Source organism: Enterococcus sp. DIV1059_2, from assembly GCF_051713685.1.
GTDB classification, from domain to species: domain Bacteria; phylum Bacillota; class Bacilli; order Lactobacillales; family Enterococcaceae; genus Enterococcus_D; species Enterococcus_D casseliflavus.
In genome coordinates this window covers 402,280-459,950 of the sequence record NZ_JBIOQK010000001.1, presented here as the reverse complement: position 1 = coordinate 459,950, position 57,671 = coordinate 402,280, and the positions used below count along the sequence as shown (strand labels likewise).

General features: G+C 44.7%; 53 protein-coding genes and 1 pseudogene (2 of these 54 only partly in view). 12 read left to right on the top strand and 42 right to left on the bottom strand.

Features of this window, described 5'->3' with window-relative positions; genetic code table 11:
- A protein-coding gene (locus IGI72_RS02200; protein WP_185953326.1) for a cobalamin-independent methionine synthase II family protein crosses the window boundary here: on the bottom strand, positions 1-180 show its start. The gene continues 975 nt to the left of window position 1, outside the view; only the first 180 of its 1,155 coding nucleotides appear in the window; its start codon is at positions 178-180; its stop codon lies beyond the left edge, outside the window.
- 126 nt (positions 181-306) lie between these two features.
- On the opposite strand from IGI72_RS02200, the gene IGI72_RS02195 reads away from it, so the two are divergent.
- Positions 307-1,227: a LysR family transcriptional regulator gene (locus IGI72_RS02195; RefSeq protein ID WP_005227268.1), complete on the top strand. Its 921-nt coding sequence runs from the start codon at positions 307-309 to the stop codon at positions 1,225-1,227.
- 129 nt (positions 1,228-1,356) lie between these two features.
- Here the strand turns inward: IGI72_RS02195 and IGI72_RS02190 are convergent, their stop codons facing one another.
- From IGI72_RS02190 to IGI72_RS02170, 5 genes are all read right to left on the bottom strand, one after another.
- A complete protein-coding gene (locus IGI72_RS02190) occupies positions 1,357-3,723 on the bottom strand; it encodes a phosphoketolase family protein (protein ID WP_438752884.1) in 2,367 nt (788 codons plus the stop codon).
- Between the two features lie 197 nt (positions 3,724-3,920).
- Complete coding sequence (gene araA / locus IGI72_RS02185; RefSeq protein WP_074535327.1) at positions 3,921-5,345, bottom strand: L-arabinose isomerase; 1,425 nt, start codon at positions 5,343-5,345, stop codon at positions 3,921-3,923.
- A 19-nt stretch (positions 5,346-5,364) separates the two neighbouring features.
- Positions 5,365-6,060, bottom strand: a complete 696-nt coding sequence (locus tag IGI72_RS02180; protein ID WP_010748713.1) for an L-ribulose-5-phosphate 4-epimerase — start codon at positions 6,058-6,060, stop codon at positions 5,365-5,367.
- Between the two features lie 19 nt (positions 6,061-6,079).
- Positions 6,080-7,675: a xylulokinase gene (locus tag IGI72_RS02175; protein ID WP_438752881.1), complete on the bottom strand. Its 1,596-nt coding sequence runs from the start codon at positions 7,673-7,675 to the stop codon at positions 6,080-6,082.
- 4 nt (positions 7,676-7,679) lie between these two features.
- Positions 7,680-8,786: a GntR family transcriptional regulator gene (locus IGI72_RS02170; RefSeq protein WP_081091733.1), complete on the bottom strand. Its 1,107-nt coding sequence runs from the start codon at positions 8,784-8,786 to the stop codon at positions 7,680-7,682.
- Between the two features lie 149 nt (positions 8,787-8,935).
- Here IGI72_RS02170 and IGI72_RS02165 point away from each other — a divergent pair, with 149 nt between their 5' ends.
- The 3 genes from IGI72_RS02165 (at position 8,936) to IGI72_RS02155 (ending at position 12,055) form a co-directional block, all read left to right on the top strand.
- Entirely contained in the window at positions 8,936-9,802 is an 867-nt protein-coding gene (locus IGI72_RS02165) for an SHOCT domain-containing protein (protein WP_074934402.1), read from the top strand.
- Between the two features lie 205 nt (positions 9,803-10,007).
- Complete coding sequence (locus tag IGI72_RS02160) at positions 10,008-10,838, top strand: helix-turn-helix domain-containing protein (RefSeq protein WP_074934403.1); 831 nt, start codon at positions 10,008-10,010, stop codon at positions 10,836-10,838.
- A 107-nt stretch (positions 10,839-10,945) separates the two neighbouring features.
- Entirely contained in the window at positions 10,946-12,055 is a 1,110-nt protein-coding gene (locus IGI72_RS02155) for an ABC transporter ATP-binding protein (RefSeq protein ID WP_005227260.1), read from the top strand.
- 511 nt (positions 12,056-12,566) lie between these two features.
- Here IGI72_RS02155 and IGI72_RS02150 read toward each other — a convergent pair.
- The 4 genes from IGI72_RS02150 to chvE all read right to left on the bottom strand — a co-directional run bounded on the left by IGI72_RS02150 (position 12,567) and on the right by chvE (position 16,890).
- Positions 12,567-12,902: a PTS sugar transporter subunit IIB gene (locus IGI72_RS02150; RefSeq protein WP_010748708.1), complete on the bottom strand. Its 336-nt coding sequence runs from the start codon at positions 12,900-12,902 to the stop codon at positions 12,567-12,569.
- 12 nt (positions 12,903-12,914) lie between these two features.
- Positions 12,915-14,111 carry a multiple monosaccharide ABC transporter permease gene (mmsB, locus tag IGI72_RS02145; RefSeq protein WP_005227258.1) on the bottom strand — a complete coding sequence of 399 codons (1,197 nt, stop codon included), beginning with the start codon at positions 14,109-14,111 and terminating at the stop codon, positions 12,915-12,917.
- 1 nt (position 14,112) lies between these two features.
- Positions 14,113-15,642, bottom strand: coding sequence for a multiple monosaccharide ABC transporter ATP-binding protein (gene mmsA / locus IGI72_RS02140; RefSeq protein WP_438752878.1), 1,530 nt, complete (start codon positions 15,640-15,642; stop codon positions 14,113-14,115).
- Positions 15,643-15,789: 147 nt separating this feature from the next.
- Positions 15,790-16,890 carry a multiple monosaccharide ABC transporter substrate-binding protein gene (gene chvE / locus IGI72_RS02135; RefSeq protein WP_438752876.1) on the bottom strand — a complete coding sequence of 367 codons (1,101 nt, stop codon included), beginning with the start codon at positions 16,888-16,890 and terminating at the stop codon, positions 15,790-15,792.
- 232 nt (positions 16,891-17,122) lie between these two features.
- On the opposite strand from chvE, the gene IGI72_RS02130 reads away from it, so the two are divergent.
- The 3 genes from IGI72_RS02130 to IGI72_RS02120 are packed head-to-tail and all read left to right on the top strand — an operon-like array spanning position 17,123 to position 21,117.
- On the top strand, positions 17,123-18,127 hold the full coding sequence (locus IGI72_RS02130; protein WP_008376147.1) for an ABC transporter substrate-binding protein: 1,005 nt from the start codon (positions 17,123-17,125) through the stop codon (positions 18,125-18,127).
- 10 nt (positions 18,128-18,137) lie between these two features.
- The gene (locus IGI72_RS02125; protein WP_438752873.1) at positions 18,138-19,586 is read left to right on the top strand and encodes a sensor histidine kinase; all 1,449 of its coding nucleotides are present in this window, start codon (positions 18,138-18,140) and stop codon (positions 19,584-19,586) included.
- Positions 19,564-21,117, top strand: a complete 1,554-nt coding sequence (locus IGI72_RS02120) for a response regulator (protein ID WP_438752871.1) — start codon at positions 19,564-19,566, stop codon at positions 21,115-21,117. The genes IGI72_RS02125 and IGI72_RS02120 overlap by 23 nt, the downstream gene beginning before the upstream one ends.
- Before the next feature lie 77 nt (positions 21,118-21,194).
- Here the strand turns inward: IGI72_RS02120 and IGI72_RS02115 are convergent, their stop codons facing one another.
- Both IGI72_RS02115 and IGI72_RS02110 read right to left on the bottom strand, forming a co-directional pair.
- Positions 21,195-23,267, bottom strand: coding sequence for a DNA topoisomerase III (locus tag IGI72_RS02115; RefSeq protein ID WP_438752868.1), 2,073 nt, complete (start codon positions 23,265-23,267; stop codon positions 21,195-21,197).
- Positions 23,200-23,577 carry a DUF1033 family protein gene (locus tag IGI72_RS02110; protein WP_005227251.1) on the bottom strand — a complete coding sequence of 126 codons (378 nt, stop codon included), beginning with the start codon at positions 23,575-23,577 and terminating at the stop codon, positions 23,200-23,202. Before IGI72_RS02110 ends, IGI72_RS02115 begins: the two co-directional genes overlap by 68 nt.
- A 371-nt stretch (positions 23,578-23,948) precedes the next feature.
- Here IGI72_RS02110 and IGI72_RS02105 point away from each other — a divergent pair, with 371 nt between their 5' ends.
- A complete protein-coding gene (locus IGI72_RS02105) occupies positions 23,949-24,749 on the top strand; it encodes an AAA family ATPase (protein WP_438755052.1) in 801 nt (266 codons plus the stop codon).
- 56 nt (positions 24,750-24,805) lie between these two features.
- Here the strand turns inward: IGI72_RS02105 and IGI72_RS02100 are convergent, their stop codons facing one another.
- From IGI72_RS02100 to IGI72_RS02075, 6 genes are all read right to left on the bottom strand, one after another.
- Positions 24,806-25,096, bottom strand: coding sequence for a hypothetical protein (locus tag IGI72_RS02100; protein ID WP_438752866.1), 291 nt, complete (start codon positions 25,094-25,096; stop codon positions 24,806-24,808).
- A gap of 154 nt (positions 25,097-25,250) precedes the next feature.
- The gene (locus tag IGI72_RS02095) at positions 25,251-26,003 is read right to left on the bottom strand and encodes a class II aldolase/adducin family protein (protein ID WP_010748701.1); all 753 of its coding nucleotides are present in this window, start codon (positions 26,001-26,003) and stop codon (positions 25,251-25,253) included.
- A gap of 17 nt (positions 26,004-26,020) precedes the next feature.
- Positions 26,021-26,272 carry a hypothetical protein gene (locus IGI72_RS02090; protein ID WP_008376154.1) on the bottom strand — a complete coding sequence of 84 codons (252 nt, stop codon included), beginning with the start codon at positions 26,270-26,272 and terminating at the stop codon, positions 26,021-26,023.
- A 29-nt stretch (positions 26,273-26,301) separates the two neighbouring features.
- Entirely contained in the window at positions 26,302-27,693 is a 1,392-nt protein-coding gene (locus IGI72_RS02085) for a PTS galactitol transporter subunit IIC (RefSeq protein ID WP_010748700.1), read from the bottom strand.
- Between the two features lie 36 nt (positions 27,694-27,729).
- The gene (locus IGI72_RS02080) at positions 27,730-28,029 is read right to left on the bottom strand and encodes a PTS sugar transporter subunit IIB (protein ID WP_005227245.1); all 300 of its coding nucleotides are present in this window, start codon (positions 28,027-28,029) and stop codon (positions 27,730-27,732) included.
- A 20-nt stretch (positions 28,030-28,049) separates the two neighbouring features.
- On the bottom strand, positions 28,050-28,511 hold the full coding sequence (locus IGI72_RS02075; RefSeq protein WP_005227244.1) for a PTS sugar transporter subunit IIA: 462 nt from the start codon (positions 28,509-28,511) through the stop codon (positions 28,050-28,052).
- 281 nt (positions 28,512-28,792) lie between these two features.
- Here IGI72_RS02075 and IGI72_RS02070 point away from each other — a divergent pair, with 281 nt between their 5' ends.
- Both IGI72_RS02070 and IGI72_RS02065 read left to right on the top strand, forming a co-directional pair.
- Positions 28,793-29,554, top strand: a complete 762-nt coding sequence (locus IGI72_RS02070; RefSeq protein ID WP_005227243.1) for a DeoR/GlpR family DNA-binding transcription regulator — start codon at positions 28,793-28,795, stop codon at positions 29,552-29,554.
- A complete protein-coding gene (locus tag IGI72_RS02065; protein WP_375813909.1) occupies positions 29,551-30,507 on the top strand; it encodes a 1-phosphofructokinase family hexose kinase in 957 nt (318 codons plus the stop codon). The genes IGI72_RS02070 and IGI72_RS02065 overlap by 4 nt, the downstream gene beginning before the upstream one ends.
- 123 nt (positions 30,508-30,630) lie before the next feature.
- Here the strand turns inward: IGI72_RS02065 and mnmA are convergent, their stop codons facing one another.
- Complete coding sequence (gene mnmA, locus IGI72_RS02060) at positions 30,631-31,749, bottom strand: tRNA 2-thiouridine(34) synthase MnmA (RefSeq protein ID WP_026008140.1); 1,119 nt, start codon at positions 31,747-31,749, stop codon at positions 30,631-30,633.
- A 213-nt stretch (positions 31,750-31,962) separates the two neighbouring features.
- Here mnmA and IGI72_RS02055 point away from each other — a divergent pair.
- Positions 31,963-32,385 (top strand): annotated as a pseudogene (locus IGI72_RS02055) (C39 family peptidase); the annotation flags it as partial.
- Positions 32,386-32,471: 86 nt separating this feature from the next.
- Here the strand turns inward: IGI72_RS02055 and IGI72_RS02050 are convergent.
- The 21 genes from IGI72_RS02050 to IGI72_RS01950 form a co-directional block, all read right to left on the bottom strand.
- Entirely contained in the window at positions 32,472-32,990 is a 519-nt protein-coding gene (locus IGI72_RS02050; protein ID WP_005227237.1) for an Asp23/Gls24 family envelope stress response protein, read from the bottom strand.
- Positions 32,991-33,046: 56 nt separating this feature from the next.
- Complete coding sequence (locus IGI72_RS02045) at positions 33,047-33,241, bottom strand: DUF2273 domain-containing protein (RefSeq protein WP_005227236.1); 195 nt, start codon at positions 33,239-33,241, stop codon at positions 33,047-33,049.
- A gap of 11 nt (positions 33,242-33,252) precedes the next feature.
- Positions 33,253-33,816: an alkaline shock response membrane anchor protein AmaP gene (gene amaP / locus IGI72_RS02040; RefSeq protein ID WP_060792382.1), complete on the bottom strand. Its 564-nt coding sequence runs from the start codon at positions 33,814-33,816 to the stop codon at positions 33,253-33,255.
- Between the two features lie 205 nt (positions 33,817-34,021).
- Positions 34,022-34,627, bottom strand: a complete 606-nt coding sequence (locus IGI72_RS02035; RefSeq protein ID WP_373192436.1) for a metallophosphoesterase — start codon at positions 34,625-34,627, stop codon at positions 34,022-34,024.
- 41 nt (positions 34,628-34,668) lie between these two features.
- Complete coding sequence (locus IGI72_RS02030) at positions 34,669-35,514, bottom strand: aldo/keto reductase (protein ID WP_074535344.1); 846 nt, start codon at positions 35,512-35,514, stop codon at positions 34,669-34,671.
- A gap of 177 nt (positions 35,515-35,691) precedes the next feature.
- On the bottom strand, positions 35,692-36,033 hold the full coding sequence (locus IGI72_RS02025; protein ID WP_005232263.1) for a DUF1831 domain-containing protein: 342 nt from the start codon (positions 36,031-36,033) through the stop codon (positions 35,692-35,694).
- A gap of 68 nt (positions 36,034-36,101) precedes the next feature.
- Positions 36,102-37,241: a cysteine desulfurase family protein gene (locus IGI72_RS02020; RefSeq protein ID WP_438752861.1), complete on the bottom strand. Its 1,140-nt coding sequence runs from the start codon at positions 37,239-37,241 to the stop codon at positions 36,102-36,104.
- 199 nt (positions 37,242-37,440) lie between these two features.
- Positions 37,441-38,394 carry a mannose-6-phosphate isomerase, class I gene (gene manA / locus IGI72_RS02015; RefSeq protein ID WP_438755050.1) on the bottom strand — a complete coding sequence of 318 codons (954 nt, stop codon included), beginning with the start codon at positions 38,392-38,394 and terminating at the stop codon, positions 37,441-37,443.
- Between the two features lie 45 nt (positions 38,395-38,439).
- A complete protein-coding gene (locus tag IGI72_RS02010) occupies positions 38,440-39,456 on the bottom strand; it encodes a serine hydrolase domain-containing protein (RefSeq protein ID WP_438752859.1) in 1,017 nt (338 codons plus the stop codon).
- Between the two features lie 199 nt (positions 39,457-39,655).
- Positions 39,656-40,477: a VOC family protein gene (locus IGI72_RS02005; RefSeq protein ID WP_159161072.1), complete on the bottom strand. Its 822-nt coding sequence runs from the start codon at positions 40,475-40,477 to the stop codon at positions 39,656-39,658.
- Positions 40,478-40,652: 175 nt separating this feature from the next.
- A complete protein-coding gene (gene argB, locus IGI72_RS02000; RefSeq protein WP_128432291.1) occupies positions 40,653-41,414 on the bottom strand; it encodes an acetylglutamate kinase in 762 nt (253 codons plus the stop codon).
- 35 nt (positions 41,415-41,449) lie between these two features.
- Complete coding sequence (gene argJ / locus IGI72_RS01995) at positions 41,450-42,640, bottom strand: bifunctional glutamate N-acetyltransferase/amino-acid acetyltransferase ArgJ (protein ID WP_195961016.1); 1,191 nt, start codon at positions 42,638-42,640, stop codon at positions 41,450-41,452.
- 78 nt (positions 42,641-42,718) lie between these two features.
- Positions 42,719-43,741 (bottom strand): N-acetyl-gamma-glutamyl-phosphate reductase, encoded by a 1,023-nt coding sequence (gene argC, locus IGI72_RS01990; protein WP_438752856.1) that lies wholly within the window; start codon positions 43,739-43,741, stop codon positions 42,719-42,721.
- A 146-nt stretch (positions 43,742-43,887) separates the two neighbouring features.
- Positions 43,888-45,033 carry an acetylornithine transaminase gene (locus tag IGI72_RS01985; protein ID WP_201691167.1) on the bottom strand — a complete coding sequence of 382 codons (1,146 nt, stop codon included), beginning with the start codon at positions 45,031-45,033 and terminating at the stop codon, positions 43,888-43,890.
- Positions 45,034-45,237: 204 nt separating this feature from the next.
- The gene (locus IGI72_RS01980) at positions 45,238-47,118 is read right to left on the bottom strand and encodes an ABC transporter ATP-binding protein (RefSeq protein ID WP_438752854.1); all 1,881 of its coding nucleotides are present in this window, start codon (positions 47,116-47,118) and stop codon (positions 45,238-45,240) included.
- Positions 47,115-48,842 carry an ABC transporter ATP-binding protein gene (locus IGI72_RS01975; protein ID WP_005227218.1) on the bottom strand — a complete coding sequence of 576 codons (1,728 nt, stop codon included), beginning with the start codon at positions 48,840-48,842 and terminating at the stop codon, positions 47,115-47,117. The genes IGI72_RS01980 and IGI72_RS01975 overlap by 4 nt, the downstream gene beginning before the upstream one ends.
- Positions 48,835-49,503, bottom strand: a complete 669-nt coding sequence (locus IGI72_RS01970; protein WP_005227217.1) for a TetR/AcrR family transcriptional regulator — start codon at positions 49,501-49,503, stop codon at positions 48,835-48,837. Before IGI72_RS01970 ends, IGI72_RS01975 begins: the two co-directional genes overlap by 8 nt.
- A gap of 266 nt (positions 49,504-49,769) precedes the next feature.
- Complete coding sequence (locus tag IGI72_RS01965; RefSeq protein ID WP_086294464.1) at positions 49,770-50,801, bottom strand: LPXTG cell wall anchor domain-containing protein; 1,032 nt, start codon at positions 50,799-50,801, stop codon at positions 49,770-49,772.
- A 128-nt stretch (positions 50,802-50,929) separates the two neighbouring features.
- Positions 50,930-52,942, bottom strand: coding sequence for a glucose PTS transporter subunit IIA (locus tag IGI72_RS01960; RefSeq protein ID WP_159161075.1), 2,013 nt, complete (start codon positions 52,940-52,942; stop codon positions 50,930-50,932).
- A complete protein-coding gene (gene murQ / locus IGI72_RS01955; RefSeq protein ID WP_438752850.1) occupies positions 52,942-53,850 on the bottom strand; it encodes an N-acetylmuramic acid 6-phosphate etherase in 909 nt (302 codons plus the stop codon). Before murQ ends, IGI72_RS01960 begins: the two co-directional genes overlap by 1 nt.
- Positions 53,843-54,907 (bottom strand): DUF871 domain-containing protein, encoded by a 1,065-nt coding sequence (locus tag IGI72_RS01950; RefSeq protein ID WP_153882984.1) that lies wholly within the window; start codon positions 54,905-54,907, stop codon positions 53,843-53,845. The genes murQ and IGI72_RS01950 overlap by 8 nt, the downstream gene beginning before the upstream one ends.
- Before the next feature lie 246 nt (positions 54,908-55,153).
- Here IGI72_RS01950 and def point away from each other — a divergent pair, with 246 nt between their 5' ends.
- The gene (gene def, locus IGI72_RS01945) at positions 55,154-55,717 is read left to right on the top strand and encodes a peptide deformylase (RefSeq protein WP_005227211.1); all 564 of its coding nucleotides are present in this window, start codon (positions 55,154-55,156) and stop codon (positions 55,715-55,717) included.
- Positions 55,718-55,795: 78 nt separating this feature from the next.
- On the opposite strand, the gene IGI72_RS01940 is transcribed toward def, so the two are convergent.
- Both IGI72_RS01940 and IGI72_RS01935 read right to left on the bottom strand, forming a co-directional pair.
- The gene (locus tag IGI72_RS01940; RefSeq protein ID WP_128432297.1) at positions 55,796-57,004 is read right to left on the bottom strand and encodes a M20 family metallopeptidase; all 1,209 of its coding nucleotides are present in this window, start codon (positions 57,002-57,004) and stop codon (positions 55,796-55,798) included.
- A gap of 59 nt (positions 57,005-57,063) precedes the next feature.
- On the bottom strand, positions 57,064-57,671 hold the 3' portion of the coding sequence (locus IGI72_RS01935; protein ID WP_005227209.1) for a MetQ/NlpA family ABC transporter substrate-binding protein. The gene runs 232 nt beyond the window's last position; 608 of the gene's 840 nt are visible here — the last part of the coding sequence; the start codon falls outside the window, past its right edge; it ends in the stop codon at positions 57,064-57,066.

The following is a 57,671-nucleotide window of genomic DNA, read 5'->3' as shown; positions in this document are numbered from 1 at the left end:
TTTTTGCGCTGCAATGATGTCAGCGATCGCTTTTGCTTCCGTTTCTTGGTAGCCAGGAAACGCATCATAAAACGGGTAGCGGATGTCCTCCCGATGCTCGATTTGATTTTTGTAGTCCAATAAATCTTGTGGTCGTAACAATGACCCCACAAGCTGAAATTTGTCTGTTGCCATATCCATTCCTCCTATACAAAGTTTTCAAAATTGTTAGATTTATTCTAGCAAACATCTTATACTATAGATAATACTTATAAACTTATATATTCCATAGGCAATACCTATAACACAAAAAGGAGGTTGCATCCCATGCGTATCCAGCAGCTTGAATATTTGGAAAAAATCGTAGAAACTGGCTCTTTCAATGAAGCCGCTAAACAGCTTTTCATCAGTCAGCCCTCCCTCTCTCAAGCCATGAAAGAGTTGGAAAAAGAGTATGATCTGCAGCTGTTTTACCGCAGTAAATTAGGGGTGACCTTGACCGATGATGGCCGTTCCTTTCTCAACTATGCTCGAAATGTTTTAGACCAAGTCAATCTCTTGGACGAACGCTTTCGCAAAGACAGCCATCGCAAGCATGTTTTCAGTGTTTCCGCACAACACTATGCCTTCGTCGTCCACGCCTTCGTGGAGCTGGTCAAACAGTTAGGGGAAGATGAATTTCAATTCACCTTGCGGGAGACCCAGACACAAAATGTACTGGATGATATCCAGACGTTTAAGAGCGAATTGGGGGTCATTTATCTGAATGATTTCAACACGACAGTCTTGACCCGTTTGATCCACGAAAAAGACCTGCAATTCATTCCTTTATTTGAAGCCAAACCCCACGTCTTCATCGGCCGAGAAAATCCCCTGACTCAGAAAAAAAGCATCACATTAGCTGATTTGGAACCATATACCTATCTGTCGTACGAACAAGGGGAAACCAATTCCTTCTACTTTTCTGAAGAGATCTTAAGCACTTTACAGCGCAAAAAACACATCCGCATCAGCGATCGTGCCACGATCTTCAATTTGATGGTGGGTCTCAACGGCTATACCATCAGCTCTGGGATCATCAGCAGTGAGCTGAATGATGAAAAAATCGTTGCGATCCCTTTGGAAGTCGATGATGCGATGACACTAGGTTACCTAAAACACAAGAAAATGGAACTGAGTGAGATGGCTTTGGACTATCTCGCCTTGTTGAAGCAGCATATCAAAAACTACGGTTTCGACGTCTTTTAAAAAAAACGATCCGCAGACAGTCGGTCGGGCTACCTTAGTAAGGTATCCCGACCCTGTTGCGGATCGTTTTGTTTCTTTTGTGCTTTTTTTGTTCTTAAACTGTCTTACGTTGGCGTTGTGGAGAATAAATCAACGCAATGGTTTCCATTCCCACTCTTCGACTTCGGCGATATCATAGCCGTTTTCTCGAATAAAGTCATGGTGATACGCAACGGTGTCTGCCATTTTTTGGGCAAAGTCCGTTGCTTTTTCTCCATAGACCCATTCGGCGGCGTCTTTGGCTAAGTGGAAGCGATCCAATTCAGAAAGGATCCGCATATCAAACGGTGTCGTGATGTCGCCATTTTCTCGGTACCCATGAATATGAAGCTGTTGGTTGCGACGGCCAAAGAAGATATCGCGAATCAGTCCTTCATACCCGTGGAAAGCAAACACGATCGGTTTGTCTTTCGTAAAGTAGGCTTCGAATGCTTCATCGCTCAACCCACGAGGATCGACTTCTGGACGACGCAATTTCAATAGATCGACCACATTGATGAAGCGGACTTTCAACTCTGGGAAGGCTTCAATCAGCAAGGAAACAGCGGCTAAAGCTTCCAAATTCGGTTCCGTCCCAGCAGCTGCGATCACAATATCGGGTTCTTGTCCTTCATCTGTCGATGCCCAGTCGATGACTTTCAAGCCATCTTTGACAAGCACTTTCGCTTCATCCGCCGAGTAAAACTGCGGACGTGGGTGTTTTGAAGAGACCACTAGATTGATCTTTTCTTCAGAAGCGAGTGTTTCTGCCATGACAGCCATCAAGCTATTGGCGTCGGCTGGCAAGTAGACCCGCACAAAGTCGGCTTTTTTCTCTGCAATATGGGTCATGATCCCTGGATCTTGGTGGGTGTACCCATTATGGTCTTGTTGGAAGACCGTTGATGAAGCAATCAAATTCAATGAGGGGTACGGGTTGCGCCAGTCAAGATCATGGGCTTTTCGTAACCATTTGAAGTGCTGCGTGATCATAGAATCAACGACTCTTAGGAATGACTCGTAGCTGGCAAAGAAGCCATGACGACCCGTCAGCACATAGCCTTCCAAGAAGCCTTCTGCTTGATGCTCTGATAATTGTGAATCAATCACACGGCCCACTGAAGACAGCCATTCATCATAATCAGGATGTTTTGGCTCCAACCATTGGCGATCCGTGACTTCAAACACATGGTTCAACCGATTGGATTTGGCTTCATCTGGGCCAAAGATGCGGAAGTTGTCGGGATTTTCTTTGATGATGTCACGGGCAAATTTCCCAAAGACCATCATATCTTGGGCAGTCGTTTCCCCTGGTGTCTCGATCGCAATGGCATGTGCTTGCCAATCTGGCAAGCGTAGCGGTTGCGGATCGATCCCCCCATTGGTGATTGGGTTGACCGCCATCCGCTGCTCTCCTTTTGGTGCCAATTCTTGAATCTCAGCTTTGATGCGGCCATTTTCGTCAAAAAGCTCTTCTGGACGATATGACTGCAGCCAATCCGTCAAAGCATCCACGTGTTCCATATGTTTCGCATTGACAGGGATCGGTACTTGGTGGGCACGGAAGCCCCCTTCAATCGGCTCGCCATCCCAGACTTTCGGTCCAGTCCACCCTTTCGGTGTGCGAACGATCAAAACAGGCCAATGAGGCATAGCGGCTTTTTCCGCAGAACCTTTGCGGGCTTCTGCTTGGATCGCGTGGATCTGTTCGATGGCTTGATCCATTTTCTGTGCCAATTGCGGATGAACGGCTTCTGGATCGTCCCCTTCTACGAAATAAGGGGTCCAACCCATGCCTTCAAAATATTTCGTGAGATCTTGGTCACTTTTACGAGCCAAAATCGTTGGATTGGCAATCTTGGCGCCATTCAAATGCAAGATAGGCAAAATTGCGCCATCATTGACTGGATTGATAAAGGTATTTGAAAACCAGCTGCCCGCTAATGGTCCAGTTTCGGCTTCGCCATCACCGACCACTACTGCTGCAATGACATCGGGATTGTCTAAAATAGCTCCGGTAGCGTGGGCGATGGAATAGCCTAGCTCGCCGCCTTCATGGATCGAACCTGGCGTTTCAGGTGCCGCATGAGAAGCGATCCCACCTGGGAAAGAGAAGGTTTTGAATAGATGTTTCATCCCTGCTTCGTCTTGGGTGGCTTTTGGATAGATCTCGCTGTAGCTGCCGTCTAAATAAGCATTCGCAACCATGACTTGTCCGCCATGGCCTGGTCCTTCGATATAAAACATGTTTAAGTCGTACTTATTGATGACGCGATTGAGATGGGTATAAATAAAATTTTGCCCTGCGATCGTTCCCCAGTGACCAATCGGATTCACTTTCAAATCTTTTTCTTCGATGGGGCGGCGCAATAATGGATTGTCTTTCAAATAAATCTGACCAACGGAAAGGTAGTTGGCTGCTCGCCACCAAGCGTTCATTTTCTGATAATACTCTGGTGTATCGTAGGTTGTCTTCATTGTGCTCCTCCTTTTAGTCCATTGTTCCACTCTTACATAAAAGTCTATGCCCCCTATATTTAAAAGTCAATTTTGCTGATTGCTGGTGCTTTCAGGGGTCTGCTTATCCGCACTTTGCAGCTAGAAGGCAAGAAAGCTTAAGAAAAACGCAAAGAAACCGCCGACCATCGCCAACGGTTTCTTTTGTGATTGGGTACTTATTTGATCGTTACGTATTCTAATCCCACAAGCTTCGCCCATGTTTCGATCTGATCAGAATTTAGGACAAGTGAGACAACGGTGTGATGGCCACCGCCTGTTTCGATCCACTGTTTGACGCCATCGTGGAAGTTTGGTTTTGGTGTCCACATTACTCGTGCAACCGGTAGTTTTGGTGCTTCTTCAGTTGGCTCAAAGGCATCGACTTCATTGATCAATAATTTGTAGTGGGTGCCAAAGTCGGCCATCGAAACCACGACACCTTCGCCGCCTTGGCCGTCAAAGACAAGTCGGGCTGGGTCTTCACGATCCCCCATCGACAATGGCGAAACCACGATTTTTGGTTTGTTGACTGCTAATACTGGATCGACTTCCATCATGTGGGATTGCAAGATGGCTTCTTTTCCTGGTGTCAGCTCATAGGTATAGTCTTCCATAAAGCCAGTCGCTTTATTGTGGGCCATGATTTTCATCAAGCGGTCAATAGCGGCGGTTTTCCAGTCCCCTTCACCAGCAAACCCATAGCCTTCTGCCATCAAACGTTGTACAGCTAAACCAGGCAACTGCTGCATACCATATAGGTCTTCAAAGTTAGTGGTAAATGCCGTATAGCCGCCTGCTTCAAGGAAACGGCGCAGACCGATTTCTTGTTTGGCTTGGGCTTTGACATGACGTGCCCATTCTTCTTTGTCGTAATCGCCATAATCGAAATCATACAGCTGGCTGTATTCTTCAAAGAGTGCATCGACTTCTTCGTCAGTCACCGCATCGACGACTTGAACCAAATCGCCGATCCCAAAATAATCAACGGTCCAGCCAAATTGGATCTGTGCTTCGACTTTATCGCCTTCGGTCACCCCAACGTTACGCATGTTGTCGCCAAAACGAGCGACTTTGATTTGGAAGCTTTCATTGTAGCCGACTGCCACGTCCATCCAAGCAGCGATTTCTTTTTGGATGGCTTCATTTTTCCAATAGCCGACAACGATTTTGTTTTGCTTTTTCAAACGGGCATTGATAAATCCATATTCTCGGTCACCATGAGCCGCTTGGTTCAAGTTCATGAAGTCCATATCGATGGTTTCCCATGGAATTTGTTCATTGTATTGAGTGGCAAGGTGCAGCAATGGTTTTTGTAATAATTTCGTGCCGCGAATCCACATTTTTGCTGGTGAGAAGGTATGCATCCAGGTGATCACCCCAGCGACTTCATCCCGATAGTTGACTTCTTTCATGATTTTCGTAATCGTATCGGCAGTAACAGCGAGTTCTTGTAAAACGACTGGATAAGGCAGCTTTGAGCTGTCATTTAAGCTTTTGACCATTTCTTCTGCATGGTCCCGTACTTCTTGTAATGCTTCTTCTCCGTATAAGTGCTGTGATCCTACGACGAACCAAAATTCTTTTTTCCCGATTTCTAACATTCTACTTGCTCCTTTTTCGTTATTTTTGCCCGTAATAGGCATTTTCTCCATGTTTGCGTAAATAATGTTTGTCTAAGACCCGCTGCGGCAATTCGGGTGCGTAACTGTTCAGCTGACGCGTGATAAAATTCATCTTAGCAACTTCTTCTAAGACCACTGCGTTCATCACCGCCGCATCCGCCGTTTTGCCCCAGGTAAACGGTCCATGACCGTGAAGCAAGACACCAGGAATTTCTTCTGGCGTGATGCCGCGTTCCTTAAAGGTTTCGACGATCACCTGTCCTGTTTGTGCTTCATAACCTTCATCGATCTCGGTTTGCGTCAAAAAGCGGGCACATGGGACAGCCCCATAAAACGTATCGGCATGGGTCGTGCCCATCGCTGGCAGATCGAGTCCTGCCTGAGCCCAGCTCGTCGCCCATGTAGAATGGGTATGGACGATTCCACCAATTTCTGGAAATGCTTTGTATAAAACGGCATGCGTTGGCGTATCGGAGGAAGGATTTTTCGCTCCTTCCACTACGTTGCCCTCAAAATCACAAACCACCATATCACTGGCTTGCATGGTTTCATAGTCAACACCGCTAGGTTTGATGACAAACAATTGCTGTTGGCGATCCACTGCTGACACATTGCCCCAGGTGTATTTGATCAATCCTTGCTTCGGCAATGCCAAATTGGCCTGAAAGACTTCTTCTTTTAATCCTTCTAACACAAAATTCCCTTCTTTCTTTTTAAATCAACGCATCGATTGCCGCTTGCTCGATCGGCAACCCTGCTTGGTAACGTTGGGTAAAGACGGTAAACCCCTGAATGTCGGCTTCTGTCGGGGCTAAGGTCACGCCGTGGTCATTTTTAAACACTTGATCTGCTAAGAATGCTGCCAAGGATTGTTCTGGCGTATGACGGCGAAGGTACGCTGCTAAAAGGGCGATCCCCCAGGCGCCGCCTTCACCAGCCGTTTCCATGACCGTGACTGGGGCTTCCATGACAGCTGCCAAGACACGTTGGGCAACTTCTGGCGTTTTGAAGATCCCACCGTGACCAACGATTCGATCAATAGCGACGTCTTCGGCTTCCAGAATCTTCATCCCGATCTTCATCGCACCAAAGGCACTAAACAGATGTAAGCGGATGAAATTTGCTAAAGTAAAAGAACTCTCTGGCGATCGGACGAAAAGCGGCCGTCCTTCAGGGATCTTAGTGATATTTTCACCAGAATAATAGCCATAAGAAAGCATCCCGCCACAGTCTGAATCCCCTTTCAATGCTTCGTTGAATAAGGTCGCAAACAATTCTTCCGTGGAAAGTTTCATTCCAGCTGCATCGGCAAATTCGCGGAAAAGTTTGACCCAGGCATTGATCTCCGAGGTACAGTTATTCGTATGGACCATCCCCACCAAATCACCAGAAGGCGTCGTGACCAAATCGATCTCTGGATACACTTTAGTTAAGGGTTCTTCTAAGACGATCATGGCAAAAGCAGACGTCCCGGCTGAAACATTCCCGCTTCGCTGTGCCACACTATTCGTGGCAACCATGCCAGTGCCCGCATCGCCTTCTGGCGGACATAACGGGATGCCAGCTTGCAAAGTACCAGTTGGGTCGAGTTTTTTTGCCCCTTCTGCCGTCAATGTGCCGGCTGGTTCGCCTGCTGTCAACACTTGCGGTAAAAGGTCTTTGATCTGCCAAGGATACCCCAGACTGCTGATTTGTGCATCAAATTGCTGCAGCATATTCGCATCATAGTTTTTTGTCGTACTGTCGATTGGGAACATCCCTGATGCATCGCCGATTCCGATAACTTTTTCCCCTGTAAGCTGCCAATGGACATAGCCGGCTAAGGTAGTGAAAAAAGCAACCTCTGGGACGTGGGCTTCTTGATTCAAAATCGCTTGATACAAATGCGCGATACTCCAACGCTGCGGGATGTTGTATTGGAACAATGCCGTCAAGGCTTTTTCTGCTTCTTCCGTGATCGCATTGCGCCATGTCCGAAAAGGTACCAACAGCGTGCCTTGCTGATCAAAAGCCATATAGCCGTGCATCATTGCAGAAAAACCGATACTGCCGATCGTCGTCAAAGGTACCTCGAATTGCTGTTGGATGTTGTGCGCCAACTCTTGGTAGCTGGCTTGCAGTCCTTGCCAAATCGCCTCTAGTGAGTAGGTCCAAATCCCTTGCTCCAATTGATTTTCCCATTCAAAGCTACCTGAAGCGATCGTCTGAAACTGCTCATCGATCAAGACAGCTTTGATCCGTGTCGAGCCTAGCTCGATCCCAAGAGACGTGCGCCCGTCAATAATTGCTTGCCTTACTTGTTGCGTCATCTTCTTATTCTCCTTTTTGGTTATTGACTGAACCGCGAACGATCAGCTCCGGTTCAAAATAAAAGCGTTGCGCTTCTGTTGCCTTACCTGTAGTGATCCATTCTGCCGCCAATTCCCCCATCGCTTCTTTCGGGTGAGTCAGTGTGGTGATCGTCGGTGTGGACAAGGTGCTAAGAGGCGAGTCATCGTTACCCACGATCGAAAAATCAGTAGGAACGTTCTTCCCAGCAGCCGTCAATGCTTGAATCAAGCGATGCGCGATCTCATCGTTGTAACAAACGATGCCTGTGACTTGATTATCGGCAGCCGTCAAGCGCTGGATCGCTTGTTCAATAACGGCTTCTTTCGTCTCGGTCGTATACGTCAAGACGTCTTCTGCTGCAAACGTCCGCTTGGCTTGGGTCAAGGCTTTGACAAACCCTTTCATCCGATATTTCCCTTGTAAGTCATCGATTTTCGTGATCATCATTAACTGCTGATGCTGTTGTTCTAATAAATAATTAGTTGCTAAAAAACCAGAACGTGTATCGTTGACACAAATATGCGGCAAGTCTAGTTCTTCATAATAGGCATTGATCATGACGAGAGGAATCCCGGCTTCTTGGAGGGCGACATAATAAGCAAGATTTGGGTTGTACTGGCTGCTCTTCGTTGGCTCAACGATCAACCCGTCTACCCCTTGATCCATCATTTGCTGCAAGCACGCTCTTTCTTGCTCATGGTCATTGTTGGTTGAGCCTAAAAGCAGTGAATAGCCTTGCTCCCGCAATGTCTGCTCTACGCCGCGCATGATCGAAGGGAAAATATAATCAGACAAATAGGTCATGATGATCCCAATCGTTTTGCGGTTTTTATGATTGACAGTCTCAGGTTTTGAAACGTAAGTGCCTGAGCCCCGTTCTTTTCTTAAATAGCCTTCATTGACCAAAACAGCGATCGCTTGGCGTACCGTGTGACGGCTATAATGAAATTCTTCCTGTAAGGTTGCTTCTGAAGGGATCGCATCGCCTTCTTGATAGGTGCCTAAGCGGATCTTCTCTCTTAAGATATCCGCAAGTTGTTCGTACTTATTCGCCATTTTAATCCCATCTTTCAAAAGTTGTCCGTACATCTAAGATACCAAGAAACCGCTTCCGTGTCAATTGCTGCTATGGTTTTTTTTCTAAAAAAACCTAACGAAAAGAAGGCAAATGATAAATTCCCCTTATTTTAATCAGAATAAAACGAATCAAAACACTATTTGTTGTATAATTGAATAAAATGTTGCTTATTACGTTTAAGGAGGTAAGTATTTTGACGAGAACACCTAATGAAACCTACGAGGAACCCATTATTTTGTATTCAAAAAAATATCGAGAAAATCGCAGACATGATGCCAGCTGTCGTTGGCTCATTACGAAAAAAGGCGTCTGGATAAACAACACCCATCCAAAAATCCCAGATGAAAAGATCCCCATGGCAAAAATTGCCGATGTGGAATTACATATAGGCAAAGGTCTCTTAGTGGACTACCTCCGACTGCAGGTACCAGGTAATTCTCAATTGCTCTATTTCACCAATCGAATCGATGCCCAAAAAGCCTATGAATTTTTAACGGATCATTTGGCAGCACTTGGTGGGCAATCAGCCAAAAGTTACGTGGATGAAGAGGCTGGAAAAATCAAATTACTTTCCTATCATTATCGTGATGCTTGGGTCATTTCAGAAGATACCCTCACAATCATCGATTACAAGAAGAAAGCGAAACAGGTTCTGCAGATTCCCCAAATCACCAGTGTCAATCTGAAAGAAGTTGCTGAATCAGGTCTTTGGAAAGGCAATGGCTTTTTAGAATTGTATATTGGCGGCGGAGCGATCAGAGAAACCCATTCCTTCAGACGAATGGAACCGAATCATTCCCTTTGCTTTGCCGAAAAAGACCTGGTGATTGCTCGGATCATACAGCGCTACCTCACCAACTTCCCTCGGGAGCGGTCGGTCCCGTTAACGAACCCATCGCCACCACCAGCTGCGAAGCCGACGGAAGCGCTCATTGCTGAACTACGCGAACTAAAAGTGTTGGTCGACGAAGGAATTTTGACTGAAGAAGAATTTGCATTCAAGAAAAAACAACTGTTAGGATTATAGAAGCAATCGCTTCGGAGAAAAAAGCCGCCCTCCTGCCATGAGAAGGCAGAGCTTTCGGTGAAGGGCTGTGCTTTTTTCCTGGGAAAATTTTGAACGGTTTTTTTAGAACATGCTATACTAATTGAAGAATACGTAGAGTATCTCAAAGGAGGTCTTTCTCATTTTTTCTTTTAATGACATCAAAGCACGTTTCCCCCAGGCAACGTTGCATGACAAAGTTGCCACAACGAAGGATATCGAATCCATCGCCTTCGGCAAAAAATATATTTGGCTGCCAACTGACCAATTAAGTGACAGTGAAAAATTGCTGATCCAACTGGGAAACGGCTCTTTGCAACCAGAAATCGATAACCGAAACCATCCATGGTATCCGATTTTATTTGAACATCAGCCCGTTCAAGAGCCAGAGTGGATTCGCTTGCTGCAAGTTCATTTCACCCGAACCATCGACTCTTTGCAATCCGAATGGCTCGCAGAGATTCAGCAAATGCTCCCTAGCGTGGTGGATCTTTTTTTCCTCACCGAAGACCATGCAGTGATCGTAGAAAAACAAGATGGTGCCAATTTGCCCATCGAAGATCTCGACGGCTTATTCGTCGCTTTGGATATGGATTTCGACTGCTATTCCCAGCTGTTCGTCGGTCCCTTCCATCATCCACGCCACGATTTCACTGCCTTATGGGCAAGTGAGTCTAGCCTGTTCAAAAATGAGTTAAAAACGAAAACCACCAGTAAAAGTATGGATCTGCCCAAAGTGGTCTTCTCTCTTTTTCGCAACGGCTTTTCCGAGTATATTTCCTTGTTTCGTACCTTGTATCTAGATTGGTTTGAAGAAGAGACCGAAACGATCATTCAATCCCTGTGGCGCAATCAAGGCAATGCAAGCTCCACAGCCAAAGAACTGTTCATGCATCGGAATTCTCTCCTATATAAGATCGATAAGTTTCAAACACTGACGCGCTTAAATTTAAAAAATATGGATGATCTGCTGCTTTGCTATTTATTGATCGATCAGTTCACCCATCAGAGCAATTAAACAACATGCACAAGAAAACGTTTTTTTCTTGTGCATGTTTCCGTTGCACCTTCGAAGCGTTTTCATTTATGATGTTCATGTAAACTAAATGGAAAGAGGTAATCCCAATGGTAGAAATGGCCTTAAAAAATATCCACAAAAAATATGATAATAATGATGCGTATTCGGTAACTGATTTTAATTTAGATATCGCAGATCGCGAATTCATCGTTTTCGTTGGACCTTCTGGTTGCGGAAAATCAACAACGCTTCGAATGATCGCTGGTTTAGAAGATATTTCTGAAGGCGAATTGAGCATCGGTGGAAAAGTAATGAACGATGTGGCACCAAAAGACCGCGACATCGCGATGGTTTTCCAGAACTACGCATTGTATCCCCATATGACTGTTTTCAACAACATGGCATTTGGTTTGAAATTGCGTAAATACGACAAAGAAGAAATAAAAAAACGGGTAGAAAATGCCGCTGAGATCTTAGGATTGACAGAATACTTAGATCGTAAACCTGCTGCCCTTTCAGGTGGTCAGCGTCAACGGGTTGCCCTAGGCCGTGCCATCGTCCGTGATGCCAAAGTCTTCTTGATGGATGAGCCGTTGTCAAACTTAGATGCGAAATTGCGGGTTGCCATGCGTGCGGAAATCGCAAAATTACACCAACGTTTAGAAACAACGACGATCTATGTAACCCATGACCAAACAGAAGCGATGACCATGGCTGACCGGATCGTTATCATGAAAGATGGCTTCATTCAACAAATCGGTTCACCAAAAGAAGTCTACAACACACCGAAAAACATTTTCGTTGCCGGCTTTATCGGTTCACCAGCAATGAACTTCTTCAATGTTACGTTGAAAAACGGTATGATCTCTGATGGACAAAGCTTGAACTTACGTATTCCTGAAGGCAAGAACAAGATTCTTGTGGAAAAAGGGTACGAAGGCAAACAATTAGTCTTTGGTATTCGTCCAGAAGATATTCACAGTGAACAAATCGCATTGGAAGCTTCTCCTGAAGCAACTGTACGTGCCGAAGTAGTCGTATCTGAATTATTAGGTGCAGAAACGATGCTTTATACACGCGTAGGTGCGACTGAATTTATCTCGAAAGTTGATGCTCGTGACTTCCACCGTCCAGGTGAAACGGTTGATTTGGCTTTCAACATCAACAAAGCACACTTCTTCGACAAAGATTCAGAAAATGTCATCACACTTCCTTAATTTGTAGTTACCATGCACTGTTCTCGGATTTGCCCCCTAGGCAGTCGCATTTAACTAATATCCACTTTTATTCCTTATTTGTATCCCCTAAAAACAGACAGTCAGCAGACTGTCTGTTTTTGGGTTTCGTTGTGTTTCCTACGAAACGCTTAGTTACGAACGAGAAACCAGAAGCGGTGTAATCAGCTCATTTCCCCCCTCCTACCGCCCACAGCCACGATGCTTTAAGTACGTGAAACACTCACCCATCACTTGCCTTTAGACAGCATACGCGTGGTGTCAGCTTCGTCCTCTTCCCCCTCAACTTCTCTTTTGTTTGTCTATGATGCGGTGTCCTAAACACGAGAAAACGAACCAACAGGCTTGCCACGCATTGCTGCTTAAGAGGGGCTTTCTTGGCTAGTGTAGGCAGAAAAGCACCGCAAAAAGAGTAGTGCTTGTGGGGATGACAAGCACTACTCTGGGGAGCCTATTCAACTGCTGACCACCTAGCTTTTTGCCAAGCTGCTGGTTAGCGATCGTTTTGCAAGAGGGTCAGGCTGTCTGCAAGGACAGCTTCGCCATCTAACAACTCGTAATCTGTTTCTTTGATCAATTTATAAGGCACCGCTTTGACCATGAGAAAATCTTTCAATCGATTGACTTCGTACTTCGACTGCGGACCGATCAGCAAGGCATCGACAGTCTGCTGCTGCAGGATCTGTTCAGCAATGATGGCTGGTGCCGAATAGATATGCACGGCTAATCCTTTTTCATCTGCAGCCCGCTGCATATTTTTCACTAAGAGACCCGTAGTGATACCTGCGGTACAAATCAATAAAATCGTCTTTTGTGCTTGTTCCTCCATAAACAGGCCCTCCTACGATATTTTCTTTTTCTTATTGTAGATATCCAACACGACGGCCAGCAGCAAAATTAACCCTTTGATGGCTTGCTGCCAATCGACACCGACTCCTAAGATCGACATCCCATTGTTTAAGACACCCATCACGAGCCCACCAACGATCGCACCCATCACAGTACCAATACCGCCTGAGGTGGAAGCACCGCCGAAATACACTGCGGCCATTGCATCTAATTCCATTGACGTTCCTGCTTGCGGGGTGGCTGCGTTCAACCGAGCGGCTAAAACCAAGCCCGCCAAAGCTGCCATCATCCCCATGTTCACGAAGACCCAGAAGGTGATTTTCTTCGTCTTGATCCCAGAAAGTTCGGCTGCTTTTTTGTTGCCGCCGGTTGCATAGATTTGACGACCAGCAACGGTTTTGTTAGTCAAAAAGCCATAAGCAGCCACGATCACCCCTAAGACGATCAAAATGATCGGATACCCTTGATAAGAGGCAAAGATATAGGTAGCGCCGAGAAATACGACCGCAGTAAAGACGGCTTTAAAGGCAAAGGCTGCCATTGATTCCACTTCAAAAAGATTTTTTTTGCGACGCTCACGGGTCCGCCATTGACCTAAAATCAGGATGCCCGTGATCACTACACCTAAAATCATGGAAAGTAAATGGATCTGACCGCCTGCAATATCTGGCAAATACCCAGTAGAAATTTGTTGGAATGCCTTTGGAAACGGCGCCAATGATTGACCCCCTAAGACGACTTGGGTCAGTCCTCGAAACATCAGTAAACCAGACAAGGTCACGATAAATGCTGGGATACCGACATACGCGACCCAGAAGCCTTGCCAGGCACCGATCACTGCGCCCATCAGTAAGCAAAGAGGCACTGCCAGCCAAGGACTGATGCCGTTATTGACCATTAAGACGCCTGCGATCGCACCGACAAACGCCATCACGGACCCTACGGATAAATCAACGTGTCCTAACAAGACGACCAAAAGCATACCAGCTGCCAAAACGAGAATATGACTGTTTTGCAACACGAGGTTGGTGATATTCAGCGGCCGCCAGAAAATCCCGTCGGTCATGAGCTGAAAGGCCACCAGCAGCACTGCTAAGATAATGATCATACTGTATTTGCTAAAGATTTCCAGTGCCTTTTCTTTCAGCGAATGGCTGCGTTCTTTTTTTAATTTATTGGTTGTTTCCATCTCAAACCCCACTCTCTTCTAATGTCATTAGATTCATCAATCGTTCTTGGTCCGCCTCTTCCCGCAGGAACTCGCCAGTGAAGCGGCCTTCGTTCATCGTATAGATTCGGTCACACATGCCTAATAGTTCTGGCAGCTCCGAGGAGATGATGCAAATGGCTTTGCCAGCTGCTGCCATCTCTTCGATGATCGTATAGATTTCGTATTTCGCCCCGACATCGATCCCACGGGTCGGTTCATCTAAAAATAAGATGTCTGGTGTGGTCATCAGCCATTTTGCCAAAACGACCTTTTGCTGATTCCCGCCGCTCAAGCTGCCGACGTTTTGATAGATCGAATTGGTTTTCGTCCGCATTTTTTTGCGGAACTCTTCGGCCATCGTGACTTCTTTTTCTTTATCGATGACCCCTTGGCGGCTGATTTTGGCAAGACTAGCAATGGTGGTGTTCTCGCGAATATCCATCAGCAGATTCAAGCCCAGCGCTTTTCGATCTTCCGACACATAGGCTAACCCATTTTTGATGGCGGTTGGCACGTCTTTGACAGAAATCGGTTGGCCGTCTTTATAGACTTCCCCCGAAATCGAACTGCCGTAGGAATGACCGAAGACACTCATGGCAAACTCTGTCCGTCCCGCACCCATCAAACCGGCGATGCCGATGATCTCTCCTTTGCGGATCATCAAGTTCAAATTCTCATTCACCACACGGGTATGGTCGATTGGATGATGGACCGTCCAATTTTTGACTTCAAAAAACGGTTCACCAATAGTGGGGTTCCGCTCTGGGTAGCGATTGGTCAAATCTCGCCCAACCATGCCGCGAATGATGCGCTCTTCAGAGATTTCGGCACCACTCAGCGTCTCGATCGTTTGCCCGTCTCGTAAAATCGTGATGCGATCCGCCACATTGACGATTTCATTCAACTTGTGGGAGATGATGATCGAGGTGATTCCTTGGTTGCGAAACTCTTTGATCAGCTCTAACAGATTGGCGCTTTCTTCTTCATTCAACGCCGCGGTTGGCTCATCTAAAATCAACAATCGGACGGATTTTGAAAATGCTTTGGCAATTTCCACCAGCTGTTGATGCCCGACACCGATTTGTGAAACCAGCGTATTCGGGTCTAATTTCAAGCCAACGATCTTTAAGAGGTTGTCTGTTTTCTTTTCGGTCAGATCCCAATCAATGATGCCGTGTTTGGCTTGTTCGTTTCCTAGAAAGATATTTTCTTTGATCGACAGGTAAGGACTTAATGCTAACTCTTGATGAATAATAACGATTCCTTTGTCCTCACTGTCCCGCAAATCTTTGAACTTGCATAACTCCCCTTCATAATAGATCTCTCCGTCATAGCTGCCGTAAGGATAGAGTCCGCTTAAGACATTCATCAGCGTGGACTTGCCAGCGCCATTTTCTCCACACAGTGCGTGGATCTCTCCTCGCTCGATCGAGAGGTTGACGTTATCAAGGGCGCGAACCCCTGAAAACTCTTTGACGATGCCTTTCATCATCAAAATATTATCTGCCATGTTCTTTCACCCTTTTCCTTTTTATGTAAAAGTGGTGCGCTGCCTTTGTAAGAAAAGCGGAAAGAACGAATAGTGGGGATGATTCGTTCTTCCCTACTGCTTTCGGGGAAACCATGTATCTTTTCTCGCTGGATCAGCGCTTCTTGCTTAAATGCCTAGCTCTTCTTCTGTATAGTAATCGGTATCGATCAGTTCTTCTTTGTAGTTGTCGCTATCCACAGAAACGGGATTTGACAAGTAGGTTGGTACGACTTTGACGCCATTGTCATAGGTTTCCGTATCGTTGACTGGCACTTCCTCGCCATTGGTGATGGCTTCGATCATTTCGATCGTGTTTTTCGCCAACACCCGTGTATCTTTGAAAATCGTTTGGGTCTGTTCGCCCGCGATGATCGATTTCACCCCTGCCACCGTCGCATCTTGACCGGTAATCACAGGTAGTGGTTTATCGGAAGAACCATAGCCAACGCCTTTAAGCGATGAAATGATTCCTAGGCTGATTGGATCATAAGGTGAAAGAACGGCATCCAATGTTTGATCCGTATAGTTGGCACTCAACAAGTTGTCCATCCGAGCTTGCGCAGTTGAACCATCCCAACGCAAAGTAGCGATTTGGTTAAAGTTGGTTTGACCAGAAGGAACGACTAGCTGTCCGCTGTCAAAGTATTGTTGGAAGACCGAAAGGACCCCATTATAATTGATCAGTGCATTGTTATCATCTGGAGAGCCGCCGAATAATTCAATGTTAAATGGTCCTTCACCGTCTTTGAGACCCAATTTGTCTTCAATATAAGACGCTTGCAGCACGCCGACTCCAAAATTATCAAAGGTGGCATAATAATCGACGTATTCCGAGTTCATCAGTAAACGGTCATAGGCGATGACTGTGATGTCTTCGTTATGGGCTTTTTCCAACACGTCTGTCAGTGCCGAACCATCGATCGAGGCGATCACTAAAGTATCAACGCCTTTGGTGATCATATTCTCAATTTGTGCCACTTGGTTTTCTACTTTGTCTTCTCCATATTGCAGGTCAGTTTTATAGCCGAGCTTCTCTAATTCTTCTACCATGTTGTCGCCATCTGCGATCCACCGTTCTGCCGATTTGGTCGGCATCGCGATCCCAACAAATCCTTTGTCTCCGTCACCGTTTGCCCCGCTGTCTGATCCATTCCCACAAGCTGCTAACAATCCGCCAAACAATAAGGTGGATGCTAGGACGACCAATTTACCAAAAGTACCTTTCATTGTGATCCCTCCATGTCTTTTTCTTACATTCTCAGTATAGCCAGTTAAGGAATCGCTTACATTTAGATTTTTTCGAGGTTTCTTGGATTTCTTGAGAAAAAACGACTCAGTTGCCCCCATTTCTTTTCGTAATCTTGGATTTTTTAAGATTCCCTTGGTTTTTATTTGATTTGATATTTTGTGTAAAGCGCTTCCGTATTTTTTAGTAGAATAGACCATAGAGGTGAAAAAAATGAGGAATATAAAAATTGGGTTACTCCTTTGGTTGTGTTTGTCTTTCTTGGCTGGTTGCCAAGCAGTCAAAGAAACGACCGCTGAAACATCGGAAGAAAGTATCGTGATCGGTTTTTCTCAATCGGGAACAGAAAGCAGCTGGCGCAAGCGCCACACCGAATCGATTCGCACTGAATTAGAGAAGGAAGGCTATGAAGTGCTCTATCGTAACGGCTATATGAATCAAGAACGTCAGATTCAAGATATCCGCAGTTTTATCGTGTATCAAGTCGATGCCATCGTCTTTACCCCGATTCAGGAAAACAATTGGGAACCGATTTTGGAAGAAGCTGCGCAAGCGGGGATTCCCGTTTTCGTGGTGGACCGTCATGTCAACGTCAGCGATCCCTCCTTGTTTCTGACTCATATCGGGCCAAGCTTCAAAGCCGAGGGCAATCGTGCAGGTCTCTACGTCAGCAATTATTATAAAGAACATCAAAATGAAACGATCAATGTTTTAGAATTGACGGGACTGGATGCTACTTCTCCGACGTATTTGCGCTCAGAAGGGTTCCGAGAAACCATCAAGCGTGATTATGCCCACAACAATGTAACGATCCAAGTCAAAGATGAGCTAAATGGTGACTTCATTCGCCGCAAAGGCAAAGAAGTCATTGAACAATACATCGCAGAAGGCAAAATGGAGCAGATCGATGTCTTGTTCAGTCACAATGACGAGATGACTCTTGGCGCTCTTGAAGCCCTCGAAAAAACCGATATTGAGCCAGGGAAGGATTTGGTGATCGTATCGATCGATGCCCAAAAAGAAATGATCGACAAATTGAAGCAAGGGATCGTCAATTGTGTCGTTGAATGCAACCCAGACGCTGGTGTGTTCGTCAAAAATGCCATCTCGCGCTACTTGGCTCGCGGCGCCGATGCCATTCCTCGTGAAATCTATGTCCATGAAACAGTTTTTTCCAGTGATATGGACTTTGATCAAATTCCACCGAGAAATTATTGAGGAGATGAAGATGAAAACAAAAAGTATCAAGGGCATCTTCCAGCAGACCAACAAACTGATGATCCTCGTCGCCTTTATCCCCCTCGTAGTAAGCAGTGTCTTTTACTCGCGACAGATTTTTATTTACCAAAACACCATCAACAATATTGAAGAAGCCAATCAATTATCGGAAAAAGTCGATGCCATTGTCTTGGAAGAAATGTGGGATTTAGTCTTTGGTCAAAAAACCGTCGCACAAGTCCAAGAAACCAATGTGATCGATGAACTAAGGAGCGATCTGCAGCACATTCAAGAAAATACCAGCACTGCCAAAGAGCTCAATATTTTAGCAGTCGCCTTTCGGACGCTCGATTCTTTAGAAACCTATCAGCAACAGTTGATCGATAATATTCTTAACGATGAACCGGTGGAACAAAACCAATACGTCATGATCCAAGTGGATTCGGTGATCGATTTGCTATCCGATATTTTGCAGCAGTTTGTCGGGGTAGAGATCAGCTTAGCCAGCCAAACCAATCACGAACTGGTCCAATCCGTGGTGCTGCTAATCCTTTTTCAGGTCGTGTTGCTTTTGATCATCTTTGCGATCATCAATAAAAACCGCCGCTTTGTTCGTGACAATCTGCAATACCCGCTGGATCGGTTGTTAGACCTTTCCAATGAACTATCCCAAGGACATTTGAGCTACCGAGCAGAACTGCCCGAAACCCCAGAGCTGCGGACTCTGACGAGTAGCTTGAATCGGATGGCAGATGACTTGACTCGGCTCTTGGAAGAAAATGCCTTGAAGCAGTATCACTTAGCCCAAAGTGAGGTGCGGGTCTTACAAGCCCAGATCACTCCACATTTCATCTATAATAGTTTAGATGCGATCGTTTCTTTGATTGAAGCTGCCCGTTACGAGCAAGCAACCGAAATGACTTATGCGCTGTCAGATTTTTTCCGCATCTCCTTAAGCAAAGGGCAAGACTGGATTCCGCTGGAAAAAGAATTGCGGCATGTGGACGATTACTTGAAGATTTTGCAGATCCGCTATGGCAGGATGCTGTCTTACACCATTGAAGATCAAACTGTCAGTCCAGAACTACAGGTTTTGAAAATGGTCCTGCAGCCCCTTGTTGAAAACGCCGTATATCATGGCACCAAATTTGTCCGTCGTGTCGGCATGATTCGAATCACAGTGTCAGAATTGCCTCACCAGATTCAAATGACCATCAGTGACAACGGTGTTGGGATCGACCCTGAGCGTTTGGAGGAGATTCGTCGTAACCTTAAAGAAACCACTGATCCCGCCTCTGAGAGCGGCTATGGCCTATATAACGTCTATCGCCGTCTCCAGCTGAACTACGGCAGCGAAGCGCAACTGACGATCCACAGTCAATACCAAGAAGGCACCACGATTAACGTCACAGTACCAAAAAGGGAGGAACCCAACCATGTACAAAGTGTTCATAGTTGAAGATGAACATCTGATTCGCGATAGTTTGCGCCACCAAATCATGACTCTTGCCAAACAATACCCGATCGTTTATAGCGATGAAGCCGCAGATGGCGAATTGGCGCTGGCTTCGATCCTTGATCTGCGTCCTGATATTATTATCAGTGATATCAAAATGCCGTTTATGGACGGCTTGGTCTTTGCGAAAGAAGCCAAGAAATTATTGCCGCAAGTTCGCATTATTTTCGTTAGCGGCTTTGATGATTTTGACTATGCAAAAACGGCACTGCAGCTGCAAGCAGACGATTACTTGCTCAAGCCCATCAAAAACGAAGAATTAGAACAAGCCATCAAAACCGTCGTTCAACACTTAGATGAACAACAAGCCACTCATCAGCAATTATCCAAAGAAGACGATTTATTCGAAATGGAAATCAAAAAGAATCACTTTCTGAATCACCTCTTTAAACAAAAGATCACGATCTCAGAAGCCTTTTTGCAAGCAGAAGAACTGGGCCGGCGCTTTTCAGGTAAACAGTTTTGTGTGCTATTAGCAAAAACCCCCTTCAATCAAAGCTTTTCTGACTACACTCGCTTTAGCCAGCAGCTGACCAAAGCCTATGAACAAGATGATGCCGTCTTGTTCTCCAGTGTTTCCAGCCGCTTCATCAAGTTTTTGCTTTTTGACCATGACCGAGAACAAGTTTTAGAAAAAGCCTATCAGATCGCTCAAAGCCTCGTTCATGGTTCTGGGGAAGAAGTAGCAGTGGCGATCGGACCGGTAGCAGATCGCTTCTCGGGTATCTCTCTTTCTTATCAGAAAGCTCGTGACATGCTAAAAACCTATGGCAGCATCCGCAAGGAAAAAATCATCAGCTATGAAGACGACATTCGCGAAGGGGAACTATCCCCCACCAATCCCTTCAAAACCGACCTTGCTTCACGGCTGGCAAATGCTGAGAAACAGACGATCCCTGAGCTGATCGCTGAATTGATGGCGCCTCAAGGAACCGTTGAGCGAACGCAAATGTACCGTTTGTTCGTCTTAGTCGAACTGCTGGCATTGTTGAAGAAAAAAGACAGTCATTCGCTGCCCCAGATCGTTCAACACGCCCATGACTTAGACTATCTAGCGGCATTGACCCATGAGCCAGAGAACTATCAAACGACTCTGGCAGAACTGTTGCCATTATTGACCCAACAACCCATCAATCCTGCAATGGCGAAATATCAAAGCGTCATCAATCAAGCCAAAGCCTTTATCAGTGAGCACTTTTCTGATCCCAATATTTCCTTAAATGTAGTTGCTGAAAAAGTTCATTTGAGTCCAGCACATTTCAGCACCATCTTCTCGCAAGCCACTGATTCTACGTTTATCGAATACTTGACCGAGCAACGGTTGACCTTAGCTAAGGAACTGCTGTTAACGACCAATCTACGGCTATCTGAGATCGCCTTTGATGTTGGCTACAATGACCCAAATTATTTTTCCTTTTTGTTCAAGAAGAAAGAAAAAATCTCACCGAAAGAATACCGTCAAAAAAATGCCTAAATGAGTGAAGGGATGCAAAAAAAGAGTGAGGGACAGCAAAATCGTCCTCACTCTTTTTCATTTTCTACCTCATGCAGTTATTTCTTCTCCATCGCAGCTTTTAAAGCAGCTGCTAATGGGCTTTCTTGCGGTTCTTCTTGATTGATTTTGTTCATCAAGCGGCGTTCTTCGTGTTTCGACAGCTTTTTGCTGCGTTCCTTTTTATCCGCCATTTTTTCGGTGGTCCCATCGAATTTACAGCGGAAATAGGCGCCGTTTTTGCCTTCAATGATCTCCATCTTTCGGTGGCATTGCGGGCAGCGTCGGTTTGAAACTTTCGGGTCTTTCCGACGACGGTACTTGCAGGTGCCACTGCAGCAAACATAGATCTTGCCATCACGGGTATTTTTCTCCCGCAAGGGTTCGCCGCATTCGGGACACCGTTTTTGGGTCAATGAGAAATCTTGGTACTTGCTCTCACTTTGCTTGATTTCTTTGACCAGTTGTTTTGTGTCTGCTTCGATTTGTGCGAGGAAGGTTTGAGCAGAATAGGTGCCTTTCGCAATGGCTTCCAGTTCCTTCTCCCATTTTTCCGTCAATTCTGGTGTCACCAAGGATGGATTGACTAAGACTAACAGTTGCTTGCCTTTTGGCGATACTTGCAAGCCGCTTGGGGTCCGCTCCATCAGCTCAGATTTGATCAGCTTTTCAATGATCTCCGCACGGGTTGCCGGCGTACCAAGACTGTGTTTTTCCATTTTGCCTAAAAGAGTTCCTTCATTCAACGGTTTCGGTGGTGTGGTCAACTCTTTCTGGATGGTGAACTCAGGCTTGACGGTACTGCCTTTTTGCCAAGCCACATCACTGGTTTCTTCATCAGAAGTCGTTTTCCATCCCGCTTCTAACACGGTATTGCGGTTGAATACAAAGGTTTCTGAACCAAAGGTCACGGTCACTTTCTGCTGCTGCTTTTTATGGGGTTTCGCAAAGAGCATTAAGAAACGACTAACGATCATTTGATAGATTCGTTGTTCATCGGTAGTTAATTTTTCATAACGTGCCCGCTGTTCCGTTGGCAATAAGGCATGGTGATCGGTAACTTTTTTATCATTGAAGACAGCTTGCTGCACCACTTGTCCGCCATTTTTCAAGTATCCTTTGACTTCTGGGGCAAAATCCGCAACTGCCTGCAGGCGTTCCTTCATGGTTGCCTTCATATCATTGGTCAAATACTTGGAATCCGTCCTTGGGTAAGTGACGATTTTGTGGGTTTCATACAAGCTTTGAACAAGCGACAAGGTCTTCTTGGCTGAAAATCCATAACGCTGATTGGCTTCTCGTTGGATCTCGGTCAAATCGTAGGGCAATGGTGCACTTTCTGTTTTGACCTTTTCTTCGATCGCTGTCACGCGACCATTTTGTTGACTCATTTGCTTGACCAATGCTTCGGCGTCGCTGCGTTCTTTTAGTTGATAGGGATTTTTTTGCTGCAGGCGGGCCTTGGCATCGCCTACGTTTAGGGTAATCACATGATAGGTTTGCGGACGGAAACTCTCGATTTGCATTTCCTGACTGCGCACCAAAGCTAAGGTAGGGGTTTGGACCCGACCCGCACTAAGATTGTCTTGATATTTGACCGTCAATGCCCGGGTGACATTCAGCCCTACCAGCCAGTCGGCTTTTGCCCGCGCAAGGGCGGAGTAGTAAAGATTGTCGTAGTGCTTGGCTGACTGCAATTTTGCAAAGCCTTCTTTGATGGCTTTAGGGGTTTGCGAAGAAATCCACAAACGTTTGACTGGTTTGTCAAAACGAACCCACTCCAAAATCCAGCGAGCGACTAGCTCCCCTTCTCTTCCCGCATCGGTAGCGATCACGACTTCCCCGACATCTTTTCTTTGAGCCAGTTGTTTGATGGCTTTTAGTTGATGACCGGTTTTTGGTAACGGCTTGATCCCGATGGACTTAGGGATCATCGGTAACGTTTCCATCTGCCATGATGCCCAGTCTTTGTTTAAATCTTCAGGCATTTTCAAGCCCAATAAATGACCAAGGGCCCAAGTAACAATCGCCTTGGGTCCTTCGTAATAATTTTTATGTTTTTGCTCACAGCCCAAAACTTTGCTGAGGTCTTTGGCAACGCTTGGCTTTTCCGCTAGAATTAGTTGTTTCATAAAAATCTTTCCTGCTTTCATCGACGACTTGCTGATATTCTTTAAGCAATGCCAGTCCAATATATTGTTGGAGGTAATCGTCGCATTCTTCGCACCAGCGTTCGTCTTCTTCATTCCAAAAAGCCGTCATAAAGTTTGATTTTGCATTTATGTACGAATACTCTTCTCTGATTTCTTGCCATTTTTGTTCATAAAATGACTGCGCCTCGCTGAAAGTTGCAAATGTGAACGCCTCTTGAATATCTGACTGCCATCCCTCAAAAAACCACCACGGTTCATTGTCCCCATACATGACTACTACTTGATACATTCCATTGCTCCTTTCACGATTCCTTCCTCATATTAGTCACTTTTACTTAAACTTGCAAGGAATAAGTTTCAGCATTTAAACATTGCTTTAAAAATTCATTAAACCCTCGTTTTTTTGTACGATTTATCGGTTGTTTAAGATTACATCATTTCTATGCCCCTATAGTCTAGCACAGATGTTTCCTGTTGTGAATATAACATCAAAAGATTAAAAAAATATCAAACAAGATTTATTTTAACCTCGTAAAAAAAATTTGACTGCGATGGATATGCTACAATAATGACAACCACGAAATTGCCAGGAGGTGCCCCATGTATCTCGAACAAATCACTTTTCCCGATTAAGAGACCGAGTTTGATTTTTTCCTTTCCATCAAACGAACCGTTTATGATTCTTACTACCCTTTTCAGATTCTCAGTGCCCGCCTTTTTCAGCAGATCGATTTTGAGCCGGTCACGATCTTATATGGCGGCAATAGTTCTGGCAAAACCACCGCATTGAACGTGATTGCCGAAAAGATCCACGCGCAGCGCTTTGCTGCGTATAATCGCTCGAATTTTTTCGAGGACTACTTAGCCTACTGTACTACTGGCAGCATCGACGAACCGCAAGAAAAAGTACTTTTGACCAGCGATGATGTCTTTGATTACATGCTGGCTATTCGAAATTTGAATCAAGGGATCGATCATCGCCGAGAAGAAGTATTCCAAGAATACTACCAAGCAAAGTATGCGGACTTTCGTTTCACGGGTTTTGACGACTACCATGAATTGAAGAAAATCAATCTTGCACGATCCAACACACAGTCCAAATTCACCCGCAAGCACTTGATCGACAATGTCCGAGAATATTCCAATGGCGAAAGTGCCTTTCGTTTCTTTCAAGAAAAGATTCGTCCCAACAGCCTTTACTTATTAGATGAACCAGAAAATTCTCTTTCTGCTGAGCGTCAGCTGGAACTGGTGCAGTTACTGGAAGATTTTGTCCGCTATGAACAGTGTCAATTCATTATTGCTACCCATAGTCCTTTCGTTTTATCTTTAAAGGAAGCCAAAATCTATGATTTGGATCAAACGCCCGTCGATGTTCGGAAGTGGACCCAGTTAGCTAGTGTCCAGCAGTATCACCGCTTTTTTCAAACACACCAAGCCGAATTTGATGATCGATCATGAGCAAAGCAACCCAGTTTCCGCCAAAGATTTCTTTTGGTGGCTTTTTTCCGTCGCACTCACACAAAGACCAAAATCAAATTGATCAGCGCAATACAGAAGGCGACCACTCCCGCAATTTTGCCCCACTTGACTTCTGCTTGGTTATACTGATCGGAATGCCCCGCAATTTGAGAGGACAAAAAGTAGAACTTTTTAAAAACAAGCAAATACCCGGCTAAACCCCATAGTACGGCTAAGGCAAGATGGTTGATTTGGCTTGAAATGACCTGAGTCTGATGAAGCATCACCACCCCTACGACACTAACGACAAACCCCCATTTCATGAGATTGGCTTTAGTACGATTCATGCTCCTCCTCCTTTCTTTTAAAAATGCCAATGCATCAAAAACATTCATTTTCTATCTAAATTATAGCATAATTTGACTAAAAAAATAAAATCCAAGAACTCGTAAACGAATGTTCTTGGATTTTTATCAATCGAAAAAGATGATTACTTGCTGGCTAATCACCACCAGCAAAAATTTCTTCTTTATTATAAATCGGTGTATGTTTTTTCAAGTCTTCAAGGGTTCCTACTTGTCTCCCTTTGGAGTAAAAACCATCTAACAAGCCTAAAGATTGGAAAATCGTTTGCTTGTAGGCAATTTCCGCATTCCATTCCGTGGTATCTAGTATTTGCAAAGCTTTATGGATTGCTTCGATGCCAGATGCTCCTGGCGCACTGATCAGTACCCCATGACTGTTGAGGAGCAACATATTCGGTAAGGCGAGTTGTTCTTTTTTCATATAATCAGAAACTAATTCTGCTAATTCTGGTGAGCAATTAGGTTCAAAGTCTAGTACAGGAATATAGCCTATTTTTTGGGTCGCTTCCGTTAAGTTAGGCATATCCAATCCGGCGGTTGCCCAAAACATCGAGTGAGGAGAATGGGCATGTAAGACTGCTTTTATCGCTGGATTCGTATCATAAACCGCTTCGTGTAAGTTGATTTCTCGTGTCAGCTGTCCTACCCCATCAATCACCTTTCTCGTATGAGGCTCAACGACTAAAATCTGGGCTGGTGAGACTTCTCCTAAATAGGCTTCTGACATCATAGTTGGTGTCATAATAATGTATTCTTTTCCAGTTTCATCGGTTGTTTTAAAAGAAAAATTACCGCCTGCAACATTTGTATTCTTCCTGGTAAAAATCAATTTTACGATTCGTGCTAAATCTTCCCGTTCTCTTTCAAAAATCATCCGTCCATCTGACATATTCAAGACCACCTTTTTTATTTTTCAAACGTTTTGTTGCGTAAGATTGTTTGAACAGCTTCTCTTACTTTTGCTGCTTCTTCCTCTTTTTTCTTTTTCCGTTCATCATATTCTTTAAAAAGTACTGGACTGCCATATTTATACACACAGACTGCTAGACCAATCGCTACGACATTAAATAGGTACTGTTGTGTCACCAAAGCTAAGAGATAGCAGCCAATTGCTAGAAAAAGAAGCAATTGCCATTTTATTTTTTCGCTCTTTCCCATTCCTGTCGCCCTTTCCTTTTTTGAAAATATTAGCCATTCGTCGCACGCACTTGCGTCGATTGGGTCCCTTGTTCTTCATATCTTTGACTTGGTACCTTTACCTTACTCATATATTTATACAACCAGACAAACATTGCGATAAACACAACGGAACCGACGATACCCAAGATATTTCCTTTAAACGCTTCTGCAAATAAAATTCGAAATTCTGGTCCTTCGATCGAAGACCAAGTGATTTGCTGCCCTTTTTGTATTCCTTCTACTGCGCCGGTTCGATCTGCTAAGCCCGTTAAGATCGGCGTCAAATACGTAGCTGCATATAGATAGATTGGCATCGAAATAACCCCCATGATCAGCATACGAACCAAGTTTCCGCCGGTAAGCAATAATCCACCTACTGCGATCGAATAGTTAATGATTCCTGCTAAAGGCAACACAGCATTTCCTGGCAAGATGATGGCATAGCCAATAAATACAGGTACCAACAAGATAGCAGTGACCCAAATCTCAGAGCGACCAGCTAATACAGGCCAATCTAACCCAATGTAAACTTCCCGATCTTTAAAGCGTTTTTTCATCATTTCCGACATTGCATCAGCAAGTGGTGAAAGGGACTGCATAAACATTTTTGAGATCATTGGAAACAAAGCCATTGCCGTCGCGATTTGAATAGCTAAATTCAATGAACCTGACACGCCATAGGCTGCGGCTAACCCCAAGCCTAAGCCTATGAGAAAGCCCATCACCGAATTTTCAGAGAAGATGCCGATTTTCTTTTTTAAGGCTTTGGTATCGGCACGTCGATTAAAGAAAGGAATTTTATCCATAATCACATTGATCGGTAATAAAAGTACTGCTGAAATATTCATCAAGTGGGTCACTGTTACTAAAGGAATACCAGTCAAGTCCTCAATGTGGCGTTGGAACATATCCCCCATCTTAAGTTCCAAGATAACCTGTACGACGGCGGTGATAAACCCAGCAAGTAAACTCCCACTGATAAAGTAGACTAGATAGGCAGTCAGCGCTTTGCCCCATACATTCCACATATCAACATTCAACGTCTTGGTCCAGTTCAAAATCAACATGACAAAATTCACACCAAGAACGACGGCAAAGAAAACAAATGCATAAGACCATGACCAGGTGATACTTGCTGCTCCTGTCCAACCTAAATCTAGCGCAGGCAAGTTCAAGCCAGTATTTTTCGCCAATGCTTCGGAAGCTGGACTAACTGCATTTGACATAAAGCCGATGACCATCGACATCCCAGTAAAAGCAATACCTAACGTGATCGCAGACATAAAGGCTTTTTTGAATTTCATCCCTGCAACCAAGCCTAGGATTAAAATGATTAGCGGCACAAAAATAGCGGAACCTAAACCTAAAATATAATTGATAATGTCTTGAAATACTTGCATTTTTTTCACTTCTTTCTTTTGATAGGATGTTTTGTGCTAGCCAATCAATTCTTTGATTTCTTCATAAATCGTATCCATACCCATACCTGTAAGAAACGGAATTCCAGCAAAAACGTGTACACCTAGCTCAGCCGCTTTTTCCAATACTTCATCATCTGGCTGTGCAACATACACATAAATTCCTGTCGACGGCAATTCGTTTTGGATCGACTTGTAATCAACTGCTTCAACGGGGAAATCGATCCCGTCATCTTCAAGCATCCCAGCAATTTTACTTGCGATCGTTTGACTTGTTGCAACGCCACTTCCACATGCTACGATCAATCTTCTTTTCATCTTGAATCCCTCCAAAAATTTTATTTTGTATACTGTGTAACTAATTGATAAATTGCCTGTACTTCTTGTGTCCCAATGAATGCCTTTACAAATCCTTCATCCATAAATAATGCCATTAACGATTGCAGTAAGCCGACTTGCTCTTTTGGTTCTTTGATCCCTAGAAAAAAGAGATTCTTGACCTGCATTTCTTGACTGTCACCCATTTGCTTCATCTTCACCTCGTTTTTCAGACGCACGATCGCTATAAAAGGCTTTTCGACATACGCTGGTTCTGAATGAGGCAAGCCAATATTCAAATACTGTGTAATCAGCCCAGTTGGAAAGGCTTGTTCTCTTGCTAGTAATCCTTCTACATACTGTTCATTCACAAAACCTTGTTCCTGTAATCGTTTGGCTATCTCTTCAAATAGTTCTTTCAAATCCTCTCCTTCCACGTCGAGAAAAATCAGCCTTTCATCAAACATGCTCGTATAGCCCACCTATTCTTCCTCCTTGTTCAACTTTAATGATAAACATTGTTAAACTTTGTTACAATGTGTTTTACAATGTAAATATACAATAGTTAATTTTTCTTGTCAACGCTTTCTTTTCGTATTTTTTCCAAACTGATTATTTTTATCGATACATAAAATTATCAAACTTTAACAAAGATGAACATTTATCCTTGCTTTTTCCAAAAGTAAATGCTATTAATTAATGTATAAAGAAGACAGTTGAAAAAGAAACTTAAAAAAATCGTTAATCAACCAGAGGTGAAACTATGTTAAAGAAAGAACGGCAAGAAAAAATTCTAGCGCTAGTGAATCAGCACGATTACTTATCCATTGCAGAAATAGCCAAAACATTAGACGTTTCCGATATGACCATTCGTAGAGATATTACAGAGTTAGCGAATCAATCTTTATTGGTAAAAATCTATGGTGGCGCCCAAAAACTCGAAAAAATCGAACACGAGCTTTCTACTCAAGAAAAAATCGATACGAATGTTGCTGAAAAAAAATTCATCGGAAAAGTGATGAACAGTATCATTTCAGACAACGATACTATCTATATCGGTGCTGGAACTACGATGCTTCACGCTTTACCTGAACTAAAAAAAGCAAACTTATTCGTGATCACAAATAGTTTGCTTGCTTTTAATTATTTGATTTACAACACAGACTATCGTGTCTTATTGACAGGCGGAGAATTTTCCCGCACGACGGAAGAATTTTATGGGGAAACGGCAGAGAAGAGTTTTGAAAATCTAAATATCGATATCGCTTTTGCTGCTACAAATGGGATCTTTGAAAATAATATCACCACTGCGAATCTTGTTGAAGGCTCGATTCAACGAGTCGCTTTCAAGCATTCCCGCAAAAAATGCATCGTTGCGGATAGTTCCAAGTTTAATCGCTCCGACGTTTACACCTTTTACTCACTTTCAGATATCGACTATTTGATCACTGATGATAAACTTTCTGAGACTACTTTTGAGTATTATCGCTCCTTTACAGAGATCCTCAAGGAGGAACAAAAATGATTTTAACCATCACAATGAACCCTTCCATGGACTACAACTATTTGGTTCCTTCGTTGAAATTGGATCAAGTAAATCGGGTAGATAACCCACATACATCAATTGGGGGAAAAGGTATCAATGCTGGCAGAGTCATCGCACAATCTGGGGAAGACGTTTTATTGACAGGTATTTTAGGTGGACCTGTAGGCAAAACGATCCTTGATTCTTTACTAGCCGAAGAACGTTATGTATTGGATTTCCTAACCATCGATGGTAATTCTCGCAATGCGATCACGATCATGCATGACGGTAACACCCATACAGAGCTAGTAGAAAAAGGACTTTATCTATCGGAGAAAAACGAACAACTTTTTTACCAACACCTTGCAGCATTAATTGAACAACATCCCATCACGGTCGTCTGTATTTCTGGATCAGTAAATTCTGATAATGGGCATTTTCACGATCAATTGCTTCAATTCATCCGTAAGACATTAGGTGAGCAGGTACCAATCCTCATGGATATAGCAGGTGAACAACTAAAAAATTGTTTGACTCAAACGAATGCTCGTCCGAATTTTATTAAACCGAATCAACAGGAATTGGAAGAACTAATATGTCAAAAATTACATTCATCTCAAGACATTTTCTCTGTCTTAGAGAGCACTCTTTTCGAAGGAATCGACACCGTCATGGTATCTCAAGGCGGCGATGGGGCAATCGTTAAACATCAGTCGACTTTTTATAAGATTGAGATTCCTAAAATCGCCATCGTTAATACGACTGGCTGTGGCGATTCAACTGTTGGTGGCATGGCTGTTGCATTGAATAAACAGTATCCAATGGAACAAGCATTGACCTATTCGATGGCTTGTGGCATGTCTAATGCGCTTTCGAAAACAAACGGTACGATCGATCCTGCACAAGTCGCTGCATTTAGCGAACAGATCCACCTTTTCAAGATCAAAGAATAATCGGCTACCTATTTTTTGGTTCTCTTGATTACGCAAAACATTCGTTGGTACAAATATAAAAAGCCCTAGCTAAGTGCAACTGATTGGTTCAGTGTTCTTAGCTAGGGCAGATTGTGTTAGTGGTTAAACATATTGTAATTCTTTGGCTTCTTTGTAGGCTGCATCGATCAAACCGCCGCCCAAGCATTCCATCCCGTCATAAAAAACGACTGCTTGTCCAGGAGTGATGGCGCGTACTGGTTCGTCAAAAATCACTTCTGCTCGATCTCCATCTAATAGACGCACCGTTACCGGTACATCTTGTTGACGGTAGCGGAATTTTGCTGTGCATGAAAATTCCGTGCCGCGGTCTTGTTCTGTAGTAAAGTGGATTTGGCTTGCTTCCAAGCGATCTGCATACAAAGCGGGGTGATGGAATCCTTGTCCCACATACAAAGTGTTGGTCGCTAAGTCTTTTCCTACGACAAACCATGGTTCTTGAGTGGCACCGCCGCCGCCAATGCCTAAGCCTTGACGTTGTCCGATGGTGTAGTACATCAAGCCATCGTGTTGTCCTTTGACTTCGCCATCTAATGTAACCATATTGCCTTTTTTCGCTGGCAAGTAATTACTCAAAAATTGTTTGAAATTCTTTTCTCCGATAAAGCAGACACCCGTGGAATCTTTTTTCTTGGCTGTTGCTAGACCTGCCCGTTCAGCGATCGCTCGTACTTCTGATTTTTCCATGCCGCCTAGTGGGAACATGGTTTTGCTCAATTGTTCTTGTGACAATTGGCTTAAGAAATACGTTTGATCTTTGTTGTTATCCACGCCTCGCAACATATGGGTCACGCCGTTTTCATCAACGGTCACTTGCGCATAATGGCCAGTTGCTACATAATCGGCACCAAGATCCATCGCATAATCCAAAAAGGCTTTGAACTTGATTTCCTTGTTACACATGACATCTGGATTTGGTGTCCGTCCGGCACGGTATTCTGCAAGAAAATATTCAAATACACGGTCCCAATATTCTTTTTCGAAATTCACTGAATAATAAGGAATCCCTATTTGCGCAGCCACTTTGGCTACGTCTTTGTAGTCTTCTGTTGCGGTACAAACACCGTTTTCATCGGTATCATCCCAATTTTTCATAAAGATCCCGACAACATCATACCCTTGTTCTTTCAGCAAAAGTGCTGTTACTGACGAGTCTACCCCGCCACTCATTCCAACCACCACACGGGTGTTTTCGTTAGACATGATCGTTTCACCATCATTTCAATTATAGATTCTGAAATCATCTACGATTTGAAGGTCGCAACTTTTCAGTAATTTGCATTATACAACAAAACACAAAAAAGTTCACTGTTTGCTGTCTTTTCTTATAAATTCCTTGTTACTAGATAAGTTCTTCTTTCATCCGATCAACGCTGGGGCAATAACACATATGGATATGGAGAAACGCAAAATACGTTTGCAGCAAACGGGTGCGCTATTGCTTCTTTAGCGATGATCGATTCTTTTTGGACGGATCATCCGTCGAATCCTGACAAACTATTAAAGTGGGCTGGCGATCAATTTTATCTTCCCAAACAAGGAACGAGTTGGCAAATCTTTCCTCAGTTTGCCGAAGCTTTTGGTTACCAATTTGCCGATTTAGGAAGTTCCTTTGCGGCTGCCTATGAGAAAATGACACAAGGCATCCCCGTTGTGGTCTCGGTTCAAGCAGGAACCTTTACGACCTCCGGACATATCATGGTATTGGCTTTGAACAAAGAAGGAGCGATTCAAGTATTCGATCCTAATGATTCCCCCGAAAAAGCCCATTATGAGAAAAGCTATCCTAACGATGTCTTTCAAGCAGAAGGAATCCATTATTGGAGCTTTTGGCTTTGATGTTCTGATCGGCTGAAGCTGCAAAAACACGCCAGTTTTGCGACAAAAAAAGACTAGCCGAAGCTAGTCTTTTGCTTATCTTACTATTATTGAACGCGTGGTTCGTTGTTTTCTTGAATACGCGTCGTTGTTCGGTTGAAGGCACCTTTGGCTTTACGTGTTTGTTTTGACGCAAAGTCGCCAGTTGTTTCTGCCGCACTGCTTACTTTGTCTTGAACTGTTTCAGAGTCTTTTTCGAATTGTTCACGTGTTTTGACATCTGCTACGTTCACGTTTACTTCGATGACGTCTAAATTCGTCATTTTGTTGACTTGTGTTGAAACAACCTCTTTGATTTGGTCGTAGATCGTGGTCATGTCGCTGCCGTATTCTGCAACGATATCAAGATCGACTGCCACTTGTTTTTTCCCAACTTCAACGTTGATCCCTGAAGTCACATCATCGGTGTTGACTAATTTACCTGCAATATTTGAGAAGAAACCGCCATCGACTGTTAAGAGTCCGTCTACAGATTCTAATGCAATGCCTACGATTTTTTGAATCACTTTATCTTCGTAAGTTAATTCTCCTTTAACACCTGTTGTTGGTTTTGTTTGGTTTTCCATCGTACATTCCTCCTACTATAATCTTGATATAAATTAAACTAATAATGTTACCAAAGTTAACGGCGCGGTCTTTGAAATTGTTCAAAGAATCCGACTTCTTTGAGATAAAATCCCAGATACATACCTAGTGCCGTAAACAGCACCAGCAGTATGGTTTTCAAAAAGCCGATCGTTAGAAACAGGATCGCTAGGATCAAACCGAAACCTGCAAAGATAAGCGGGATCTTATAGTGGTAGAACCATTCACTCATACCTGTTCCTCCTAAACTACACGCGGCTGGTCATGGGCTGCTGGCGTTTCTTGCGTATCTTTTAAGACAACTTCCGTTTGGATATTGCTTTCGATACCGAAAAGCTGCTGCAGACTGCTGCTGATCTCACCAACCAATGCTTCTTGTTTTTGCGGGATGGCTGCTGTTTGTTTCATTTCTCCATCGATTTTTACGGATACTTTATTCTTGACGATTTTGATTTTTACGGATGGCTGATGGATGAAATCTGCTTGTTTCACCCGTTCAAGCACAAAATGCTCTAACGCCTTCTTCTGAATCACTAAATCGCCTGTCTTATGGGAAATGATCAAGCGGTCCGAACGTTTTGGATAAAACAAAACGACAAAGAGCGCGATCACGGTAAAAATGGCAAAGCCAACAGATAACCAAAAGAGCAGCATACTCATGGAAGATCCGACCCAAGGATATTCATCCAAAGGAATCAAGTAAACAGGCAATGAAGCCGCTTGCTGATTGGCGATGATCCCAAAATAAAAGACAAGTAAGAGTAAAAGCAATCCGATGATAAAAATCACTTTAGAAATCTTACGCATTGGCAACCTCCTTTACTGCTTTCTACTTAAAGCATACACATTTCTTAAATATCCATCAAATAATAACTCTTGGAATCGATTATTTTTTACATATAAAGTTTATTTTTATCAAAAAAATTTCCTTAATCAAAGCTTGCTGTCAAAGTCATCACAAAAAAATCAAGCCGCCCAAATCTGTTTGGACGCTTGCTTTTTTTGTTATCTGTTAACGAGCCAGCTTAGTAAGTTCTTGTTGTTTTGCATGATACAACACCGCCAGTTCATTTTCGGAAACTGGCCGACCAAAAGGACGCGGCTGTGGCAGAAACGCCAATTCTGGTGCATCGACTCCTACGTTGAGATTCTCAGCGATCGGTACACTGTGATGATGAATGTGCCCATGCAGATTGCGGCTGTTTTTGGTGATCCCCAGCAGCATAGGATAATGGGTCAGTATAAATTGCTGATGAGCAAACTTCAGCAAGACACCGACATCTTCAAACGCATACTTTTCGGCTCCAAAACAACCAGGATCATGCTTGCGCAAGTACGCAAAGAAAGCTCTGGTATCATGATTGCCTTTGATAAAAACGATTTTGCCCTGCAGCTGTGCTAACAGCGCAGCAATTTCTGGAAAGCCCGCTTCGTAATCAGGGTGCATCGCGACATCCCCTAAATGATAGACGACATCTTTATCCGCAACGACCTCATTCCAGCTGGCGATCATCGTTTCATGCATTTGCGTCACTGTCTCAAAGGGGCGTGGGGCAAAGTCATTGTCCCCGAGCAAGGCTGCATGAAAATAGTGGGTATCAGACGTAAAAAATTTCATAGTCGCTCCTTACCTTGGTGCTTTTTCTGTGATCAGCGTCTTTAAATCATCGCTAGCGGCTGCTTTTTCGTCGGTGCAGGAAACCGCGCATCGATTGCTGCCAATTCGCTTTGGGAAAAAACGATTTTGCAAGCTTCAATGTTCTGCAGCATATGCAGCGAGTCACTGGTTTGGGGGATCGCTAAGACGTGGGGTTGTCGAAGGGTCCATGCCAAAAGCAGCTGAAAGATCGTGCAGCCTTTGGCTTCTGCCAGCTCTTTCAACACTTCATCATTTTTGAAGTGGTGCCCTAGCCGATCGCCTTGAGCAATGGGTGAGTAGGCAATCACAGGAATCTCAGCCTCTGCCTGCCAAGGCAAAAGATCGTATTCGATCCCCCGGGCACCTAAATTATAGAGTACTTGGTTGGCGGCACATTGATCGCCGTTTTCTAACCGCAACAGCTCCTCCATATCTGCCACGTCAAAATTAGAGACGCCCCATGCGCGAATTTTTCCAGAGGCTTTGGCAGCTTCTAGTGCGTCAACTGTTTCTGCTAACGGCACATCTCCTCGCCAGTGGAGCAGATACAGATCAAGATAGTCGGTGCCTAAACGCGCTAAGCTGCGGTCTAAAGCTTTCGGCAATTCATCTGCGGAGGCATTCCAGGGATAGACTTTTGAAATCAAATAAAGATCCCCTCGTGTAAAGGGCTGGATCGCCTTGCCAACTAGCGTTTCTGCGTTTCCCTCGCCGTACATTTCTGCGGTATCGATGACAGCCGCTCCAGCTTTGATGCCCGCTTGCAACGCATCGATCTCGGCTTTTTCCTTGGCTGGGTCATCCCCCATATGCCAAGTCCCCATGCCGACGGCTAGCACTGATTGCTTGTTTAAGGTTCGTTTCATCTTGATTCCCTCTTTCTCGTCTTAACTCATCCTGTTCCTGCGAACACCTAGGGTTTGTTTTCTATAGTATAAAAAGAAACCGCCAAAGATACAAAAGAAGTGTATCAATCCCATGCCTGCTTGGCGGAGTGACACACTTCTTGCCCTTTGAATGATATAGCTGCTTTTGGCAAAAGCTTACGCTTTGACAAACAACCCGCGGCTGATAAAACCATCCATTAAAAAGTAAAATTTTTCTTGCAGCATTTTGTGCTGTTCATCTTTGAAAATGTTGACTGCTTTTAACCCATTGGCTGTCGTGATGGACATCTTGAAGGTTTGCAGATCTTTTGCAACAGTGATTTTTAATTTAAAGCCTTCTTTGCTTTGGGGTGTTGCTTCAAGGCCGCGAATCAATTGGAAGTTGCCGCCGTTCGTTTCTGTAAAGCCATTGTCCCGCAACGTATATTTTTTTGCTTCAGGAGCAATGCGGTATTGGGTTGCTGCGCCTAAAACGGTTGCTGTTGTTTCAAATGCCATGTTCTTCACCTCTTTAACATCATTTCTTTCATTATAAATAGTTTTCAGCGAGATTGCTAGCTGTTCTCCTACTTTTTCGTGGCTAAGACAGTTTCTGCTAATAGCTGAGCAAATGCTTCGATTTCCGCCAATGTGTTGCCATAGCCAAAGCTGACTCTGACCGATTCCCGAATAGCTGGATGCTCTTTGCCCACCATCGCTTCGAGCACATGGGAGGGCTCCACATTGCCCGCCGTACAAGCGCTGCCTGTCGAGATCGCAGCCCCTTTTAAGTCCAATTTCATCAGCAGCAAGTCACTGCTGACACCTGGGAAACGCAGATTCAAAATATGCGGCAATTTGTGTGCTGGATCACCATTCAACTGAACATCGACGCCTTGTGCTGCTAAGGTCTCCATCAGTACATCGGCAAACGTTTGATATTGTTCCGCCGCTGCTTGCTGCGCTTCGGGGGTATGCAAAGAAGCTGCTTTGGCCATTCCCATGATGGCTGCTAAGTTTTCCGTCCCTGCTCGCCGTTTTTCTTCTTGCTCGCCGCCATGGAGCAGCGCAGGCAGCGACAAGCCATCTCGTTTATACAAAAAGCCGATCCCTTTTGGTCCGTTGATTTTGTGAGCAGAAATGCTTAGAAGATCAATACTGTTTTCATTGATTTCAAGCGGGATCTTGCCATAAGCTTGCACGGCATCGGTATGAAACACGGCGGGATGTTCCCGTAAAAGGGCCCCAATTTCTGCAATCGGCAGCAAATTGCCCGTTTCATTGTTTGCCGTCATTATGGATACTAAAATCGTATCGGGACGTAAGGCAGCCTCAACTTCACTGACGGCCAATTGCCCCTTTTGATCTACGGGCAAATAGGTCACCTCAAAGCCAAAGCCTTCTAAATAGCGCATACTCTCAATGACCGCCGGATGTTCGATCTGGGTCGTAATGATATGTTTGCCTTGTGCTTGTTTGCTAAGGGCTGTACCGATGATTGCTGTATTATCACTTTCGGTACCACCACTATTAAAAATGATCTCATGTTCTTTGACTCCTAGCTGCTGAGCGATCGCTTGACGAGCCAATTCTAATTGGGTGTGGGCGTCTCGACCATAACGATGAATGCTTGATGGATTGCCAAAAAATGTCTGCATCGTTTCACTCATCACTTTGATCACTTCTGGATGCAGCGGTGTCGTTGCTGCATGATCTAAGTAAACCATTCTTTTCACCTATCCTTCATTACTGCCATTATAACAAATCTTCCTCAGACGTCTATCGTGAGTGTCCATACGAAAAAACCTGTCAGTCAAAAGCGGAAAAATCGCCAATGATGACAGGCAGCTGAACGAGTTCAGCCTTACGAAAAATCAGGAACGTGTGCTGTTTTGCTCGTGCGGCTCACGTCACTTACTGATCGTTTTATTTTTTTCCAGGTTCAGAGGCAATGACAGTCAATTCACCAACCAATTCCCATTTCTTGATCGGGTTTGGCAAAATGCAGCTCGTGCCCATTTTTAGTTCATAGGAATGACCGTCGATCATCAAATGCCCATACCCATCGATCACGGTCATCAAAGTATAATCGGCCTTTTGTGCCAACGATAATTTCCCACGTACTTCCCACTCATACACATTGAAAAATGGCGTTTCAAGATAGGTAACGACTGCTGATTGTCCTTGTTTGACCTCACGGATCGATAATTCTGGCGTCCGTGCAGGAATCGTCGTCACATCGATCGATTGTTGGATATGCAGCTCCCGAGTTTGTCCTTGATCATCGGTACGATCATAGTCGTACACCCGATAAGTCGTATCCGAGCTCTGCTGGGTTTCCAAGATCATGATCCCTTTTCCAATGGCATGGATCGTTCCACTTGGCACATAGAAGAAATCGCCTTTTTTCACAGGGACTTTTGTTAACAAATCATCCCAACGACCCGCTTCGATCATTTCCGCAAGTTCTTCTTTGGTTTGTGCATGGTGGCCATAAATGATTTCCGCACCTGGTTCGGCATCAATGATGTACCAGCATTCCGTTTTCCCTAATTCCCCTTCATGGGCTAACCCATACGTGTCATCAGGATGGACTTGAACGGATAGATCATCTTCCGCGTCTAAAATTTTAATTAATAATGGAAAGACTGGTTCGTCTGAATGACCAAATAGTTCTTGATGGTCTTGCCAAAGATCCGCCAATGTTTTGCCTTTAAACGGACCATTTTCAATGACGCTCACCCCATGAGGATGCGCACTGATCGCCCAATCTTCACCGATCTTTTCGCTCGGTAAATCAAAACCAAAAACAGAATGCAGGCGACTACCGCCCCAAATTTTTTCTTGAAAAACAGGTTTCATAAACAATGGTTCCATAATTGTTCCCCTCTCTAGTTGTTCGTGCATATTATAGCATGAATCCGCTTATTCGGCAGTTTCTTTTAAGTAACATTGCAGGATTTCGTCACGATGACCCAAATAGCTTTCTCTATGATCCACTGGATGGACCCGATTCGATAAGAAAATAAACGCTTTTTTGTTAGGGATATCTACTGCGAGAAACGTGCCTGTATAGCCTGTATGAAATAATTGATACGGTGCACCTAACAAGTCCCAACCATAGGTGCGAGGCTTTGTGCTTTCAGGTGTCTGCCTGTGAGCCAGCGCCTGCATGACTTTTTCTGAGAAAAACGGCGCTCCTTGCTGCTGACCATTTGCCAGTAACAGTTGAACGAAAAGCGTCAAGTCATCCACGGTAGAAAACAACCCTGCGTTGCCGGCATGGTTTCCCAACACCCGTGCCTTAGGATCGTGGGTGATTCCTCTAAGGATGCTGCCGTCTGGCTGCTGCTGGGTAGGAACGATCATTGGCAGCTGTGAGGGAGGAAAAGGCGGAAAGCCGCTGTTCTTCATGCCTAAAGGCGTCAAGACTTCTTCTTGAAAAATCTCGGTCACTGGTTTTTGATACAGCTCCTCCAATAAAAAGCCCAGCAAAATCGTCCCAGTATCGGTATAGCTGACCGTTTGACCGATCGTATCACTGCTTTCAAGCTGCAAATACGCCTTGCGCAAGGCAGCAGCATCCAACTGGTCTCGATGAGGAATCCACGTGTTGATGGCTGCCGTATGCGTCAGCAAGTGCTTGATCGTTACCCGATCGTCTTTAAACGCTGGCAGCCAACGAGTAAGCGGCGCCTCCATCTCGATTTTTCCTTGATCCCACAATTTTAACAGAACACTCGTTGTACAAACGACTTTCGTCAATGAGGCTAAATCAAACAAATGATCTTTCGTCATAGGTTCGGTTTTCGGAAGAAGCGCTGCCTGTCCGAATACATGGGTCTCTTGGGTTTCACCAGCGATAAAACGCAGCACCGCTCCTGGGAAAACGGTCGGCATTTTTTCTTGAATGAGCTGTATTGTTTTTGGGTACATTGTCATCGTTCCATACTCGCTCCTTTCAGGCTTGTCTTGCTTCTAACTTTAGCACTTTTTAGCAGCAAACAAAACTCGTTATCCCCTTTTTTCCTCCAACTATCCGACTCGATCAGCTAGTCGATTCGCTTGCTTGGTTTCTTAGTCATCAAAAAACATCGACTACTCAAAAGAGTTTCCGATGTTTTTTCTTATCTATTTAGATTTATTTTTTAACGATAAACCACCATTCGATACCGATCGCATCGTAGGTCGTCAACAACTTCCGTTTTTTATCGATGAAGAACTCTCGGTTCTTCTCAGACAAGTGTTTTTCCAATGTATCGATATCTTCTTGACTGATGGAGATTTTCAAGAAGTCTAAGCCAAGCACCTCATGGGTCGGCAAATCGATCGTACCACCTTGTGCTTCAGTCAAGCCGACTTGGAAGTCACCATCATTGAGGATAAATTCCTTCGTTTCGGCTTCTTTTGTTTTCAAGCCTAAGCTTTCTTCTAAGAAAAGCTGCTCTTTGGCTAGATCACTGACGTTTAAATACAGCTTGCCAAAATGAGCTTCTTTTGATAAGCCAGCCGCTTTTGCAGGTGCCGCTTTGATCAATTCTGCTTCGTCTTTTGGTACCGCAGTTCCTGCGGGTGCTGTAAATAAGACTTCAATTTTGTTCCCTTCTGGATCAGCTATAATAAAGCCTAATTGATTCGCTTCATAACGAGCTTCTTCGAAAGCAATCGCTTTTTGTTGGGCATTGCTCGCGATAGTTGCCGCTTCTTCTAATGAGGATACGGCTAAGACGATGCGCTGCATTTTTTTGATCTCGCCGAAGTGATCGTTGGCACGCGGGCTTTCTTCCAACCATAAAACTTCTCTATCTAATCCTTTTAGACCAAAGATGGCCAATTCATTTTCTTCTCTTTTCAACTCAAAACCAAGTACATCCCGATAAAAGGCAATCGCTTGATCGCGGTCTTTTACCCGGATTGCAACAGTCAGCAACTTCGTACTGCTCCCCAATAAGAAATCTGTCATTGTTTCTCCCCCTACTTACATATGTACTCATTGTACTGATAAAACGAAATTCTAGCAAATGAAATCCCTACCTATTTTATTCTTTTTTTAGAGAAAATAAGAAGAAAAGCACAGAAAAGTCAGAATTTTGCATTTTTATGAGTAGAGAAGAGGCATTTGGGTGTTGCTAATGGCTTCAGCTACAGACAGCTGCGGCTGGACTTGCCGCGAGGATCTGGGTTCCTAAATGATCGATTCGATCGGTGATACAAACGGCAGCTACCCCTGCTTTCAAGGCTTTCTGCGCACTTTTTAGTTTTGGCAGCATGCCGCCTGTGACTACTTCTTCGGTGATCAAACGGGGGATCTCTTCAAAAGAAACAGCCGATAACCACTGGCTTTCTTGCTTGATCCCAGGGACATCCGTCAACAAATATAGTTTTTCGGCTTGTAAACTAGCAGCAACCTGACACGCTACTTCATCGGCATTGATGTTCAGCCATTGCCCCTCTGGGGTAATTCCTAGCGGTGCCAAGATCGGGACATGTTTTTTCTCTGTCAAGAGCTGCAGGAAAGCAGCGTTGATTTGTTGAACCTTCCCCACCTGTCCTAATTTTTCTTCATCAATGACTTCTCCTTGAATCAGTTGATCACAGCCAGCATTCAGTCCTACGGCATGGAACCCAGCTTGCTGGAAAGCGGTCGTGATCAGCGGTTGAACTTGTCCCAAAAGGACCATTCTAGTTACTTCAAGCGTCTGGGGGTCGGTCACCCGCAGGCCGTCTTTGATCGTGACTGTCAACGCCATTTTCTCCATCATTTCTGAGATGTAGTGACCGCCGCCATGGACGATGACTACTTTTTTGCCCGCAGCTTGCCAATCTGCTATCGTCTCAAAGAATGACGGGGTTAAATTGTCTGAGGCGACACCGCCGATTTTTACTACGATCGTTTCCATCTACTCGCTCCTTTTTGTCTAGTACCTGATTTCTTTCAGGTATGATATAGTGCGTTGATTTTCACATAGTCATACGTCAGATCACAGCCCCAAGCGGTGCCAACACCTGCCCCTTCTTTCAGCTCGACAGCGACTTTGACTTCATTTTCCGCCAACTGTTCTTGCATGATGGTTTCGTCAAAAGCTACCGGTGTCCCTTGGACAAAGACGGGAATGTCGGCTAATGCAATCGATACCGTTGCTGGGTCGATCGGCTGCCCACTATAGCCCACTGCACATAAGATACGCCCCCAGTTTGGGTCTTTGCCAAAGAGGGCTGTTTTGACCAGTGGCGAACCAACGATGGTTTTGCTGATCATTCGGGCTGCTTCATCGGTCACAGCTCCACTCGTATGAGCTTCGATCAATTTGCTGGCGCCTTCTCCGTCCTTTGCAACTGCTTTGGCTAGTGCGGTCAGAACTGCTTTGAGCATCCCTTTAAACTCATGATAAGCTGGCGTATCAGCTTCGATCGTTGGATTTTTGGCTAACCCGTTGGCTAAAACTAACACCATATCATTGGTGGATGTATCGCCATCGACCGTGATTTGATTGAAAGTAACGTCGGTTAATTCTTTCAGCAGTGCTTGCAAGAGTGCTGGAGCGATCGCCGCATCCGTCGTAACAAAGGCCAGCATCGTAGCCATATTGGGATGGATCATACCAGACCCTTTGGCACAACCCGCAACAGTCACCGTTTTGTCAGCGATCGTTGATTGGATGACACTGCTTTTTTCAGTCAGATCCGTCGTCAAAATCGCTCGTTGAAATCGGTGGGCATCCCCTTGCCTGTTTAGTTGCTGAATCCCTGCAGTGATTTTTTCCATCGGTAAGCTCTTACCAATGATCCCGGTGGAGGCTACCGCAAAGGCTTCGGGACTCGTATGCAGCTGGGCTGCTGCCAATTCTGCCATCTCTTGTGCATCTTTTAAACCTTGCTCCCCGGTACAAGCATTGGCATTGCCCGCATTGACGATCACGCCTTGCAAGGTGCCTGCTTGCATTTTTTCCTTTGTAACGAGAATGGGTGCCGCTTGTACTTGATTGGTGGTAAAGACTGCCGCAGCACTGGCTGGCACTTCAGAGACGATCCAACCAAGATCGACTTTCTCTTTCTTCAGACCGCAATGCAGACCGTCGGCAAAAAAACCTTTGGGGGTTGCGATCGTTCCTTCGATTTCTTTCATTTTCTTTCCTCCTACTGCCACCTTTTTGCGGATTGTCCACTGGCTGACACGAGTATCCTCACGCGTCTGTTGGCTATTTTATGGATATAACGGTGCTTGCATAAGACCAGTCGTTTCTGGTATCTTTGCCCATCGATTGAAGTTTTGGATCGCTTGGCCAGCAGCCCCTTTGCCTAAATTATCGATCACTGCGACAACGGTCAACACTTGGGTCAGCGGATTGAAACATATGCCAATGTCACAAAAATTCGTTCCCGTCACTTGCCGCAGCTCGGGCAGCTTTCCTAACGGTTGCACTCGGACAAATGGATGGTCTTGATACGTTTTTACGTACTGCTCATAGATGTCCTCTTGCGAAATCGCGTCTTTGATAGGCGCATAAAGCGTCATAAAGATCCCTCTTTTGACAGGCAGTAAGCTGGTAGAAAATTGGATGGGCAGCATTGCCTGATCCCATTGCTGAAACTGCTGCATGATCTCAGGAATATGCTGATGCTGATTTGGCTTATACATCGTCATGTTATCCGCAGCGGTTGCAAAGTGACTGCTGTCCGTCAATTTCTTACCAGCACCCGACAAACCCGACTTGCCATCAAAAATCAACGTACCGCTGAATAGTTTTTGCTGAACCAACGGCGCAGCCGCTAAAATGGCAGCAGTCGCATAACAGCCTGGATTGGCGATCAAATTGCCAGGAGTCGTTGCAAACTCAGGCAGCGAATAGGTCGCTTGTGTCAACAATTCGGCAGGTGCAGCTTCTTGGTGATACCATTTTTGATAGCTATCCCGATCCTTCAATCGCAGATCACCAGAAAGGTCAATCACTGGAAAGTCATTTGCGACAAGAGTCGCTGCGAGTTCTTTGCTGATTCCAGCAGGAGTCGCAAAAAACACGAGTTGATTTTCCTTTTGGATTTTTTCTGCATCAAAAGGTTCGATCAGCCGCTCTGTCAGTCCAATTAAATGAGGATACAAAACTGATGAATTTTCATGCATAGAATGACTATGCAAGGTGCCCACCTCCAATTGGGGATGTTGCTGGATCAAACGAATCAATTCAATTCCGGTATACCCTGTTACACCAACGATTGCTGCCTTCAAACACGTCACTCCTCAAAAGAATTTACTTAAGATTATAAGAAACTCCCATCGCTCTGTCAATGATTATTTATAAAACTATTCAAAATAAATTCGCTATTATTCGGTTTTTATAAGAAAAAAAGCCCGAAAAATCTATTTTTATGCAATTATGCTAAGACAGCTTGCAAAATCGCCAAGGCTGCTGTCGTTTCCTCTTGCGAGATCGTTAAAGGCGGCAGCAAGCGCAAAACCTTGGTTCCCGCTTTTAATGCAAGGAGGCCTTGGTTCCGCAGTTGGGTCAACACGGATTGCAAGCTTTCCGAATCGGCTAATTCGATACCGATCATCAATCCTTTCCCACGAATCGCCTGCACCTTAGATAGTCCTTGCAATCCGTCGAGAAACTGCTGCTGGCGCAATTGAACATTGACTTGAATGTCCTCTTCTTGCAACACACTGCAAACGGCACTAGCAGCGGCCATCGCTAATTTATTGCCACCAAAGGTCGAACCGTGACTACCGGGTCCAAAAGCCGTTTGCAAATGGCTTTTGCCTAGCATCGCTCCGACAGGGATCCCGTTACCAAGCCCTTTTGCTACGGTAAAAAGATCAGGTTCAATGCCATATCCTTCAAAAGCAAACAGTGTTCCTGTCCGTCCCATCCCGGTTTGGATCTCATCCACCACCAGTAGTACCCCCAACTCCTGACAAAGGGCTGCCACCGCTTGGACCCACGCCACCTCAGCAGGGATCACACCGCCTTCGCCTTGGATCAATTCTAAAAACACGGCTGCCGTCTGCTCATCTAAAACGGCTTGCAATGCCTCAAGGTCATTAAAGGGTACATACACCATCTCTGGTACTAACGGTCCAAACCCATCATGGATACTACTTTGCCCAGTCAAAGACATCGCCCCAAAGGTCCGACCATGGAAAGATTGTTCAAAACTAATGACTTTGCTGCGGCCAGTCGCTTTGCGAGCCAACTTTAAAGCAGCTTCGTTCGCCTCAGCGCCACTATTGCAAAAATAAGCCAGATACGGCTCGTCTGAAGCGCTCTTTTGATTTTGGGTCAGCTTTTGGGCAACTTCTTCTTGCAACTGGCTGTCATACAAATTCGGCACATGCCAAATCTGCTCTGCTTGTGTCATCAATGCGGCTTGCACTTTGGGATGCCCATAACCGAGATTAACGACCCCGATGCCGCTTGTTAAATCTAAATATTGGTTGCCTTGCGAATCTACCACATAGCTGCCGTTGCCTTGCTGGATATCGATGGGTAAACGGCTGTAATTAGGAAAAAGATGACTCATTGGTTTCACTCCTTGTCTTGGATTATTCGAAATTATGTATTAATATACATTTTAATCCAGTTAATTGCAATAAATATTTAAATTAAAGCGATAAAAATTCATAAAAAAAAGAAAGCAGTGACAATCACTGCTTTCTTTCAGTCAACCTTTGGCGGTCTGTTTATCATCATTTGGGGAAGAATTTCTTTCATTACAAACAGTGGATCACGCCACTTCTTCTGAAAATTGACTGTTATACAGGTCTGCATAGAAACCGTTTTGTGCCATCAATTCCTCATGATTTCCAGTCTCAACAATGGACCCGTGATTCATCACGATGATATTGTCAGCATCACGAATCGTAGAGAGACGGTGAGCAACCACAAAGCTGGTCCGATTTTCTAACAAACGACCCATTGCTTTTTGTATCAAGATTTCCGTCCGCGTATCGACACTAGAAGTTGCTTCATCCAAAATCAAAACGTCGGGATCCGCTAAGAAGGCGCGGGCGATCGTGATCAGCTGACGTTGACCTTGGGAGATGTTGCTGGCTTCTTCATTCAAGACCGTATCATAGCCTTCTGGCAATTTGCGAACAAAATCATCCACATGGGCAGCTTTCGCCGCAGCGATCACTTGCTCTTTGGTTGCTTTTTCATTTCCATAATGAATGTTGTCATAAATGGAACCAGTAAACAACCACGTATCTTGCAGCACCATCGAGATATTACTACGCAACTCATCACGAGTCAAGTCTCGGGTATCTTTGCCATCATAACGAATGCTACCGCCAGAAACATCATAAAAACGTTCCAAGAGATTGATCAGCGTGGTTTTCCCAGCGCCGGTAGGTCCTACGATAGCCACCATCTCACCAGCTTTAACATTCAGATTAAAATCGGTCATCAATAATTTGTCTGGCGCATAACCAAATTGAACATGATCGAAACGAACTTTGTATTCACTGTCTTCCACTGGCAATCCAGAAGGCTCATCAGTCATTTCTTCTTCATCCAAGACTTCAAATACCCGTTCGGCAGATGCAACGGTTGATTGGATGGTGTTTAGTAAGCTAGCGATTTGAGTGATTGGTTGAGAGAATTGATTGGTGTATTGCAAGAATGCTTGCACATCCCCTAACGTCATGTTCCCATTCGCCACTTTGATCCCACCAAGGACAGCCACGAAGACATAGCCTAAGTTTTTAATGAAGTTCATCAAGGGCATAATGATCGCTGAAATAAATTGGGCTTTCCAACCAGCGGAATACAGACGGTCATTTTCTTCTTCAAAAACGACTTGATCGGCGGCTTCATGGTTGAAGGTTTTGACAACGGTATGACCGCCGTAAGTTTCTTCGACTTGGTCATTGAGCAATCCTAAACTTTTTTGTTGTGCCGCAAAGAATTTTTGCGATTTTGGTGCGACGATCATCACGACGATCAAGCTTAAAGGAACCGTTGCTAAAGCAACCAAAGTCAGTTGCCAACTGATCGTCAACATCATCCACAAAACCCCGATAAAGGTCACGACACTCGTAATAAATTGGGTCAAGTTTTGTTGCAGGGTACTTGCGATATTATCCATATCATTGATCGCCCGTGACATGATATCCCCATTTGAGTGAGTATCATAGTAAGAGATCGGCAAGCGGTTCATTTTTTCATCTAAGTCACGACGCAGCTCATAAACCGTCCGTTGCGAGACACGGGTCATAATAAACTGTTGTAGAAAGTTGAAGACGGCTGAAATCACATACATGCCGATCGCGATCAAAATGATTTGACCAACTTTCTCAAAATCGATAGGAAATTCTGTTACCTGTTGGCCGGCTTGCATCTGCTGCGCACCGATCATGACACCTTTAAAAATTTCAGTGGTCGCTTCCCCTAAAATTTTCGGTGTTTGGATTTGGAAGATCACGGCTGCGATCGCTAAAACGAAGACGGCGATGATAGCGATGGAGCGTTTCGACATGTACCCGAAAAGCCGTTTGACCGTCCCCCAAAAGTTTTTTGGTTTTGGTCCTTTGGCACCGATGTTACGGCCTGGACCGCCGCCCATTGGTCCGCCACGGTGTTGTGTTGTTGTTTTCTTTTCACTCATGCAAGATCCTCCTCTCTCAATTGTGAAGAAACGATTTCTTGGTAGGTTTCATTGTCTGCCATTAATGATTCATGAGTCCCTTTTCCTACGAGTTTTCCTTCATCCAATACTAAGATCGTATCGGCATCCATGACGGTGCTGACCCGTTGGGCAACCACGACCATAATGCTGTCTTGCATGTCGCGTTTCAGCGCTGCTCGTAAGTTAGCATCGGTTTTGAAGTCCAGTGCGGAGAAGGAATCATCAAAGACATAGACATCTGCTTGTTTCACTAACGCACGAGCGATCGCTAAACGTTGACGTTGTCCACCAGAGAAGTTGCCGCCGCCTTGTTCTACACGGCTATCTAAGCCATCTGCCAGTTCGGAGACAAAATCTTTGGCTTGGGCGATCTCTAAGGCTTGCCAGATTTCTTCATCTGATGCATCGGGTTTTCCGTATTTCATATTTTCACGAATGGTACCAGAAAACAGTACCGCTTTTTGCGGAACAAAGCCCACGACTTCTCGTAGATTGTGCTGGGTGACTTCTGCAATATTGACCCCATTGATTTTGATTGCACCAGACTCCACATCGTACAAACGAGGCAAGAGATTGACTAAGGTCGTTTTCCCTGAGCCCGTCCCACCGATGATGGCAACAAAATCACCAGATTTTGCTTGAAAATCGATATCTTCCAACGCCAATTTCTCAGCGCCTTGGTAGCGATACGCCACATGGTCAAAGGCCAAGGTTGCTTGGTCCCCTTGTAAGCTCAATGTCGCTGGTGTTTTTGGATCGAGAATTTCATCTTCTTCATTTAAGACTTCGTTGATACGGTCAGCTGATGCTTGGGCTCTTGGCACCATCACGAAGATCATGGACAGCATCATAAAGCTGATCAAAATTTGCATTGCATAGGTCATAAACGCAATCAAGTTTCCGACTTCTAAGGTCATTTCGGCAATATAATGACCCCCAAACCATGTGATGGCAATGTTCGTCCCACTCATGATCAACGTCATCAATGGCATCATCAATGCCACGATGGTGTTTACTTTAATCGCGGTGTGGGTGTAATCTTTGTTGGCTTCATCAAAGCGATTCGCTTCATAATCCGTCTTGTCAAATGCCCGAATAACGCGGACCCCCGTCAAGCCTTCACGAAAGACTAAGTTCAAACGGTCGGTTTTCTTTTGCATACTTTTGAATAAAGGAACGGCAAAATACATAATACCGCCGACCAATACCAGCATGATAGGAATAACGACTAAAAAGATTCGGGTTAATTGGGCATCTTTTTGATAGGCCAAGAAACTCGCCCCAATCAGTGTGATCGGTGCATTGATCATCATACGTAAAAACATTTGCGTCACCATTTGAATTTGGTTGACGTCGTTGGTGGTTCTTGTAATCAATGATGCGGTCCCAAATTTATCAAAAGATCGAGAAGAAAAATTCTCAACTTTTTGGTAAATGTCCGAACGTAGTTTTTGTCCTAATTTTTGTGATTCTCTTGTTGCGAAATACGTATTTCCTAAAGCGGCGATGATACTGATCAATGAAAAGCCAATCATGTAAAAGCCGGTTTTCCAAATGTAATCAATGTCGCCTGTCGCCACCCCATTGTTGATAATATTGGAAGTCAATGTCGGTAGATACAAATCAGAAACGACTTGGATCACCATAAACACCACTGCCATGATTATGGAAATGACGGATACGCGTTTTATCAGCTTAATCATAGGTTTCCCCTCTTTCTTTTTTTGCGCCCTCTCTTAACCAGCGGACTTTACTGTTGAAATCAGCGATCGCTTCGGCAGGATCATAGTCTGGATCAAACGCTGATTGGCGATAGGCTTCGGCAATCGTCGAAAAGACGGTATGCATCAGCAGCTGGATCAGCATTTTCAACTCATGGTCGTCTTTGACTTTCAATAAATCTTTGTCGACCTCTGACAAAAAGATGGCTTGCTGCTTCTGCCGATCGGCTTTGTTTTCTTGATGCATCTTGTGCTGCATCTCTGGCACGACTTTATGGAAGGAACGATAATCCATACTCATAAATAAATTGCGGTAAAAGTTTGCGTTTTTGCCTTTGAAAACCTCGGCGATCATCCGTGAAAAGTACCATTCGAACCCCGCAAACAGATCCCCGTTTTCATGTTGGATCGATTTCAGCAGATCTCGCTGACTATTTTTTTTCAACGTATGGAAATAATAGTAATAAAGATCTTCTTTGTTTTCGAAGTATTGGTAAAAACTCCCGCGAGGAATCTCGGCATCTTTGATGATGTTGGCGATCGAGGCGTCTTTCAGCGGCAGTCTTGAGAATTCTTTTTTCGCCGCATTTAAGATGCGCTTTTGTTTTTCTGGCGGCAAGTGAAAAAATGTATCGGTCGGCATCACAAGCAACTCCTTTCTAATTTAAAATAAATCACAGCTCTCGATATGACACGTTGTCATATGACACTGTGTCATTATACACCCCTCACCAGAGAATGCAAGAATTTAAATTTGACTTTTTTATGAAGGAATCGATTCTGGTCTTTTTATAAAGGGCGTTATTTGAAAAGAAATAACCAATGAAATTTCTGAAAACAAAAAACCTTCGTTTCCCTGATGGAAAACGAAGGTTGCTATTTTTTCATTCTGACGATTATAAATAACAATCATTTTTTCTTGCGGCGCCATAGAATCAAGAAAACGATCAGCAGCAGGATAACACCGGCGATCAGTAAGGTATAGCTTGGCGCTTCATTGGTTTTAGGTAATGTTTTTTCACCATCGGCAGTAGCGTTGGCCTCTTTCGAAGAAGTCGTTGTCGCTGTTTCTTGAGCACTCGTCGATGTTGCGGTCGCTTCTTCAGTCGTACTCGTTTGCGTGCCTGTAGGCAGATACATGGAATCATTTGCCGCTTGAATGATATAAGAGATCCGTCCTGGGACAAAGGCACCTGGATCGACTTGCATCTCTTGTTCCATCTGATTTAAATTGGTCAAAATTGAGATCATCCATTCGTTGGAAACGGCTTGATTCAAATGTAAAAAGACTCCGTCTGCTGGATAGACGACCCGTAAATATTCCTGCAGCTGATCCACAACAGGAATCAAGTCAGCAAAACTGGCGTAGCTATTTGCATCAAAAGCCAGTTGCGGCTCAATGGCTTCCCAGGATAACGTCTGATCGACAAACAAGGCACCGATGATTTTTGCTAAGTAAGCAATATCAAAGCCCATCGCATCACTGGAATAACGTAGCGCCAGACGATTGCCATTGGTCAATTCTTCATCTGTCAACTGGTCCAACTGTTCTTGGGTAAATGCGGTCACACTTCCTTCAGTGATCCCTTGGGTTAAGGCGCTACGCAGCGAACTAGGTTCATCGGCTAACGTGTTGATCTCACTGACATCTTGCGTCCCCGTCTCTGCTTGGATCGAGGCAATAACAGCTTCGGAATCGACTGGTTCTTGATTCTCGGTAGTCGTAGTTTCTGAAGCAGCGGATTGATCCGTCTCTTGATTTTCTACTGTACTTTCTTGGACAGCAGCTTGTGTCTGATCCGTTCCTGATTGCTCCTCTGATGAAAGCGTCTCGCTAACGGCAGCCTGATTGCCACTTTCACTCGTAGCTGTTTCATCTGCATGAACCATCAGTGGTGAAAAAGCCAGCGTCATTAGTCCGAACCAAATTATTTTTTTCATCCTCATTGCCTCCTCGAATGGGATCACTCCCTTTGTAACGAAACTGTAACATAAAGGAAAATTTTTCGCAATCTATTTAGTAACTTCTTAAAAAAAACCTCTATCTTTATCCGATAGAGGTTTTAACATTATTTTATCGTTGCCACATGCATGACGGCTTGACCCGCTTTTGTTTCTGTTCCTGGTAATCCTTCGATATTGGCTACTTGCTCCATATTGGTGATGATCACGAGCATCTCAGAAGCTTTGCCTTTAGCCGTCAACTGTGCCAAATCGACTTGGGCAACTTGGGTAGCTGGTGTCACGGCTTGGCCTTCCTCCACCAGGATCTCAAAAGGCGCTCCTTGCAATTCGACGGTGTCAACACCCATGTGCAGCAGAATCTCTAGCCCGCTGGCAGTCTTGATCCCCAATGCATGTTTCGTGGGAAAAATCGTCGTGACGGTTCCTGCTGCTGGTGCATAGATCGCACCATTGTCTGGCAAGACGAAATACCCGTCGCCCATCATTTTTTGCGAAAATACCGGATCACTTGATGCACTGATCGCTTTTGTCGTGCCTGTGGCTACTGCGTATAAAGGGGTATCGATCGGTTCTTTTGATGGATTTGCTGTCGTTTCCTTTGCAGCCGTTTCACTCGTTTGTTTTGGTTGCGGTTGCACAGTAACGGTTGCAGCTGGTTTTGCTTCTTCTGCCTCGCTTTCTTTGACTGCTTCTAAGCGATCCTTCGGAATCCCAAAGAAGTAGGTGGCAACGAAGCCGCCAGCATAGCCTGCTAACAAGCCGAAAATATAGCCCATCCAACGGCCGTTGGCAATCAAGGGGATCAAAGCTAGCCCTGATGGTCCAATCGCCGTTGCGCCGATATTTGTCAAAGCGCCAATGACCGCACCACCGATCCCACCACCAATACAAGCAGTGATAAATGGTCGACCTAATGGCAACGTCACTCCGTAGATCAATGGTTCGCCGATGCCTAAGATCCCAACTGGCAATGCGCCTTTGATCATTTCAGAAAGCTCTTTGTCTTTACGTAGTCGTACCCATAAGGCTAAAGCTGCACCGACTTGACCAGCACCAGCCATGGCTAAGATCGGTAATAATTGCGTGCTGCCTGTTGCTTCGATCATTTGAATGTGGATCGGGGTCAAAATTTGATGCAAACCAAACATGACCATTGGTAGGAAGGCCGCCCCTAAGACAAACCCAGAGAAAGCACCGCCCACGTTCAAGACCCAAGTGATCGAACCGACTAAGCTGTCAGAGATCAGACCTGCCAATGGCATGATCAAGAAAATCTCCGTCAAACCGATGATCAGCAAACACAACGTCGGGGTCACGATAATATCGATCGCTTCAGGAATCACTCGATGCAGCACTGCCTCTAATTTCGCCAAAAGCCATACTGCGAAGATCACACCGATGATCCCTCCTTGGTTGGCAGCTAAAGCTTCGCCAGTGAACAAGTTTTGGATCGGGGCTTCTGGGTTCATACCTGTCAGCAAGATGATCGAACCGATCACGCCACCAAGGGTTGGATTGGCTTTAAAGACCTGCGCTGCATTGACCCCAGTAAAGATCGCTAAATAGGTGAACATCCCATTTCTGAGGACGTTTAAAATCATGACATAATAATTCCAAGTATCTCCATCTAATCGGCCAGCCGTGATCATATTGGTCAGGACAGAAGCGATCCCTGCGACGAGTCCTGCACCAACGAAGGCTGGAATCATTGGAACAAAGATATTAGAAATATCTTTCAGCAGCGACTTTAATGGTGATGATTTTTGTTTGGCTTTTTGGGCTGCTTTCATCTCTGCCGTTTTTTCTGATAACGCCTCTTTGCCTGATTTTTGCGGTGGGATCTCTTGCCCTAAATCAACACCAGCTTTTGCCACCATTGCATTGGCTACTTTGTTGACTTTCCCTGGTCCGATAATGACTTGCAGCTGCTCATCATTGACCACACCCATCACACCGGGAATCTCTTTTAACCCTTGTTGATCGACCTTGTCGTGGTCGCGGACGGTCATTCGTACGCGAGTCATACAGTGATTGACTGTTTCTACGTTGTCCATTCCGCCGGCTTCTTGAAAAATCTTCTCCGCTAACTCTTCTACCGTCAGTGTTTCTTTTGCCATTACTTTTCTCCTCCTAACGCCGTTTTGACAAACCCTTGTGCCGTGGCAAGTTTTGCTTGTGCTTCGTCTTTCGTGCTATCAGTCAACAGCATCACGATCGCCAATTTGACATTCTGATCTGCTTCTTCAAATGCCGCGGCGGCTGTTTCATAATCAGCTTCAGTCGCCTGCATGATGATCCGTTTTGAGCGTTCCACCAATTTTTCGTTGGTCGCTTTCACGTCGACCATCAAATTATTATAGACTTTGCCGATCCCTACCATCGATAACGTCGAGATCATATTCAAAATCAGTTTTTGGGCAGTCCCAGATTTCAAACGAGTCGAACCTGTCAGAAATTCTGGTCCACAATCGACCTCGATTGGAAAGCTGGCATGCTGAGAGATCTCCGCGTCTTTATTACAAGCGATCGTAGCCGTTGCGGCACCGAGCTCATTGGCATAGTCAAGCGCCCCGATCACGTAAGGGGTTCTGCCACTGGCAGCAATCCCGATCACCATATCATTTTGGTTCAACTTCAAATCGACAAGGTCTTGTTTGCCTAGCGTTAAGGAGTCTTCTGCTCCTTCGACAGCGACCGTCATCGCTTCTTCGCCACCGGCGATCAAACCGACCACCATCTCAGGTGATACCCCAAAGGTTGGGACACATTCGGCCGCATCCAAGACGCCTAATCGACCACTCGTCCCAGCGCCAAGATAAATCAAGCGTCCGCCCTTTTTAAAAGCGACGATGGTTTGTTCAATCACTTTTTCAATACTAGGAATTTCTTTTTCCACCGCATAGGCAACTTTTTGATCTTCTTGGTTCATTTTTTGACACGCTTCTAAAATCGTCATTTCATCTAAATTGCTCGTTTCGCTATTGCGTCGTTCGGTCGTTAATTTGTCTAAATTGATTTTATTCATCGGAATCATCTCTTTCTAATTTAAATCGCATCCCTGCTTTGATTTGTTGGATCAACGGCAGATCGGCTGGTATCACCTGAGCGGCGAGGTTGACTTTTGGGTCTGCCGGCAAAGGTCGTTTGCACACCTGGATCTCTCCCATATAGCGCAAGTACTCTTGGTTATCGATCGTCACAGCCCCCACTGGCCGCTCTTGACTAAGTTCAGGTTTGACTTCTGGAATGGCATTGAAACGGGCATCGGCGCTGCGCAAGACATCCCGAGCTTCATCGTAACGATTTTGGTGATTCCCTAAGACGTGTTCAAAGTAAGTGGAACCAAGATCTTTGACCCGCAAAACGATCCGCGCTTCTTGCAGATACGTCGCAAACTGCTGGGCACTTTTTTCAGAAACCATGCCATCGCCAATGTAAACAGCATCGACTGAGCCAGTTGCCAATAAGTCGATCGCTGCGGCAAAAGGCGACCAGTTGCGGTGTCTTTCCAGTGTGGGTAATCCTTGAAATAACGGTCCGCGTTTCTTGGCATCCCCTGGAACAAAGGCTTGGACGAAAAAGCCTTGTGCTTTCAACCAGCGGTTCTTCTCCTGAAACCAGCCAACATCCAGTCCCGTTTCTGGTCGGGGGTAATAATTGTGCCAAGCTTCCAAACGAGTAAAATCGGCTCCATACGCCTGCAGCTCTCGAATGTCTTTTTCCGTCAATGTACTGGCATTCAAACTGATGGTCATTTCTTTTGAAAAAGCTGCGATTTGCTGATTGTCGATCGCATAATCCATTCGTAAACCAGTGACACCGATCTCCCTTAGTTCCGCCAGATTGTCGATGGAAAAGCCCGCTTCTGCTAATGCGTTTCCAGAAATATCTACCATTAAAGACAGCTGATGGTCTTTTGCGAAACCTCCCAAGTCCGTCAAACGCTGCCGATAAGTACTGCGATCATCTTCTGGTATGTGCATGGAGGTGAAAATCCCTTTAAAGCCTGATGCCATCGCAGTCATCTGCTCAAGTTCTGCTGCCGTCAAGTCTTCGTTCATAAATACAGAAAAGCCGAACATCTCTTTGCCTCCTTGATGGGTCACTTTCGTGATACCGTTTTCTATAAAAGCATTATAACTGATTCTTTTCCCATTCGCAACTATATTTCATAATTAAATCATTAATATAGAAATATCGTTTCATTTAATAAGAAAGCTTTACCGTTTAAACTTTCTTATGCCCTTCTTTCTACACTTATGGTACACTTTATTAGGAACGAAACTTGCTTTCGTCATTTTTACATAGTAGGAGGAATCACATCATCAATGATTACAATGGATGATATTATTCGCGAAGGCAATCCAACCTTGCGTGAAGTAGCAAAAGAAGTACCTTTTCCTTTGAGCGAAGAAGATATCGCACTAGGAAAAGAAATGATGACCTTTTTAGAAAACAGCCAAGACCCAGTCAAGGCAGAAGAACTTGAATTAAGAGGCGGCGTTGGTCTAGCAGCTCCTCAATTAGATATTTCAAAACGAATCACAGCGGTCCTCGTCCCTAGTAGCGACCCAGAAAAAACAGAACCTGATTTTAAAGATGTTCTATACAACCCCAAAATTTTAAGTCATTCCGTGCAAGAAGCTTGTTTGGGTGAAGGCGAAGGCTGTCTGTCCGTGGACCGTGAAGTCCCTGGCTACGTGGTACGCCATGCCCGGATCACGATCAGCTATTACGACATCAACGGCAAAAAGAAAAAAGTTCGTTTGAAGAACTATCCTGCGATCGTCGTTCAGCATGAGATCGATCATTTGAACGGGGTCATGTTCTACGATCATATCAATCAACAAAATCCTTTTTCATTGAAAGAAGGCATTTTAGTCATCGACTAACTAAAAAGTCTCTACCGACATTTTGCGGCAGAGACTTTTTTTCTATACTATTGACTATCTTCCTTCACGGTTTTGGCATTAATTGCCTTTCGCTAGGCTTTCTTGATGATCGGCTTTGATTTTTTCTAATAATGCTGGCTGCTCAAAAAGGTCTAATGCCGTCAGCGCTAAAAGTTCCGCCGCGATGGCGATCGATTGCAAGCCTTTTTCACTCTTGGCAGCGGCTTTGAATTCTTCCGAATGACCCGCAATGTAGTCATCTGAAATCGAAACGGTGGGTTGGATCGTCGGGATCACTTGACTGACATTGCCGACATCAGACGAACCAAGGCTTGTTTTGGCTTCCTTATCGATCTCATCGGCAGGTACGCCCGCTTCTTGGGCATGGGCGAAGAAGATCTCATCAAAACTTGGTGTCACGATCACATCGTCGACGGAGTTTTGGAACAAACCAAATTCATAGGTCGCTCCCGTAGCTAAAGCGGCTCCTTTTACGATGTTTTCGACTTTCTCGTAGACATCATTCAAGGTTGCTCGATTGGCAGCTCGTAAATAAAAACGACCGGCTGCATATTCTGGCACGACATTGGCTGCCACGCCGCCATCGGTGATCACACCATGAATATTGACATCTTTTGGTAAATGCAGGCGCAACCCATTGATCCCGTTAAAGACTTGCAGCAATGCTTCTAACGCGTTGATGCCTTTTTCTGGTGCAGCTGCCGCATGGGAAGCCCGACCATAGAACTTGATATCCACTGGATCATTGGCTAATGAAGCCGTCGTTTTGCCATAGCGATGGGCTGGATGGACACAAAGAGCGGCATCGACATCATCGAAGAACCCTTCACGGACAAAACTGCCTTTAGCGGAACCATTTTCTCCACCTTCTTCTCCTGGCGTCCCATAGACTCGAATCTCCCCGCCTAGCTCATCGATGAAAGGTTGCAGAGCACTGGCAGCTAAGACGGAATAAGTCCCGAAGAGGTTGTGTCCGCAGGCATGACCGATGCCAGGTAACGCATCATACTCGGCTAAAAAGGCAATCGTCGGACCCGGTTTCCCACTGACATAGCGGGCATCAAAGCCGGTGCGATGGCCTGCCACATCCTTTTTAACAGCAAAGCCTTCTTTTTCTAATTGGGCGATCAGGGCATCGGCTGAATAAAACTCATAGTTGCTGACTTCTGGGTGATTGTGGATATCTAATGCCAAGGCTTGATAAGCGGCTAAACGCTCTTGGATAAATGGTTTGATGGCTGCTTTCGTAATAGTTGCTGTTGTCATAATCAAATCTCTCCTTTTTATACATGCTTTTTCAGTTTTTTTATCAAATTACATGGTGCTTATTTTGCCCCAAAGGTTTCCCAAGCAGGAACGCTTGATCCTTTTGACGTTTCCTCGATGACTTTTTTCGTATCCTCTGTTTGGTAAGCAGCGACCACTTTTTGGTAAACTTCATTGTCTTCCTCTTCTTTACGGGCGGCAATGATGTTGACGTAAGGACGGGCCGTTTCATCAACAGGCTCTAAAAAGATCGCATCTTCGGTTGGTACAAATCCTGCATCCACCGCCATGCCGCTATTGATGACCGAAACATCGACATCCGAAAGTGCCCGGGCGGTTTGCGCTGCATCAAGTTCTGAAATTTCTAAGTTCAAACGGTTTTCTGTAATATCCGCGACCGTTGGTGTTTGTCCGGCTGCTTCATCCACTTTGATCAATCCAGCTGATTGTAATAAAAGCAATGCCCGACCACCATTGGTCACATCATTAGGGATCGCAACTTTAGCTCCTTCCGCCAAATCGTTGACATCCGTCACTTTGTCGGAATAAATGCCTAATGGCGCATTGACTGTATTGCCGATCGATACGAGATCAGTACCAAATTCTTCATTATAGTTGTCCAAGAAAAATTGGTGTTGGAATGAATTAAGGTCGATGGAACCATCAG

Bases quoted from the DNA above. Each gene is read 5' to 3' on its own strand.
- IGI72_RS02085 (WP_010748700.1), bottom strand. From the start codon at position 27,693: ATGCAAGTATTTCAAGACATTATCAATTATATTTTAGGTTTAGGTTCC.
- murQ (WP_438752850.1), bottom strand. From the start codon at position 53,850: ATGAATAAAATCAATTTAGACAAATTAACGACCGAACGACGCAATAGC.
- IGI72_RS02045 (WP_005227236.1), bottom strand. From the start codon at position 33,241: ATGAGTGAATGGTTCTACCACTATAAGATCCCGCTTATCTTTGCAGGT.
- IGI72_RS02120 (WP_438752871.1), top strand. From the start codon at position 19,564: ATGTACAAAGTGTTCATAGTTGAAGATGAACATCTGATTCGCGATAGT.
- IGI72_RS01985 (WP_201691167.1), bottom strand. From the start codon at position 45,033: ATGAGTCATCTTTTTCCTAATTACAGCCGTTTACCCATCGATATCCAG.
- IGI72_RS02070 (WP_005227243.1), top strand. From the start codon at position 28,793: ATGTTAAAGAAAGAACGGCAAGAAAAAATTCTAGCGCTAGTGAATCAG.
- IGI72_RS02050 (WP_005227237.1), bottom strand. From the start codon at position 32,990: ATGGAAAACCAAACAAAACCAACAACAGGTGTTAAAGGAGAATTAACT.
- IGI72_RS02165 (WP_074934402.1), top strand. From the start codon at position 8,936: ATGTTGCTTATTACGTTTAAGGAGGTAAGTATTTTGACGAGAACACCT.
- IGI72_RS02035 (WP_373192436.1), bottom strand. From the start codon at position 34,627: ATGAAATTTTTTACGTCTGATACCCACTATTTTCATGCAGCCTTGCTC.
- IGI72_RS02030 (WP_074535344.1), bottom strand. From the start codon at position 35,514: ATGAAACGAACCTTAAACAAGCAATCAGTGCTAGCCGTCGGCATGGGG.
- IGI72_RS02100 (WP_438752866.1), bottom strand. From the start codon at position 25,096: ATGAATCGTACTAAAGCCAATCTCATGAAATGGGGGTTTGTCGTTAGT.
- IGI72_RS02150 (WP_010748708.1), bottom strand. From the start codon at position 12,902: ATGGAGGAACAAGCACAAAAGACGATTTTATTGATTTGTACCGCAGGT.
- argJ (WP_195961016.1), bottom strand. From the start codon at position 42,640: ATGAAAGAAATCGAAGGAACGATCGCAACCCCCAAAGGTTTTTTTGCC.
- IGI72_RS02155 (WP_005227260.1), top strand. From the start codon at position 10,946: ATGGTAGAAATGGCCTTAAAAAATATCCACAAAAAATATGATAATAAT.
- mmsA (WP_438752878.1), bottom strand. From the start codon at position 15,642: ATGGCAGATAATATTTTGATGATGAAAGGCATCGTCAAAGAGTTTTCA.
- IGI72_RS02095 (WP_010748701.1), bottom strand. From the start codon at position 26,003: ATGTCAGATGGACGGATGATTTTTGAAAGAGAACGGGAAGATTTAGCA.
- IGI72_RS01960 (WP_159161075.1), bottom strand. From the start codon at position 52,942: ATGGCAAAAGAAACACTGACGGTAGAAGAGTTAGCGGAGAAGATTTTT.
- IGI72_RS01965 (WP_086294464.1), bottom strand. From the start codon at position 50,801: ATGAAAAAAATAATTTGGTTCGGACTAATGACGCTGGCTTTTTCACCA.
- amaP (WP_060792382.1), bottom strand. From the start codon at position 33,816: ATGCGTAAGATTTCTAAAGTGATTTTTATCATCGGATTGCTTTTACTC.
- IGI72_RS01940 (WP_128432297.1), bottom strand. From the start codon at position 57,004: ATGACAACAGCAACTATTACGAAAGCAGCCATCAAACCATTTATCCAA.
- IGI72_RS01975 (WP_005227218.1), bottom strand. From the start codon at position 48,842: ATGATTAAGCTGATAAAACGCGTATCCGTCATTTCCATAATCATGGCA.
- chvE (WP_438752876.1), bottom strand. From the start codon at position 16,890: ATGAAAGGTACTTTTGGTAAATTGGTCGTCCTAGCATCCACCTTATTG.
- IGI72_RS02090 (WP_008376154.1), bottom strand. From the start codon at position 26,272: ATGGGAAAGAGCGAAAAAATAAAATGGCAATTGCTTCTTTTTCTAGCA.
- IGI72_RS02170 (WP_081091733.1), bottom strand. From the start codon at position 8,786: ATGTACGGACAACTTTTGAAAGATGGGATTAAAATGGCGAATAAGTAC.
- IGI72_RS02195 (WP_005227268.1), top strand. From the start codon at position 307: ATGCGTATCCAGCAGCTTGAATATTTGGAAAAAATCGTAGAAACTGGC.
- def (WP_005227211.1), top strand. From the start codon at position 55,154: ATGATTACAATGGATGATATTATTCGCGAAGGCAATCCAACCTTGCGT.
- IGI72_RS01980 (WP_438752854.1), bottom strand. From the start codon at position 47,118: ATGAGTGAAAAGAAAACAACAACACAACACCGTGGCGGACCAATGGGC.
- IGI72_RS02020 (WP_438752861.1), bottom strand. From the start codon at position 37,241: ATGGTTTACTTAGATCATGCAGCAACGACACCGCTGCATCCAGAAGTG.
- mmsB (WP_005227258.1), bottom strand. From the start codon at position 14,111: ATGGAAACAACCAATAAATTAAAAAAAGAACGCAGCCATTCGCTGAAA.
- IGI72_RS02010 (WP_438752859.1), bottom strand. From the start codon at position 39,456: ATGACAATGTACCCAAAAACAATACAGCTCATTCAAGAAAAAATGCCG.
- IGI72_RS02065 (WP_375813909.1), top strand. From the start codon at position 29,551: ATGATTTTAACCATCACAATGAACCCTTCCATGGACTACAACTATTTG.
- mnmA (WP_026008140.1), bottom strand. From the start codon at position 31,749: ATGTCTAACGAAAACACCCGTGTGGTGGTTGGAATGAGTGGCGGGGTA.
- IGI72_RS02175 (WP_438752881.1), bottom strand. From the start codon at position 7,675: ATGACGCAACAAGTAAGGCAAGCAATTATTGACGGGCGCACGTCTCTT.
- IGI72_RS01950 (WP_153882984.1), bottom strand. From the start codon at position 54,907: ATGTTCGGCTTTTCTGTATTTATGAACGAAGACTTGACGGCAGCAGAA.
- IGI72_RS02005 (WP_159161072.1), bottom strand. From the start codon at position 40,477: ATGACAGATTTCTTATTGGGGAGCAGTACGAAGTTGCTGACTGTTGCA.
- IGI72_RS02080 (WP_005227245.1), bottom strand. From the start codon at position 28,029: ATGAAAAGAAGATTGATCGTAGCATGTGGAAGTGGCGTTGCAACAAGT.
- IGI72_RS01970 (WP_005227217.1), bottom strand. From the start codon at position 49,503: ATGCCGACCGATACATTTTTTCACTTGCCGCCAGAAAAACAAAAGCGC.
- IGI72_RS02025 (WP_005232263.1), bottom strand. From the start codon at position 36,033: ATGGCATTTGAAACAACAGCAACCGTTTTAGGCGCAGCAACCCAATAC.
- IGI72_RS02130 (WP_008376147.1), top strand. From the start codon at position 17,123: ATGAGGAATATAAAAATTGGGTTACTCCTTTGGTTGTGTTTGTCTTTC.
- IGI72_RS02125 (WP_438752873.1), top strand. From the start codon at position 18,138: ATGAAAACAAAAAGTATCAAGGGCATCTTCCAGCAGACCAACAAACTG.
- IGI72_RS02115 (WP_438752868.1), bottom strand. From the start codon at position 23,267: ATGAAACAACTAATTCTAGCGGAAAAGCCAAGCGTTGCCAAAGACCTC.
- IGI72_RS02190 (WP_438752884.1), bottom strand. From the start codon at position 3,723: ATGAAGACAACCTACGATACACCAGAGTATTATCAGAAAATGAACGCT.
- IGI72_RS02110 (WP_005227251.1), bottom strand. From the start codon at position 23,577: ATGTATCAAGTAGTAGTCATGTATGGGGACAATGAACCGTGGTGGTTT.
- araA (WP_074535327.1), bottom strand. From the start codon at position 5,345: ATGTTAGAAATCGGGAAAAAAGAATTTTGGTTCGTCGTAGGATCACAG.
- argB (WP_128432291.1), bottom strand. From the start codon at position 41,414: ATGGAAACGATCGTAGTAAAAATCGGCGGTGTCGCCTCAGACAATTTA.